The sequence below is a fragment of the Bradyrhizobium denitrificans genome, from assembly GCF_013179005.1.
GTDB classification, from domain to species: Bacteria; Pseudomonadota; Alphaproteobacteria; order Rhizobiales; family Xanthobacteraceae; genus Bradyrhizobium; species Bradyrhizobium denitrificans.
Window position 1 is genome coordinate 170,951 of sequence record NZ_JABFDP010000002.1, and the last position, 57,235, is coordinate 228,185.

General features: G+C 65.8%; 52 protein-coding genes (2 of these 52 cut by a window edge). 6 read left to right on the forward strand and 46 right to left on the reverse strand.

The features are described 5' to 3' along the window. The 35 genes from HL671_RS02835 to HL671_RS03005 all read right to left on the reverse strand — a co-directional run. Positions 1–914: the 5' end (the start) of an ATP-binding protein gene (locus HL671_RS02835; protein WP_172235527.1), read on the reverse strand. It extends 1,447 nt beyond the left edge of the window; 914 of the gene's 2,361 nt are visible here — the first part of the coding sequence; its start codon is at positions 912–914; the stop codon falls past the left edge of the window. Further along, entirely contained in the window at positions 911–1,267 is a 357-nt protein-coding gene (locus HL671_RS02840) for an Hpt domain-containing protein (protein WP_012042369.1), read from the reverse strand. Before HL671_RS02840 ends, HL671_RS02835 begins: the two co-directional genes overlap by 4 nt. Position 1,268: 1 nt before the next feature. Further along, entirely contained in the window at positions 1,269–2,573 is a 1,305-nt protein-coding gene (locus HL671_RS02845) for a PP2C family protein-serine/threonine phosphatase (protein WP_172235528.1), read from the reverse strand. Then, the gene (locus HL671_RS02850; protein WP_172235529.1) at positions 2,564–3,211 is read right to left on the reverse strand and encodes an ATP-binding protein; all 648 of its coding nucleotides are present in this window, start codon (positions 3,209–3,211) and stop codon (positions 2,564–2,566) included. Before HL671_RS02850 ends, HL671_RS02845 begins: the two co-directional genes overlap by 10 nt. A 6-nt stretch (positions 3,212–3,217) precedes the next feature. Beyond that, positions 3,218–3,517 (reverse strand): STAS domain-containing protein, encoded by a 300-nt coding sequence (locus HL671_RS02855; protein ID WP_012042366.1) that lies wholly within the window; start codon positions 3,515–3,517, stop codon positions 3,218–3,220. Positions 3,518–3,528: 11 nt separating this feature from the next. Beyond that, positions 3,529–4,653, reverse strand: a complete 1,125-nt coding sequence (locus tag HL671_RS02860) for a methyl-accepting chemotaxis protein (RefSeq protein ID WP_012042365.1) — start codon at positions 4,651–4,653, stop codon at positions 3,529–3,531. A 3-nt stretch (positions 4,654–4,656) separates the two neighbouring features. Next, positions 4,657–5,715 (reverse strand): protein-glutamate methylesterase/protein-glutamine glutaminase, encoded by a 1,059-nt coding sequence (locus tag HL671_RS02865; protein WP_012042364.1) that lies wholly within the window; start codon positions 5,713–5,715, stop codon positions 4,657–4,659. Positions 5,716–5,724: 9 nt separating this feature from the next. Beyond that, a complete protein-coding gene (gene cheD, locus HL671_RS02870; protein ID WP_172235530.1) occupies positions 5,725–6,366 on the reverse strand; it encodes a chemoreceptor glutamine deamidase CheD in 642 nt (213 codons plus the stop codon). Then, positions 6,363–7,181 carry a CheR family methyltransferase gene (locus HL671_RS02875; protein ID WP_041750520.1) on the reverse strand — a complete coding sequence of 273 codons (819 nt, stop codon included), beginning with the start codon at positions 7,179–7,181 and terminating at the stop codon, positions 6,363–6,365. Before HL671_RS02875 ends, cheD begins: the two co-directional genes overlap by 4 nt. 57 nt (positions 7,182–7,238) lie before the next feature. Next, positions 7,239–9,584: a methyl-accepting chemotaxis protein gene (locus HL671_RS02880; protein WP_172235608.1), complete on the reverse strand. Its 2,346-nt coding sequence runs from the start codon at positions 9,582–9,584 to the stop codon at positions 7,239–7,241. Positions 9,585–9,634: 50 nt separating this feature from the next. Beyond that, complete coding sequence (locus HL671_RS02885) at positions 9,635–10,162, reverse strand: chemotaxis protein CheW (protein ID WP_172235531.1); 528 nt, start codon at positions 10,160–10,162, stop codon at positions 9,635–9,637. Then, the gene (locus HL671_RS02890) at positions 10,152–12,206 is read right to left on the reverse strand and encodes a chemotaxis protein CheA (RefSeq protein WP_012042359.1); all 2,055 of its coding nucleotides are present in this window, start codon (positions 12,204–12,206) and stop codon (positions 10,152–10,154) included. Before HL671_RS02890 ends, HL671_RS02885 begins: the two co-directional genes overlap by 11 nt. Then, positions 12,197–12,562 (reverse strand): response regulator, encoded by a 366-nt coding sequence (locus tag HL671_RS02895; RefSeq protein ID WP_012042358.1) that lies wholly within the window; start codon positions 12,560–12,562, stop codon positions 12,197–12,199. Before HL671_RS02895 ends, HL671_RS02890 begins: the two co-directional genes overlap by 10 nt. Position 12,563: 1 nt before the next feature. Continuing rightward, on the reverse strand, positions 12,564–12,884 hold the full coding sequence (locus HL671_RS02900; protein WP_012042357.1) for an STAS domain-containing protein: 321 nt from the start codon (positions 12,882–12,884) through the stop codon (positions 12,564–12,566). A gap of 263 nt (positions 12,885–13,147) precedes the next feature. Next, on the reverse strand, positions 13,148–13,285 hold the full coding sequence (locus HL671_RS02905; protein WP_168167881.1) for a hypothetical protein: 138 nt from the start codon (positions 13,283–13,285) through the stop codon (positions 13,148–13,150). Between the two features lie 187 nt (positions 13,286–13,472). Next, entirely contained in the window at positions 13,473–14,663 is a 1,191-nt protein-coding gene (mmsB, locus tag HL671_RS02910; protein WP_172235532.1) for a multiple monosaccharide ABC transporter permease, read from the reverse strand. Between the two features lie 20 nt (positions 14,664–14,683). After that, complete coding sequence (gene mmsA, locus HL671_RS02915) at positions 14,684–16,234, reverse strand: multiple monosaccharide ABC transporter ATP-binding protein (RefSeq protein WP_012042355.1); 1,551 nt, start codon at positions 16,232–16,234, stop codon at positions 14,684–14,686. A 109-nt stretch (positions 16,235–16,343) separates the two neighbouring features. Continuing rightward, positions 16,344–17,414, reverse strand: a complete 1,071-nt coding sequence (gene chvE, locus HL671_RS02920; RefSeq protein ID WP_012042354.1) for a multiple monosaccharide ABC transporter substrate-binding protein — start codon at positions 17,412–17,414, stop codon at positions 16,344–16,346. A gap of 107 nt (positions 17,415–17,521) precedes the next feature. After that, positions 17,522–18,403, reverse strand: a complete 882-nt coding sequence (locus HL671_RS02925; RefSeq protein WP_172235609.1) for an SMP-30/gluconolactonase/LRE family protein — start codon at positions 18,401–18,403, stop codon at positions 17,522–17,524. Further along, positions 18,403–19,482, reverse strand: coding sequence for an aldose epimerase family protein (locus HL671_RS02930; RefSeq protein ID WP_012042352.1), 1,080 nt, complete (start codon positions 19,480–19,482; stop codon positions 18,403–18,405). Before HL671_RS02930 ends, HL671_RS02925 begins: the two co-directional genes overlap by 1 nt. A 3-nt stretch (positions 19,483–19,485) precedes the next feature. After that, positions 19,486–20,412, reverse strand: a complete 927-nt coding sequence (locus tag HL671_RS02935; protein WP_012042351.1) for a Gfo/Idh/MocA family protein — start codon at positions 20,410–20,412, stop codon at positions 19,486–19,488. A 2-nt stretch (positions 20,413–20,414) separates the two neighbouring features. Beyond that, positions 20,415–21,344: a dihydrodipicolinate synthase family protein gene (locus HL671_RS02940; RefSeq protein WP_012042350.1), complete on the reverse strand. Its 930-nt coding sequence runs from the start codon at positions 21,342–21,344 to the stop codon at positions 20,415–20,417. A gap of 10 nt (positions 21,345–21,354) precedes the next feature. After that, positions 21,355–23,091 (reverse strand): IlvD/Edd family dehydratase, encoded by a 1,737-nt coding sequence (locus HL671_RS02945; protein ID WP_172235533.1) that lies wholly within the window; start codon positions 23,089–23,091, stop codon positions 21,355–21,357. Beyond that, positions 23,088–23,831 carry a FadR/GntR family transcriptional regulator gene (locus HL671_RS02950; protein ID WP_012042348.1) on the reverse strand — a complete coding sequence of 248 codons (744 nt, stop codon included), beginning with the start codon at positions 23,829–23,831 and terminating at the stop codon, positions 23,088–23,090. The genes HL671_RS02945 and HL671_RS02950 overlap by 4 nt, the downstream gene beginning before the upstream one ends. Next, positions 23,828–24,823 (reverse strand): galactofuranose ABC transporter, permease protein YjfF, encoded by a 996-nt coding sequence (gene yjfF, locus HL671_RS02955; RefSeq protein WP_172235534.1) that lies wholly within the window; start codon positions 24,821–24,823, stop codon positions 23,828–23,830. The genes HL671_RS02950 and yjfF overlap by 4 nt, the downstream gene beginning before the upstream one ends. Continuing rightward, positions 24,820–25,812: an ABC transporter permease gene (locus HL671_RS02960; protein ID WP_172235535.1), complete on the reverse strand. Its 993-nt coding sequence runs from the start codon at positions 25,810–25,812 to the stop codon at positions 24,820–24,822. Before HL671_RS02960 ends, yjfF begins: the two co-directional genes overlap by 4 nt. Further along, the gene (locus HL671_RS02965; protein WP_012042345.1) at positions 25,809–27,359 is read right to left on the reverse strand and encodes a sugar ABC transporter ATP-binding protein; all 1,551 of its coding nucleotides are present in this window, start codon (positions 27,357–27,359) and stop codon (positions 25,809–25,811) included. The genes HL671_RS02960 and HL671_RS02965 overlap by 4 nt, the downstream gene beginning before the upstream one ends. Before the next feature lie 93 nt (positions 27,360–27,452). Further along, on the reverse strand, positions 27,453–28,418 hold the full coding sequence (gene ytfQ, locus HL671_RS02970) for a galactofuranose ABC transporter, galactofuranose-binding protein YtfQ (protein ID WP_041750519.1): 966 nt from the start codon (positions 28,416–28,418) through the stop codon (positions 27,453–27,455). 244 nt (positions 28,419–28,662) lie between these two features. After that, positions 28,663–29,307, reverse strand: coding sequence for a bifunctional 4-hydroxy-2-oxoglutarate aldolase/2-dehydro-3-deoxy-phosphogluconate aldolase (gene eda / locus HL671_RS02975; protein WP_012042343.1), 645 nt, complete (start codon positions 29,305–29,307; stop codon positions 28,663–28,665). Then, positions 29,304–30,230, reverse strand: a complete 927-nt coding sequence (locus tag HL671_RS02980) for a sugar kinase (protein ID WP_172235537.1) — start codon at positions 30,228–30,230, stop codon at positions 29,304–29,306. The genes eda and HL671_RS02980 overlap by 4 nt, the downstream gene beginning before the upstream one ends. A gap of 17 nt (positions 30,231–30,247) precedes the next feature. Beyond that, positions 30,248–31,279, reverse strand: coding sequence for an L-idonate 5-dehydrogenase (locus tag HL671_RS02985; protein WP_172235538.1), 1,032 nt, complete (start codon positions 31,277–31,279; stop codon positions 30,248–30,250). 53 nt (positions 31,280–31,332) lie between these two features. Continuing rightward, positions 31,333–32,529: a mannonate dehydratase gene (gene uxuA / locus HL671_RS02990; RefSeq protein ID WP_172235539.1), complete on the reverse strand. Its 1,197-nt coding sequence runs from the start codon at positions 32,527–32,529 to the stop codon at positions 31,333–31,335. Between the two features lie 32 nt (positions 32,530–32,561). Beyond that, complete coding sequence (locus tag HL671_RS02995) at positions 32,562–33,287, reverse strand: GntR family transcriptional regulator (RefSeq protein ID WP_012042339.1); 726 nt, start codon at positions 33,285–33,287, stop codon at positions 32,562–32,564. An 18-nt stretch (positions 33,288–33,305) separates the two neighbouring features. Then, positions 33,306–35,168, reverse strand: coding sequence for a TRAP transporter large permease (locus HL671_RS03000; RefSeq protein ID WP_012042338.1), 1,863 nt, complete (start codon positions 35,166–35,168; stop codon positions 33,306–33,308). Between the two features lie 46 nt (positions 35,169–35,214). Next, complete coding sequence (locus HL671_RS03005; RefSeq protein ID WP_012042337.1) at positions 35,215–36,231, reverse strand: TRAP transporter substrate-binding protein; 1,017 nt, start codon at positions 36,229–36,231, stop codon at positions 35,215–35,217. A 159-nt stretch (positions 36,232–36,390) separates the two neighbouring features. On the opposite strand from HL671_RS03005, the gene HL671_RS03010 reads away from it, so the two are divergent. Further along, positions 36,391–37,413, forward strand: coding sequence for a Zn-dependent oxidoreductase (locus HL671_RS03010; RefSeq protein WP_210263737.1), 1,023 nt, complete (start codon positions 36,391–36,393; stop codon positions 37,411–37,413). 9 nt (positions 37,414–37,422) lie between these two features. Further along, the gene (locus tag HL671_RS03015; protein ID WP_172235541.1) at positions 37,423–38,904 is read left to right on the forward strand and encodes a mannitol dehydrogenase family protein; all 1,482 of its coding nucleotides are present in this window, start codon (positions 37,423–37,425) and stop codon (positions 38,902–38,904) included. Positions 38,905–38,949: 45 nt separating this feature from the next. Here the strand turns inward: HL671_RS03015 and HL671_RS03020 are convergent, their stop codons facing one another. The 6 genes from HL671_RS03020 to HL671_RS03045 all read right to left on the reverse strand — a co-directional run bounded on the left by HL671_RS03020 (position 38,950) and on the right by HL671_RS03045 (position 47,346). Then, positions 38,950–40,365: an FAD-binding oxidoreductase gene (locus HL671_RS03020; protein ID WP_172235542.1), complete on the reverse strand. Its 1,416-nt coding sequence runs from the start codon at positions 40,363–40,365 to the stop codon at positions 38,950–38,952. 120 nt (positions 40,366–40,485) lie between these two features. Further along, positions 40,486–42,120 (reverse strand): nickel ABC transporter ATP-binding protein NikE, encoded by a 1,635-nt coding sequence (nikE, locus tag HL671_RS03025; protein ID WP_172235610.1) that lies wholly within the window; start codon positions 42,118–42,120, stop codon positions 40,486–40,488. A 23-nt stretch (positions 42,121–42,143) separates the two neighbouring features. After that, positions 42,144–43,004, reverse strand: coding sequence for an ABC transporter permease (locus HL671_RS03030; RefSeq protein ID WP_172235543.1), 861 nt, complete (start codon positions 43,002–43,004; stop codon positions 42,144–42,146). 10 nt (positions 43,005–43,014) lie between these two features. Then, positions 43,015–44,046 carry an ABC transporter permease gene (locus HL671_RS03035; protein ID WP_172235544.1) on the reverse strand — a complete coding sequence of 344 codons (1,032 nt, stop codon included), beginning with the start codon at positions 44,044–44,046 and terminating at the stop codon, positions 43,015–43,017. 182 nt (positions 44,047–44,228) lie between these two features. Beyond that, the gene (locus HL671_RS03040) at positions 44,229–45,848 is read right to left on the reverse strand and encodes an ABC transporter substrate-binding protein (RefSeq protein WP_172235545.1); all 1,620 of its coding nucleotides are present in this window, start codon (positions 45,846–45,848) and stop codon (positions 44,229–44,231) included. Positions 45,849–45,930: 82 nt separating this feature from the next. Continuing rightward, positions 45,931–47,346, reverse strand: a complete 1,416-nt coding sequence (locus HL671_RS03045) for an NAD(P)-binding domain-containing protein (RefSeq protein WP_172235546.1) — start codon at positions 47,344–47,346, stop codon at positions 45,931–45,933. Positions 47,347–47,554: 208 nt separating this feature from the next. On the opposite strand from HL671_RS03045, the gene HL671_RS03050 reads away from it, so the two are divergent. Continuing rightward, positions 47,555–48,451, forward strand: coding sequence for a LysR substrate-binding domain-containing protein (locus HL671_RS03050; RefSeq protein WP_012042328.1), 897 nt, complete (start codon positions 47,555–47,557; stop codon positions 48,449–48,451). A 331-nt stretch (positions 48,452–48,782) separates the two neighbouring features. On the opposite strand, the gene HL671_RS03055 is transcribed toward HL671_RS03050, so the two are convergent. From HL671_RS03055 to hydA, 3 genes are all read right to left on the reverse strand, one after another. Next, a complete protein-coding gene (locus HL671_RS03055) occupies positions 48,783–49,544 on the reverse strand; it encodes an SDR family oxidoreductase (RefSeq protein WP_012042327.1) in 762 nt (253 codons plus the stop codon). 1 nt (position 49,545) lies between these two features. Next, positions 49,546–50,517: an NAD-dependent epimerase/dehydratase family protein gene (locus HL671_RS03060; protein WP_012042326.1), complete on the reverse strand. Its 972-nt coding sequence runs from the start codon at positions 50,515–50,517 to the stop codon at positions 49,546–49,548. Between the two features lie 232 nt (positions 50,518–50,749). Next, positions 50,750–52,219 (reverse strand): dihydropyrimidinase, encoded by a 1,470-nt coding sequence (hydA, locus tag HL671_RS03065; RefSeq protein WP_012042325.1) that lies wholly within the window; start codon positions 52,217–52,219, stop codon positions 50,750–50,752. Positions 52,220–52,348: 129 nt separating this feature from the next. On the opposite strand from hydA, the gene HL671_RS03070 reads away from it, so the two are divergent. Next, positions 52,349–53,008, forward strand: coding sequence for an aspartate/glutamate racemase family protein (locus tag HL671_RS03070; RefSeq protein WP_172235547.1), 660 nt, complete (start codon positions 52,349–52,351; stop codon positions 53,006–53,008). A gap of 253 nt (positions 53,009–53,261) precedes the next feature. Here the strand turns inward: HL671_RS03070 and HL671_RS03075 are convergent, their stop codons facing one another. Continuing rightward, positions 53,262–54,188: an N-carbamoyl-D-amino-acid hydrolase gene (locus tag HL671_RS03075; protein WP_172235548.1), complete on the reverse strand. Its 927-nt coding sequence runs from the start codon at positions 54,186–54,188 to the stop codon at positions 53,262–53,264. 134 nt (positions 54,189–54,322) lie between these two features. Next, complete coding sequence (locus HL671_RS03080; protein WP_012042322.1) at positions 54,323–55,552, reverse strand: amidohydrolase family protein; 1,230 nt, start codon at positions 55,550–55,552, stop codon at positions 54,323–54,325. Between the two features lie 254 nt (positions 55,553–55,806). Here HL671_RS03080 and HL671_RS03085 point away from each other — a divergent pair, with 254 nt between their 5' ends. Together HL671_RS03085 and HL671_RS03090 are read left to right on the forward strand one after the other, a co-directional pair. Then, on the forward strand, positions 55,807–57,063 hold the full coding sequence (locus HL671_RS03085) for a GTP cyclohydrolase II (protein WP_172235549.1): 1,257 nt from the start codon (positions 55,807–55,809) through the stop codon (positions 57,061–57,063). A 15-nt stretch (positions 57,064–57,078) separates the two neighbouring features. Then, on the forward strand, positions 57,079–57,235 hold the 5' end (the start) of the coding sequence (locus HL671_RS03090; RefSeq protein WP_172235550.1) for a URC4/urg3 family protein. It continues 1,067 nt past the right edge of the window; only the first 157 of its 1,224 coding nucleotides appear in the window; it begins with the start codon at positions 57,079–57,081; its stop codon lies off the right edge, out of view.

Genomic DNA, 57,235 nt, shown 5'->3' on the forward strand with positions numbered 1-57,235 from the left:
GCGAGCCACTCCTCGAAGCGATCGCCCTTCGACCGGATCAGCCCGTGCTCATAAGCCCGTCGCATCAGCTCGGTGAACGAGATGCCCGGCTTCATCAGGACGGTCCAGGCCGGAAACATTTCGCGGAACATCGTGTTCGACATCACGAAACGATCGTCCTTGTCGAACAGCACGAAGCCATTGGTCAGCGACTCGATGGCATCCATCATCAGCAGCCGGGCCTGATCCGCGTTGATCTCGGCGAGCTTGCGCTCGGTGATGTCCTGCACGATGCCGAAGCGCTCTCGAAACACGCCGTCGGCTTCGTCGCTGGCATTGGCCTCGATCCTCACCCAGCGGACCTGGCCGTTCGGCGTGACGAAGCGAAGCTCCTGGATGAAGGCGCAGCCGGTCGCGCGCGACCGGTCTCTCGCGCGCACATAGGCTCCGACATCCTCCGGGTGGATGATGTCGAGCATCGTGGCGAAGGCGACCTGATCGACCGGCTCCAGTCCGGCGATCTCGAACAGCTCATCGGACCACACCGCGAACTCGCCGCTGGGATCGGTCACCCAATGGCCGAGCCTGCCGATCCGCCGCGCATCGCCCAGCAGCCGCGTGGTCTGCGCCAGCTGATCGTTCTGCCGGGCCAGTGCGTTCGCGAGCGCGATGGCGTGTCGGCTCTTGCGGATCAGCATCGATGTCAGGACGATCATGACGACCACGGCGCCGAAGGCGAGCATCAGCAGCGACACGATACGATCCTTCTGCAGATCCGTCAGCAGCTCGACCGCCACGACCGTTGCGGCAGCGGCCAGAACCGACGCCAGGAACATGCGGAAGGACGGCGCCCCCGCAGCGGGCGGCGGCGCCTGCATCGCTTCGAGCAACGCCTCGGACGACGCCCCCGTCGGGTTCGGCATCGGCGGCGTCATGCGCGCTCCACCACTCTGCTCAGCGCATCCGCGGTCGCCTCGATGGTCTCCGACAGCAGTGGCAGGCATGCCGCCATCTCGGCGGTGGTCGCGCGATCGAGCTCGATGTCCCGCGCGATCTCGGCCAGCCGCGCGGCGCCGAGGCTCGAGCAGGATCCCTTGAGCACATGCGCAGCCTTTCGCGCACCGTCGAGATCGCCTGCCGCAAGCGCTGCCGTGATGGCGGCGAGCGCGTCCGCGGCCGCCGCAGGCAGCTGCGCCAACATCGCCCGCAGCGCGCCGGGGTCGAGCGCCGCACGCAGCAGATCGAGCTGATCCTGATCGAGCAGCGGCTGATCATGGGCCGCGATCATCTCACCGCGCTCCGTTCGACAGGTTCGTCGGCACCTGCTTGGCTGCCGGCGTGCGGACGGCCCTGCCGTCATCGCACGGCGTCGCCGGCGGCGCGATGCGACGGTCAAGACAGACGATCGTGGTATCGTCGGGCAGCGGGCTGGTCGCTGTGATGCCTGCAGCGGCACAGAGCTGGTCGATCACCTCCTTGGGCGTCAGTCCGGCAGGACAGGCGTTCAGCGCCGTGACCAGCCCCTTGTCGCCGATCCTGCGGCCCTTCGCATTCGGGAATTCGGGCAGGCCATCGCTGAACAGCAGAAGCAGCGAGCCGGCGGGAAATCTGCGCTTGGAGGTGAGGTATTGCACGCCTCGCTCGATGCCGAGCGGAAGGCTGCTCGTGTCGCACAGCCGGGCCCGCGCCGCCGTGCCCTGAACCAGGATCGCCGGCGGCGCGCCAGCGGAGGCGAACCTGATCTCGCCTTTCTGATGATCCACGACGACGTAGAGGAATGTCGCAAACTGGCCGATGCGCAGCAGCCGGACCAGGCGCTCATTGAGCATCGAGACCAGCGCACCCGGATCGCCGTGCAGCTCCTTGTATTCGTGGATCAGCGCATGCAGGCGGAAGGTGTTGAGGGCGGCATTGACGCCATGGCCGGTGAAATCAGCCAGAAAGATTCCAAACGATCCGTCGTCGATCGGGAGCACGCCCCAGAGATCCCCCCCGAGCTCCGAGGACGGCCGATTATAGGACGCGATCCGCAGACCGAGCGCGTGCGCCGCCTCCTGCAAGGCCGCAGGCTCGGGCAGCAGCTCGAACTGCATGCGCCGCGCCGCCTCGAGCTCGCGGGAGATGCGCTCACGATAGAAGCGCAACTCGCGCAACGAGTTCCAGCGCTCGATATGCGCAACGACACGTGCGATCAGCTCGGACGGATTGACCGGTTTGGAGAGGAAATCAGAGGCACCGCCGCAGAACAGCTCTCCCATCTTCTTGCGGTCGACGGTCGCGGTCTGCAGCAGGATCGGGACGTCGGCAAAGTCGGGGTCGGCGCGCAGCTGGCCGCAGACGTCCAGCCCGTTCAGATCCGGCATCTGCATGTCCAGCAGGATCAGGTCCGGCCGGAAGCTCCTGACCTGCTCCAGAGCCGAGCGGCCGCCATCGGCGAATTCCAGCCTGGTGAATTTCTGCTGCCGCAGGACGCCGGCGACGAGCTGGCGACACAGCGGATCGTCATCCGCGATCAGGATCTTCGCGCCGGTGACGTCGTCGCTCAGGATTCTGTCCTCGGAGGTCACCTCGCCCCCCTGCGCGCTCAGGGGCATAGCTGAAACTCCAGCCTGACCGTCGTACCGCCGTTCAGCACGGTCACCCGGTCGGAGAACACCTGGAGAATCTCGAGGCCACGCCCCGACATGCCATCCTCGGCTGCGGGCCGCACGCCGCTGTAATCGTAACCATCGCCGCTGTCGCGGACCGTGATCGCGAGCGCGGACGACGTCCAATCCGCGTCCAACCGGATCATCGAACTGCCGATCTGCGGAGACTCGAGCTTCGTCTCGATGATGGCCTGAGCGGCGATCAGCCCGTCGAGGCTGCCGCGCAGGCCGCCGTCGATCCTGAGATTGCCGTGCAAAACCGCGTTCATCAGCGCCTCCTGCACGGCGCTGTAAACCCTGATCCGCAGATCCTCGGTGAGCGCAAGACGCTCGCCGAGCGCCTGAACATAGGTCTTCACGACGGAGTGGCGATATGCGGAGCGCGTGGTGATGACGAGACTGAGAACCTTGTCGGTGGACAGATCCGCGCCTTCGTAAGTCTCAGCGGAACGGTCGAGCAGCTCGGCTTCGATGCATCGACGCGCCGGACGCGCCAAGGCAGCGTCCAGCGTCTGTTCCGACGCGCCGTCCCAGCACGACAGGAACGCGTCTGCAGGAACCTGCCGGTCGACCGACACGTACATCGAGGATCACTCCTCCACGGTGAAGAGCGTGTTGAACTTGGTGACCGCGAACATGCGTTTCACCTGCCCGCTCGGCCGCCGCAGGATGAGCTCGCGATGATTCTTCTTGGCCTCGTCCCGGGCCAGCAACAGCATGCCGAGACCGGCCGAATCGATGAAATCCAGCTTCGAAAGATCGATCACGACCGACCGGCCGGGAGCGGCGAAGATTTCGGTCACCATCTGCTTGAACGGAACATGATCGCTAAAGGTGAACTCGCCGCTCATCGCGATCGGACCACCTGCGTTGTCCATGTGGATCTGCATGCTTATCTCTCCTAAAACAGTTCAATGGTCCCCGTCTGCGAAGGGCTGGCCTCCGTTTCGCTCGGATCGGCCGGCTGCTTGCCTTCGAGAATCTGCGCGACGAAGCGCGACCTCAATTCGCCGAGCGTGAAGCGATCGAGCAGCGTCTTGACCCATTCATTGTCGATTGTCGTCTCCACGACCGGTTCATCCAGGACATCGGCCGTCGTCGTCTTCAGCTCGTCGAGCGCCTCGTCGACAACGCGCAACGTGTCGACCACATGTTCGAGCCGTTGCCGCGTGCGATCCTGGAACTGGATGCCCGTGATCATGCCGGCGACGTCGGCCGAGATCACCTCGGCTTCTTTCATCGCTTCATTGACGACTTCGGTCAGGTTGCCGCCGCGCTCGATCAGGGCGTTCATCAGCAGCTCGAGACGGTCCTTCGCCATCAGGTTCTGCGACATATCGATGGTCGCGACGCGCTGCAGCGTTTCATGGCCGTTCTCGATGCCCTGGGTGACGGCATGCAGCTCCGTCGCCATGTCGACGGACAACCGCTGCGTGGCGCTCGACAGCTCGCGGACCTCGCCGGCGACCACACGAAACGCTGCGCCCGCCGTTCCAGCCCGCTCCGCCTCGATCCTGGCATTGAGCGCCAGCATATTGGTGACGCGGTTGATCTTGTTCAACTCTTCCATGCAGGAGTCGACGCGGTTGACGTTTCCGTTGAGCTCGCTCAACGCGTAGACCATCGACATCGCGTCCTTCGACAGCAGCAGGATCTTCTCGACGACGTCGCTCAATGTCTCCTCGAGCAGACCCGCGATGCGATCGATCGCGATCGCCTCGCCATCGACCTCGATGCCCATCGCGAGCTTGCTCAGGCTTTCGACGCGTTCCGTCTGCTGCCCCGCGCAGACGGCGAGACGCTGAAACCGGCTGCTCAGACTGTCCGCCTCGGTCTCCACCACGGCGGAGGTCTGCTGGATCTCGCTGACAAGCGTCCGGATCACGCGCTGCTGCATGCCGGCGAACGCGATCCACCGGCGCATCAACTCGTCCTGCTGTGAGGGCGCAACCGGCGCAAGCGCCGGCGACGGCTCCGGACTGGGCGGCTTCGCTGCAGCCGCGTTGCTCTGTTTCCAACCGAACATGGATTACACCCTGACGCCGCGCGCAGCGAGCGACTCGCACCGCTTCAGGACCTGATCGGCAATCTTGTTGAGCGGCAGCTCGATCTCAACGGCGCCACATTCCCGCGCCGCCTTCGGCATGCCGTAGACCACGCATGTCGCCTCGTCCTGACCGATGGTCGACGCTCCGGCCGAGCGCATTTCCAACAGCCCGAGCGCACCGTCCCGGCCCATGCCGGTGAGGATGACGCCAATCGCATTGAGCCCCGCGGCGTGGGCGACGGACCGGAACAGAACGTCGACCGACGGCCGGTGTCCTGACACGGCCGGCTCGTCGTGAACCCGGCAAACATAGTTCGCGCCATTGCGGGCGAGCTCCAGATGGCAGCCGCCCGGTGCGATATAGGCATGGCCCGGCAGCACCCGCTCGCCGCTCTCGGCCTGCTTGACGGTGACTGCGCACAGCTGATTGAGGCGGTTGGCGAAGGACGCCGTAAACATCGCCGGCATATGCTGCGTGATCACGACAGCCGGCGCATCCGATGGAAACGCCATCAACAGCTCCTGCAGCGCTTCGACGCCGCCGGTCGACGCGCCCACCGCAATGATCTTTTCGGACGAACTATACGATACGCCGGGCCGGTGTAGAGGGCGGACCTCGTCTCCCGAGCGCGGCCGGATCTTCGCCGCCGCGGCCGCCTTGACCTTGGTGACGATCTCGTCGCGCAAGGCCGGCAGTCCCTCGACAAGGCCAATGACGGGCTTCGCCACGCAGTCAAAGGCTCCCATCTCCAGGGCACGCACGGCCGTATCCGCGCCTTTCTGCGTGAGAGATGAGATCATCAGCACCGGCATCGGACGCAGGGTCATGATCTTGTCCAGAAAAGCGAGGCCGTCCATGCGCGGCATCTCGATGTCGAGCGTGAGCACATCAGGATTGAGGGACTTGATCATATCGCGCGCCACAATCGGATTGGGCGCGGCGCCGAGGACCTCGATTCCCGGATCACTTGAAAGGAGATCCGTCAACATCTGCCGCACGAAGGCGGAGTCGTCGACGATCAGAACGCGAATGGCACTCATCTTACTGCCTCAAAAAATCTCGACCGATCCGGCAACGGGTTCGACCTGGATTCGTGTCTTGTAGGACGTCTCGTTGCGGACAAGGGCATCATGATCGGCGCGCGGCAATTCGAGCAGCATCACGCGGCCGGTTACCGGGAAGTAGTGAACACGGCGCGGCAGCGAGCCGCGCAGGTGATACGCTGCGATGGGAAGGTGTTCCGCCGCCAGATAGTCTTCGACGAAGTCGGCGTTGCGATGCCCGATCTTCGCCATGCCATTCAGCACATTGGCGCCGCCGAACACCTTGATCTCCAGGCGGCGTCGGGCGCCGCCCCGGGCGAGAATGTCGTTGATCAGCCGCTCCATCGCGACATTGCCATAGCGCATCCCGTCGGACACGTCGCCCCAATCGCCAAAGCTCTCCGGCAGCATGAAATGGTTCATGCCGCCGACCCGGGTTTGCGGATCACGGATGCAGGCTGCAACACAGGACCCGAGCACGGTGACGAGCATCTCGTCCACGGCGTCGGTGACATAGTGCTCTCCCGGAAAGAGCTTAACCGCGATCGCGTCAAAGCGCTCGTCGCGATACTTCCGAGGACATGTCAGAAGGTCGTCGGTGACCGAGGCATCCGTCGTTTGACGCCGCCTGCTCTTCGCCCTGATCATCTGCGCCTCCGATAGATCGTTCGTCCGACCAGATCGAAACGCTCGCAGACGCCGAGCAGGTTTTCCGAGTGCCCGGCGATCAGCCAGCCGTCGGGCCTGAGCAGATCGGCGTAGCGGTCGAACAAGCGACGTTGGGTCGGCTTGTCGAAATAGATCACCACGTTGCGGCAGAAGATGATGTCGAAGGGCCCCGACATCGGCCAGGGCCCGAGCAGATTGAGATGGACGAAAGTGATGAGTCTGCAGAGCTCATCGTTCATGACGACCTTGCTGTCGCGCAACCGGGTGAACCGCTTGCGATAGGCATCCGGGATCCCCTCGGCCCGCTCCAGCTCGTATGCGCCCTCGGCCCCACGGGCGATCACATTCGTATCGAGATCGGTCGCGAGGATCTTGATGTCGCGCTCCATCAGCGCCGTCGGGCCGGCGGCCAAGGTCATGGCAATGCTGTAGGGCTCCTCCCCGGTCGAGCAGCCCGCAGACCAGATCCGCAGGCGTGTCGTATTCCCGCTCAGGAATTCCGGAATGATGACCCGCGAAAGGAAATCGAAATGGTGGGCTTCCCTGAAGAAGCTCGTGTGATTGGTGGTGACGGCGTTGATGAAATTGCGCAGCTCATCGTCACCGTCATCCGTTTCCAGCAGACGGCAATATTGTGAGAAGTCCGCAAGGCCGAGCGCGCGCAGCCGCCGCCCCAGCCGTCCATGGATGAAGGCACGCTTGCGCTCGCTCAGCACGATGCCGGCCGTATCCATCACAAGCTTGGACAGCTTGCGAAAGTCGTTGTCTTCAAGCGCGAACTGTTCCTGCACCATGGTCTCCCGGCACCCCAGAGAGGCGCCCCCACACCGACGGGGACGCCGCGTCGCGGCCTAGAATTCCTTCCAATCGACGTCGCCGGCCCCGACCACGCGGCGACGCACCGGCTCCATCTCGGCAGCGCGCGCTGGCGAGGGGCGCGGGGCGGATGCAGGCGCGGGCTTGCCGGCGGGGGCCCGCATCGCTGCGAGCTTGTCCTTGCCAAGCGACCGGTCGACGACCGGATTGCCGGTCTTTGCCGCATAGGGGCGGCCACGCTCGAATTCTGGCAGCACCATGAAGCGGCCGACCATCTCCGACATCGTCTCGGTCTGCTCCTCCATCGACTTGGCTGCCGCAGCAGCCTCCTCCACCAGAGCGGCATTCTGCTGGGTCACCTTGTCCATCTGGGTGACGGCGTTGTTGACCTGCTCGATGCCGCCGCGCTGCTCCTGCGACGCCGCCGAGATCTCGGCCATGATGTCGGTGACCCGCTTCACCGACTGGACGATCTCCTCCATCGTCTTGCCGGCGGTGTCGACCAGGCGCGAGCCCGATTCCACCTTGGACACCGAGTCCGAGATCAGCCCCTTGATCTCCTTGGCCGCGTTGGCACTGCGCTGGGCGAGGTTACGCACTTCGGCGGCGACCACCGCGAAGCCGCGGCCCTGGTCGCCGGCGCGCGCGGCTTCGACCGCGGCGTTGAGCGCAAGGATGTTGGTCTGGAATGCGATCTCGTCGATCACCCCGATGATGTCGGCGATCTTGCGGCTCGCATGGGTGATGCCCTCCATGGTCTGCACGACCTCGGCCACCACGGTGCCGCCCCTGATCGCGACGTCGGATGCAGATGACGCGAGCTTGTTCGCCTGCTGTGCATTCTCGGCGTTCTGCCGGACGGTCGAGGTCAGCTCCTCCATGCTGGCCGCCGTCTCCTCCAGACTGGCCGCCTGCTCCTCCGTCCGCTGCGACAGGTCGGTGTTGCCGTTCGCGATCTCGCGCGCGGCGCTCGACAGCGTCTGCGAGCTTTCGAGCACGTCGGCAAGGATGGACGACATCGTGTCGAGCAGCCCGTTCACGCCATCGCAGAGCTGGCCGATCTCACCCGACTTGCCGTCCGTCGGAATGCGCTCGCGAAGATCGTTGTTCTTGGCGGCGTCGACCACCGCCTGCGTCTGCCGCACCGCTGTTTGCAGCGCCTCGGAGGCCTTGACCTGCTCGGTGACGTCGGTCGCATATTTGACGACCTTGACCGGCTTGCCGTCGGGCCCCATGATCGGGTTGTAGCTCGCCTGGATCCAGACTTCGCGGCCGCCCTTGCCGATCCGGCGGTATTGACCGGCCTCATATTCGCCACGCGCGAGCTTGTCCCAGAACATGCGGTAGTCGGTCGAGCTGCGATAGGCGACATCGACGAAGATCGAGTGATGCTGGCCCTTGATCTCGGCCAGCGAGTAGCCCAGCGTATTGAGGAAGTTGTCGTTGGCGTCGAGGATCTTGCCGTCCAACGTGAACTGGATCACCGCCTGGGCCTTGTTGATGGCGTCGATCTGGCCGGCGAAGTCGGCGTTGCGGATCACCTCGCTGGTGATGTCGGTCGCGTATTTCACCACCTTGAAGGGCTTGCCGGACTGATCGAGAATCGGATTGTAGCTCGCCTGGATCCAGACCTCGCGTCCCCCCTTGCCGATGCGCTTGTATTGTCCGGCGTCATATTCGCCACGCCCGAGCTTGTCCCAGAACAGGCGATAGTCGGTCGACTGGCGATAGACGGGATCGACGAACATCGAATGGTGCTGGCCCTTGATCTCGTCGAGCGAGTAGCCCAGCGTTCGCAGGAAGTTCTCGTTGGCATATTCGATCTTGCCGTCGAGCGAGAACATGATCATCGCCTGCGAACGATCGATGGCCGCGAGCTGCGACGCCTGGCTGCGGATCTCGGTGACATCCGCCCATTCCAGCATGAAGCCCTGGTTGACGCCCTGCGCGTTCCGCATCGCATTGACGTTGAGCGAGATCTTGAGCGGTCCGACGGAAATGTCGGTGCGGAACGGCAGATTGGCCGGATTGGCGAGCATCGTCCGCTGATGCGCCGGATTGCGGTGAAAGACGTCGATGCAGGTCCCGACCATGGCGGCGGGATCGAAGGTCGGCCAGACCTTGCGAAACTCCGTGAGGTGCTGGCCGAACAGCTGCTTCGAGGCTTGATTGAGGTATGTGATCTTGAGATCGTTATCGACCAGCATCACGGCGCTGGTGACCTTCTCGACGACGGCTGTCATCTGATCGTCACGGCTCGCCGCGCGGGGCGCTGCCGCCGGAGCCTTCGCGGCGGACGACCGCGGACGACTGCTCCGCGACCTTGCCTTCGATTTGGGCGCGCCATCGCCCGGAGCGCCGTCCGTGGTGAAGTCCTGCATGATGTTCTCCTCGAAAGTGTCGCTCATGACGATCTCGTAAATTGTAGGGGTTAGGCGGCCGCCGCGGCGGCTGCGGCAGACGTACGCGTCACTGACGAAGCCGGCATCCCGAACAGACCCGACAACGACACCAGCGTCACCATCCTGTTCTGGATCGCGACCAGCCCCTCCAGGAACTGATCCTCGGTCGGCATGCCCATGTCCGGCACGTCGCGGATGTCCTTCGGATCGACGGAGATGATGTCCGAGACGGTATCGACCAGCAGGCCGACCGTGCGCGGGCCGGCGGCGACGATGATCACCACATGCATGTTGGTCGGCACGGTCACGCCGGTGCCGAACCGGGCGCGCAGGTCGAAGATGGGAACGATGATGCCGCGCAGATTGATGACACCCCGGACATGGGGCGGAGCGTTCGGGATCATGGTCGTTTCGGTCCAGCCCTTGATCTCCCGGACCACCATGATGTCGATGCCATACTCCTCCGCGCCCAGCGTGAAGGTGATGAACTGCTGCGCGTTCTCGCTGACCGCTGCTTCTTGGCCAAACGGAGCGATCGGCTTGTTGTCAGGCTGCATGGGTCAGGTCCTTTGCGGATTCTGGTCTCGATTGCTCCGGGGACGGCAGCCGTTCTGGCGTGCCGCGCATGTCGATCTCGTGCAGGCGCGCGACGTCAAGGATCAGCGCGACGCGGCCATTGCCGAGGATCGTGGCGCCGCTGATGCCGTCCACCGGCTCGTAATTGGCTTCGAGGCTCTTCACCACCACCTGCTGCTGGCCGAGGAGTTCGTCGACAACAATGCCGACACGGCCGGCGCTCTCGCTCTGCACGATGATCACGATGCCCCGGCAGGGATCGCCGATCGCATCGCCGATCGAGAACACGCGATGCAGATAGACCAGCGGCAGATACTCGCCGCGCAACGCCAGGACATGGCCGCGGCCGACCACGGGATGAATGTCGGCGGGGAGCGGACGCAGATTCTCGACGATCGCAACCAGCGGAATGATGAACGTCTCGCGCCCGACCGACACCACCATGCCGTCGACCACCGCCAAGGTGAGCGGCAGCGACAGCGTGAATGACGAGCCATGGCCGAAGCGCGAGCGCACCGAGATCCGGCCACCGAGCGCCTGCACGTTACGCTTCACGACATCCATGCCGACGCCACGGCCCGAGATGTTCGAGATCACCTCGGCGGTCGAGAAGGCCGGCAGGAAGATCAGATTGTCGATGTCGTCATCGCTGAGATTGGCGCCTGCAGGCACGAGGCCACGCGCGCGCGCCTTGGCCAGGACCTTGTCGCGATTGATGCCGCGGCCGTCATCCGAGACCTCGATGACGATGCGGCCGCTGCGCTGGGCGGCCGAGAGGTTGATCGTGCCCTGCCGCGGCTTGCCTGCGGCAAGCCGCTCGGCCGGCGGTTCGATGCCGTGGTCGAGCGCGTTGCGGATCATGTGCGTCAACGGATCGTTGAGCTGCTCGATGACCGTCTTGTCGATCTCGGTCATCTCGCCGGAGGTGACAATGCGCACCTCCTTGCCGAGCACGGCGGCCAGTTCGCGCACGATGCGCGGCATCCGCGCGAACACGGATTTGACGGGCTGCGCGCGGATCGCCATCACGCTTTCCTGCAGCTCACGCGCACTCTGGGCCAGCGCCTCGATGCCCTGAATGAGCTGGGGATATTTGTCGGCCGGCAACGCCAGTCCCTGCTCCGTCAGCATCGCCTGGCTGATCACGAGCTCGCCGACGAGATTCACCAGCCGATCGACCTTGTCGACGTCGACCCGGATCGACTGAGCCAGGGAGACTGCGGCGACCACGGGAGCCGCCGCACTGCCGGCATCGCCCGGCGCAACCTCGACCGCGGCCGTGGCGGACTCGAGCAACTCGATCTGAAGGTCGCAATCATCCTCGACGAACTCGAACACGTCCTGGATGCCGCTGCGCGGCACCGCCGTTTCGAGCGTGAAGGTCCAGTTGAAATAGGCCGCCTCGGGATCCAGCGCGCCGAGCGCCGGGAGCGCCGAACAATCGACATCGATCGCGAGCGCGCCCAGCTTGCGGAGCTGGCGGATCAGGAGCAGCGGCTCGTTCGCCTTCTTCAGCATCTCCGTGTGTGGACGGAACCTGATGCGATATGTCTGCTCATGGAGCGGCTTCGCGTCGGACGCGGCGGGCGCAGGGCCAGGCTCGGCCGCCGGGCCCGCGCCCTGCAGGACGTGCTGCATGGCCGTGCGGATGTCGACGGCGAAACTCGGCGCGAGTTGCTGCTCGAGCCGCGCTGCATTGACGATGTCGGCCAGCGCATCGCTGGCCCGAAGCAGCAATTGCTTGATGTCGTTGGTGACCGCGATCTTGTGATCGCGCAAGGCGTCGAGCAGGCTCTCGAAGGTGTGCGAGAAGGCGACGAGGTCCGTGCAGCCGAACGCGCCGGCTCCACCCTTGATGGAATGCACCGACCGGAAGATCGCGTGCAGCGTCTCGTCGTCCTCCTGTCCGCTGGACAACAGTTCGAGATTCGACTGCAAGGCGTCGAGCAGTTCGGCGCATTCCTCGAAATAGGTCTTGCGGAACTGCGCGACCGGATAGGCCTCTTGCTCGGATGCTACGGACATACGCGGTTGACCGTCGCGATCAATTGATCGGGATTGAACGGCTTCACCAGCCACCCCGTCGCGCCCGCCGCCTTGCCGTCGGCCTTCTTTGCGCCATCGCTCTCGGTCGTGAGGATCAGGATCGGCACCGTGCGGTGCTGACTGCCGGCCCGCACGCTCTTGATCAACGAAATGCCATCCATGTTCGGCATGTTGAGGTCGGTGATGATCAAGTCGAACTTGCCGCCGGTCAGCACGTTCAGCGCTGCCTTGCCATCTTCGGCTTCTGCTACGTCGAAGCCAGCCTTCTTCAACGTGAAGGACACCATGTCACGCATGGTCTTCGAATCGTCGACTGCCAGAATTCGCTTGGTCATGTCACTCCATCCAATTGTCAAACTCATGCCGGAGTCCGAGATCGGCGATCGCCGTCCTGAACAGCTCGGATGCCTGCGTGATCTTGAAAAGCTTGTTGGCCGCCTTCGCCCCGTGACCGGCGGCAAGGAGAATCTGTGCGCATGGCGTCGACATCCGCTCGACGCCGCTCGCATCGAGCAGGATGCTCTCGTGTCCCGACAGCCTGATCAGTTCGTCACGAAGTTGCGACGCCTGCATCAGGTCCAGCATCTGCGGCAGAGGATAGGCTGTCGCGGAAGCGGCTTCAGCGCACGTCTCAATGCTCGGGGTGGCGTCCGTCATCGTTGAACCATCCGTGCGCTGCGGCAACCGAGCCGTTGCGCTCGACGCCCCCAGGCAGCCTTGCCGAAGTTGAATTCAAGCCCACCGACGGACCCCACGCGGCCGCCGTCACTCGTTCAAATTGGGTGGAAAGCGATTGTTGTATTGTTAAAGATGAGAGCCGTAATAGTACGGTCGCTCTACCTTGAGATGTCGCCTGGCCAGGCGCCGTTTCCGCAAGGCATGCCCGCGCGCTGCGCTGCAATTGCGACACGCTGTTCGCGTCATGGGCTGCTCAGCTCGCTGCTCTTGGCGGAGAACCTGCTGAGAGCGGCCAGTACGACGGCCGCCGCCGTCCCGGCAGGCACCGCGGCCCGGCGATCGATCGGAACATCGGCCTTGATGTGGAAAAGATCGAACATGCGCTATCGGCTCGGCAAATACGCCGAGGCTGATAGCAACGCATCAGTTAAGAGACTCTCCGCCGATTGCCGCAGTCGGGGCCCGGAACATTACGGCCCGGCGCAAAGGCCGGGCCGGTGATTTACGGGCATCTCTATGCACGTTGAGATGATCAAGCCGCGCCGCGGCAGGATCGGCGGCTGCCGTTTATCGACGCTGGTTGTAGACGTCGATGCAGACGGCGCCGAGCAGCACGAGCCCCTTGATCACCTGCTGGTAGTCGATGCCGATACCGAGGATCGACATGCCGTTGTTCATCACGCCCATGATCATGGCCCCCACGACCGCGCCGCCGACCCGTCCGACACCGCCATAGGCGGAGGCGCCACCGATGAAGCAGGCCGCGATGACGTCGAGCTCGAAGCCCAGCCCCGCCTTCGGCGTCGCGGTGTTGAGCCGCGCGGCGAAGATCAGGCCGGCCAGCGCCGCCAGCACGCCCACGTTGACGAAGGTCATGAAAACCAGGCGCTCGGTCTTGATGCCCGACAGCTTCGCCGCCTTGGCATTGCCGCCGACGGCGTAGATCTGCCGGCCGACGACGGTGCGCCGCGTCATGAAGCCGTAGAGCGCGATCAGCGCGGTCATGATCACGAGTACGTTCGGCAGGCCGCGATGCGAGGCGATCAGATAGGTGAAATACATCAGCGCACCGGCCAGAACGACGTTCTTGGCGGCGAAGAAGCCGAACGGCTCGACCTCGATGCCATGCTCGACCTCACGCGCGCGTCCCTTCACGCTGGCATAAACCAGCACCAGCGTCAGCACCGCGCCGATGGCGAGCGAGGTCAGATTGAGATTGCCGGAGCTTGGAATGAGCTCCGGAATGAAGCCCGACGACAGTTTCTGGAACGTCGCCGGGAACGGACCGACCGACTGTCCCTGCAGCAGCGCCAGCGCCAGGCCCTTGAACACGAGCATGCCGGCAAGCGTGACGATGAAGGAGGGAATGCCGAAATACGCCACCCAATAGCCTTGGGCCGCGCCGATCGCGGCGCCGACGATCAGGCAGGCGATGATCGCGAGCGGATAGTCGAGGTGATAGCGCACCATCAGCACGGCCGCGACCGCGCCGACGAAGCCCGCCACCGAACCGACCGAGAGGTCGATATGCCCGGTCACGATGACCAGCAGCATGCCGAGCGCCATGATGACGATGTAGCTGTTCTGCAGCACCAGGTTGGTGAGGTTGAGCGGCTGCAGCAGAGTGCCGTCGGTCATGAACTGGAAGAACAGCATGATGACGAACAACGACATCAGCATGCCGTAGCTGCGCAGATTATTCTTCAGGAAGCCGGCGTGCGACTTCTCTTCCGGGAGCGAAACCGTCTTGTCGGTCATGGCTGGCGTCCTCCGACCGCTTACGCGGCCGTCTCCTCGTTCTTGATGGCTTCGTTGCGCATGATCGCGCGCATGATCTTTTCCTGTGTCGCCTCCTGGGCGGCGAACTCGCCGACGAAGGCGCCGTCATTCATCACACAGATGCGGTCGCAGATCCCGAGCAGCTCCGGCATTTCCGACGAGATCACCACCACACCGCGGCCGGCATCCGCAAGCTCCTGGATGATACAGTAGATCTCGTATTTGGCGCCAACGTCGATGCCGCGCGTGGGTTCGTCCAGGATCAACACCTTGGGATCGGTCATGAGCCATTTCGACAGCACGACCTTCTGCTGATTGCCGCCGGAGAGCTGGCCGGCCTCCTGATAGACGTCGGAGCAGCGGATGCGCATGCGGCCGCGGTAACCGGACGCCGCCTTGAGCTCGGCAATATCGTCGATCACCCCCTTCGGCGCGACCTGCGACAGGCTGGCCAAAGTGATGTTCTTGCGGACGTCGTCGGCCAGGATCAGGCCGAGCTGCTTGCGATCCTCGGTGACATAGGCAAGCCCGGCATCGATCGCCGCCGGCACGCTGGTGAGATTGACGTCCTTGCCCTCGAGCCGGGCGCGGCCAGAGATGTTGACGCCCCAGGAACGGCCGAACAGGCTCATGGCGAACTCGGTGCGGCCGGCCCCCATCAGCCCGGCGATGCCGACGATCTCGCCGCGGCGTACCTGGAAATCGACGTTCTTGATGACGCGCCGGTCCGGGTGCTGCGGATGGAACACCGACCAGTTCTCCACCGTGAACACCGGCTCGCCGATCTTCGGCTGGCGCTCGGGAAAGCGGTGCGCCATGTCGCGGTTGACCATGCTCTTGATGATGCGGTCCTCCAGGACCGGCTCGGCGCGGCAGTCGATGCCGTCGACGCTGCGGCCGTCACGCAGCACGGTGATGCGGTCGGCGACGCGCGCGACTTCGTTGAGCTTGTGCGTGATCAGGATCGAGGAGATGCCCTGCTCGCGGAAGGCGACGAGACGATCGAGCAGCGCCTGGCTGTCGGCCTCGTTGAGGCTGGCGGTCGGCTCGTCCAGGATCAGGAGCTTGACGCGCTTGGACAGCGCCTTGGCGATCTCGACCAGCTGCTGCTTGCCGACGCCGAGATCCGTGATCAGCGTATCCGGCGACTCCTTCAAGCCGACCTGGGCCAGTAATTGCTGGGTGCGCCGGTAGACCTCGTCGCGATCGATGACGCCGAAGCGTGACGGCGCATGCGACAGGAAGATGTTCTCCGCGATCGACATCAGCGGAATCAGCGCCAGCTCCTGGTGGATGATGATGATGCCGAGCGCCTCGGAATCATTGATGTCACGGAACCGCCGCTCCTCACCTTCGAAGATGATCTGGCCCTCGTAGCGGCCATGCGGATAGACGCCGCTCAGCACCTTCATCAGGGTCGACTTGCCGGCCCCGTTCTCGCCGACCAAAGCGTGGATCTCGCCCGGCGCGACGGCGAAGCTGACGTCCCGCAAGGCCTGGACATTGCCGAAGCTCTTGCTGACGTTGCGCATTTCCAGGATTGCGGTCATCGTCTCGTGTCTCTGTTCATGACGCCAACTCGCCCCCGCCGCGCGAGCTTCAGCAAATATATCCCTCTCCCCGAGACCGGGGAGAGGGAGCGTAAGTCGTCGACCAAGATTACTGGAACTGGGCCTTCTTGTAGTAGCCGCTGTCGACCAGAACCTTCTCCCAATTGCTCTTGTCGACCACGACCGGCTTGAGCAGGTAGGACGGAACGACCTTCACACCGTTGTTGTAGGTCTTGGTGTCGTTGACCGGGACTTCCTTGCCGGCCAGCGCGGCATCGACCATGTCGGCGGTCACCTTGGCGAGATCGCGGGTGTCCTTGAAGATGGTCGAGTACTGATCGCCGCGCAGGATCGCCTTGACCGACGGCACCTCGGCGTCCTGACCCGAGATCACCGGCATCGGCTGATCGGCGCTGCCATAGCCCACGCCCTTCAGCGATGAGATGATGCCGATCGACAGACCGTCATAGGGCGACAGCACCGCGTCGACGCGCTTCTTGCCGTAGAAGGCGCTCAGCAGGTTGTCCATGCGGGCCTGGGCGGTGGCGCCGTCCCAGCGCAAGGTCGCGACCTTGTCCATGCCCTTCTGGCCGGAGCCGATCACCAGCTTGCCCGAGTCGAGATAGGGCTGCAGCACCGACATCGCGCCATTGTAGAAGAAGTAGGCGTTGTTGTCGTCCGGCGAGCCACCGAACAGCTCGATGTTGAACGGACCCTTGCCGTCCTTCAGTCCGAGCTTGTCGACGATCGACTGCGCCTGCAGCACGCCGACCTGGAAGTTATCGAACGTGGCGTAGTAGTCGAGGTTCGGCGTGTCGCGGATCAGGCGGTCATAGGCGATCACGGTGATGCCCTTGGCCTTGGCCTGCTTCAGCACGTCGGACAGCGTGGTGCCGTCGATCGCGGCGATCACCAGCACCTTGGCGCCCTTGGTCACCATGTTCTCGATCTGCGAGAGCTGGTTCGGGATGTCGTCCTCGGCGTATTGCAGGTCGGTGGCGTAGCCGCGATCCTTCAGCACCTTCACAATGTTGTTGCCGTCGTCGATCCAGCGCGCCGAGGACTTGGTCGGCATCGCGATGCCCACGGTCCCCTTGCTCTGGGCCATTGCGGCGCCGGACAGCGCCAGGGCGCCGAGGCCGGCCAACGCGGCCGCCATGATGGTCTTGAAATTCAGCATGCTTCACTCCCTTTGGATTTTCGAATTTCACCAATGAATACGCGATTGCGTATGTTGATACCAGTTAGCTGTTAGGCTGAACGACGCTTGACTGATTGTTCCTCCTCTCAGATCGACAGCTTGACGTCAGGCTCGGCACGACCGCGGGCGCCGACATCGAGCAGAAAGGTCTGGCCATGGCCGGGGTCGGCCGCCTTCGCAGCCGCGTCCATGTCCTGCCACGCCGAGGTGACCAGCAGGCGCGACAGGTCCGGGCCGACGAAGGCCGGGCAGCTCGCCTGGCTAGCCGGCACGGCGATGCTGCGCAAACACTCGCCATACGGGCTATAAACATCGACACAACCGGCGCCCCAGCAGGCATGCCAGATCAGTCCCTCGGCATCGACGATCGCGCCATCGATGCCGCCGGGCTCGCGGCGGCGCAAGAGCACGTCCGGCATGCTGCGCGGCAGACCCGTTTCTGGATCGAGGACGACTCGATAGAGCACGTTCTCGTCCGTATCGGCGAAATAGCCGACCGACCCGTCCGGCGCGAAGCAGATGGCGTTGGGAATGGTGATGTTCGGGAACAGGCGGATGATCTCGCCGCGATGCAGCGCGTAGATCGCGCCAAGCCCGCGCTCCGCCTTGCGCCCCATCGTGCCGATCCAGAACGTGCCGGAGGGATGGACGCGCGAATCGTTCGACCGCGTCGCCGGATTGTCAGCTTCGAGCGGCAGATAGAGCGACAACGCCCCGTCAGCGATGCTGCGGACGTACAGCCCGTCCTCGGCCACGATCAGCTGTCGCGCGTCATCGATGCGGCCGAGCGCGCTCGCCATCTTCCCCAGGGCATGGCGGCGAACCTCGCCGCTGGCAATCCTGGCCTCGAACAGCAGGCCCTCGCGGATGTCGAACCACCAGGCGGTGTCGGTCGCGGGATCATAGGTCGGGCCTTCGCCGAGGTGGCAGCGCTCGGCGCAGAGCACGGTGGTCGGGACCTGCTCCATCATGCCGACGCTCCCGTGGTCGAGAAGCGATACACGGTCTCGTGCTTATAAACGTCGTCGGGCCCAAGGCGCGGGCTTGGAAAATCCGGACGGTTCGGGCTGTCCGGCCAGACCTGCGGCTCCAGGCAGATGGCGTCGGATTGGCGATAGACCCGCCCCTTGCCGCTGACGGTGGCATCAAGATAGTTGCCGGAATAGACCTGCAGGCCGGGCTGATCGGTGAGCAACTCCATGACCCTCCCCGACCGCGGCGACTCGAGCCGGGCCGCCGGACGGACACCTGTGCCGTCGCGCAGGCAGAAATTGTGGTCATAGCCGCGGCCGCATTTGATCTGCGCATCGTCGGCGCGGATGCGCGCGCCAACCGGATGGGCTTCGCGGAAGTCGAACGGCGTGCCGGCAACGGATTGCGGCGGTCCCTCCAGCGGGATCGCGGTCTCGTCGATCGCGAGATAGTGGTCGGCTTCGACCGTCAGACAGTGATCGAGAATGCCGGTGCCGGCGGTCAGGCCGTCGAGATTGAAGAAGCTGTGATTGGTCAGGTTGACGACCGTCGTTCGGGTCGTCCGGGCGCTGAAGCTGACGGCCAGTTCCATCGGTCCCGTCAGCTGATAGGTGACACGGACGTCGAGCCGCCCCGGATAATTGGCCTCGCCGTCGGGACTGACATAGAGCATCGTGACCGAGGGCTGGGCGCCATCTTCGGTGGCGACGATCTGCCAGAGCTTGCGGTCGAAGCCGTCGGGGCCGCCATGCAATGCATGGGCACCGTTGTTGGCGTCGAGGCGCAGGTCCTGACCGTCGAGCGAAAAGCGTGCCTTGGCGATCCGGTTGGCGTAGCGCCCGACCGTCGCACCGAAATATTTCCGGAGCTTGAGATAGCTCAGCAGGTCATCATGGCCGAGCACAACATCGTCAACGGCGCCTTGCGCATCCGGCACCAGCAGCGCCTGCAGCGCCGCGCCGTAGGTGATGATCCGCGCCTCGAAACCGTCAGCGCCGCGCAGGGTGACGCGCTCGACGTCACGACCGTCCGGCAGGCTGCCAAACACATCCTTGGTAATCCGCGCCTCCGCCATGGCTCAATCCTCGAACGGTTCGACGAAGTTGCGGCGGCCGAGCAGGAAGGCGTCGGCCACGAGCCGTAGCGGCGCAAGATCGACGTCGCTGGCGCCGGTCTTCGTCAGCGCGACAAAGCGGCGATAGAGGCCGGGATATTCCCGCTCCTTCTCGTCGATCATCACCTGATCGTCCCTGCTCATGCGCGCACCGCCCAGCGACAGCTTCAGCTGCCCGGCATCGGTCTCGATCCGGATGTCCCAGCTCTGCGGCCCGGTCTGGCGGAAATCGAACTCGGCCGCGATCGGCAGATCGCTGGCGGTAGTGAGCGACAGATTGGCCGCGATCGGCGCCTGGCGGTTCGACGGGAACGACAGCTCCGCCTCGGTCAGGAACACCGGTTCGGGCAGGATGCGCGTCAGGATCGACAGTGCATTGATCCCCGGATCGAACACGCCGAGCCCGCCCGGCTCCCAGATCCAGGCCTGTCCCGGATGCCAGACGCGCACGTCCTCCTTCCAATCGATGCGGACGCTGCGGATCTGCCGCGAGGACAACCACGTGCGCGCCGGCTCCACCGCTGGCGCATAGCGCGAGTGCCAGGTCGCAAACAGCGTGCGCTGCCTCGCGTTCGCGAGCGCGATCAGCGGATCGAGCTCGGTGACAGCGGCCCCCGGCGGCTTCTCCAGCATCACATGCTTGCCGGCCTCAAGCGCGGCCTGCGCCTGGGCGCGACGGACCTGCGGCGGCGTGCACAGCGCGACGGCGTCGATCTCCGGCCCGTCGCGCAGCAGCTCCTCGATCGAGCCGAAATGCGGCAGGCCGGGCAGCGAGGCATTGCGGCTCGCGACCGCCGTCAAAGTCACGCCCTCGGTGGCAGCGATGGCCGGGACGTGCTGATCCCTGGCGATCTTGCCGAAGCCGACGATGGCGACACGAAGCGCGCTCATCTCTAGCGTCCCCAGCGCAGCACGACCGGGTCGAGCCGGCGCGCGATCTCGAGCAGGCCCGTTTGCGTCGCCGGATGAATCGGCGGCTGGGGGCTGCGCAAGGTATCATGGCGAATCACGCCACCCGCCTTCATCAGGATCTTGCAGGTCGCAAGGCCGCACTGCCGGTTCTCGTAGTTGATCAGCGGCAGCCAGCGCTCATAGGCCGCGGCCGCAGCTTCGCGATCGCCGGCAAAATAGGGATCGATGATCTTGCGGATGCCGTCCGGATAGCCGCCGCCGGTCATCGCGCCGGTCGCGCCGGCGTCGAGATCGGCCATCAAAGTGATCGCCTCCTCGCCGTCCCACGGGCCTTCGATGGCCGCGCCACCCGCCTCGATCAGCGCACGCAGCTTATCGGCGGCCCGCGGCACCTCGATCTTGAAATAAGCGAGGTTCTCGATCTCCTTGGCCATGCGCGCCAGCAGCGGCACCGACAGCGGCGTGCCGGCGACCGGCGCATCCTGCACCATGATCGGAATCGAGATCGCATCCGAGACGCCGCGATAGAATTCGTAGATCGAGCTGTCAGGGACGCGGAAGGTGGCGCCGTGATAGGGCGGCATCACCATGACCATGGCGGCTCCCTTGTCCTGCGCGCGGCGCGAGCGCTCCGCGCAGACGAAGGTCGAGAAATGCGTGGTCGTGACGATGACCGGCACGCGTCCCGCGACATGCTCCAGCACGGTGGTCATGACGAGATCGCGCTCGTCATCGGTCAGCACGAACTGCTCGGAGAAATTGGCGAGGATGCAGATGCCGTGGGAGCCGGCATCGATCATGAAGTCGATCGCGCGCTTCTGGCCCTCGAGATCGAGACGGCCGTCGGCGTCGAAGATGGTCGGCGCGACCGGGAAGACGCCCTTGTAGAGCTTTCTGGATGATGCGGTCATGCGGCCCCTCTTAGTGATTGTCGCGCGGCACGGGCGAACCGGTGCGGCCGACCAGGAAGTCGAAATCCACGCCGCGATCGGCCTGCAGCACGTGATCGATGTAGAGCTTCTGATAGCCGCGCGACGCGTGCGGCTTCGGTGGCGTCCAGGCGGCGCGGCGCGTGGCGAGCTCCTCGTCGCTGACATGCAGATGCAGCCGGCGCGCGGCGACGTCGAGCGTGATCATGTCGCCGTTCTTCACCAGCGCCAGCGGTCCGCCGACGGTCGCCTCCGGCGCCACGTGCAGCACCACCGTGCCATAGGCGGTGCCGGACATGCGGGCATCCGAGATCCGGATCATGTCGCGCACGCCCTCGCGCAGCAGCTTGGCCGGCAGCGGCATGTTGCCGACCTCGGCCATGCCGGGATAGCCCTTCGGCCCGCAATTCTTCAGCACCATGATGCAGGACGCATCGATGTCGAGCGTGTCGTCGTCGACGGCGTCATGCATCTCCTCGACGCTTTCAAACACGACCGCGCGTCCGGTGTGGTTCATCAGCTCTGGCGAGGCCGCCGACGGCTTGATGACGGCGCCATTGGGCGCGAGGTTGCCGGTGAGGATGGCGATGCCGGCTTCGGACTTGAACGGCGTCTCGAACGGCGTGATCACCTCGGCGTTGTAGTTGGGCGCGTCGGCGACGTTGTCCCACAACGTCTTGCCGTTCACAGTGCGCGCATCCTTGTGCAGCAGGCCGCGCTCGCCGAGTGCGCGCAGCACCGCCGGGAGGCCGCCGGCGTAGTAGAAGTCCTCCATCAGGAAGCGGCCCGACGGCATCAGGTCGACCAGGCAGTGCACGTCGCGGCACAGACGGTCGAAATCGTCGAGCGTCAACTCGACGCCGACGCGGCCGGCGATAGCGAGCAGATGCACCACCGCATTGGTCGAGCCGCCGATCGCGGCCAGCGTGCGGATCGCATTCTCGAACGCCTGACGCGTGAGAATGTCCGAGGGCTTCAGGTCTTCTCCGACCATCTCGACGATGCGCCGCCCGGCCATGCGGGCCAGCAGGTTGCGCCGCGCGTCGGCGGCGGGGATCGCAGCATTCTCCGGCAGGCCGATGCCGAGCGCCTCGACCATCGAGGCCATCGTCGAGGCCGTGCCCATGGTCATGCAGCTGCCGGCGGACCGGTTCATGCCCGCTTCGGCTTCGTGGAATTCCTTCAGCGTGATCTCGCCGGCGCGCAGCTGCTCGCTCATCGAGATGATGTTAGTGCCGGAGCCGATGATCTGGCCACGATAGACACCGCGCAATTGCGGGCCGCCGGAGACGCCGATCGCCGGCAGGTCGGCCGAGGCCGCGCCCATCAGGAGCGCCGGCGTGGTCTTGTCGCAGCCCATCAAGAGCACGACGCCGTCGAGCGGATGCGCGCGGATCGCCTCCTCGACGTCCATCGAGGCGAGGTTGCGGAACAGCATCGCGGTCGGACGCATCGTCACTTCGCCGAGCGAGGAGACCGGGAACTCCAGCGGATAGCCCCCGGCATCGAGCACGCCCTGACGCACATGCTCGGCGATGACGCGGAAATGCGCGTTGCACGGGGTCAGCTCCGACCAGGTGTTGCAAATGCCGATGACCGGGCGCCCCTCGAAGCGGTCCTGCGGCGTGCCGCTGTTCTTCAGGAATGAGCGATAATAGAAGCCCATCTTGTCCTGGCGGCCGAACCACGCCTGGCTGCGCAGCTGCTTGTCTGACTTGTCGTTGCTCATTGCTGGTCCGTTCGTGCAGCCGACTGCGCGTGACGTCGCCGGCCGTTGTAGATGACTTCGATCATGGCCTCGGAGGCGGCCTCGGGATTGCCGTCGGCAATCGCGTCGATGATGCGCTGGTGCCAGACCAGCACGGTGTCGCGATCGGCGGTCTCCACCGGCGCGCTCAATACGAAGGAGGCGCGCAGCGCCGCCTCGATGACCGCGCCGATCGAGCGCATGAACGGGTTGCCGGAGGCATTGGCCACCGCGATATGCAGCGCAAGATCGGCGTCGGCGAAGGCGACCGAGGTCGACGGCTCGCGCTCCATCTGCGCCATCGCCATGCGCATCGCCGCCACGTCGCCGTCGCTGCGCCGTTCGGCAGCCAGCGCCGCCGCGCGCGGCTCGATCGCCAGGCGGATCTCGGCGAGGTCGGCGAGGAAGCGCTTGTCGATGCCGGCGTCGAGGTGCCAGGCAAGCACGTCCGGATCGAACATGTTCCAGTCCGAGCGCCCGCGCACCACGGTCCCGACGCGGGCCTTGGTTGACAGCAGTCCCTTCGCGACCAGCGTCTTCACGCTCTCGCGCAGCACCGGGCGCGACACGCCGAACGTCGCCGTCAGCTCGGCGTCGCCCGGCAGGCGCGCGCCCTCGGCCAGACGGCCGGAGATGATATCGATGCCGATGCTGCGGGCGACCTCGGCATGGTTGGAATGGGCGCGCCGCGTCGGAATCGAGACGATGTGCGACGTGGTCACGTGCTCACCCCCACGGGCTTGACCCCTGCGGGCTTGACGGACGAGCGGCGCGCGAGCGCCATCAGACCTTGCTGCAGCGCAATGAAGACGAACAACAGAACCCCCGTGGCGATCTTGGTCCACCAGCTCGACAGCGTGCCGTCGAAATTGATGTAGGTCTGGATCATGCCCTGGATCAGGACGCCGAGGAAGGTGCCGATGACGGAGCCCTGGCCGCCCGTCAACAAGGTTCCGCCGATCACGACGGCCGCGATCGTGTCGAGTTCGACGCCGACAGCGGAGAGCGAATAGCCGGCTGCCGTATAGAACGAGAAGACGATGCCGGCGAGGCCCGCGAGCACGCTCGACAGCATATAGATCCGGATGGTCATTGATCCCACCGGAATGCCCATCAGCGCCGTCGCGGTGCGGCTGCCGCCGAGCGCGTAGACATTGGCTCCGAAGCGGGTGAGGTGCAGCAGAAGCGCGCTGAGCACGAGGATCGCGAGCATGGCGATCGCGATCGCGGTGAGCCGCCCTCCTCCAGGAAGCCGGATCGCGAAATCGGAGACGGCGCTGTAGATCGGCGCGGTGATCGGGATCGACTCGGTCGAGAGCAGGAAGCTGATGCCGCGCGCCAGGAACATTCCGGCGAGCGTTACGATGAAGGGCGGCAGATCGAACACGTGGATGACCGCGCCCATCGCTGCGCCGAACAGCGCGCACAGCACGAGCACCAGCGCGAACGCCGCAAACGGCGGGATGCCCCAGCGCTCGACGGCGAGCGCCACGAACACCGTGGTGAAGCCGATCACCGAGCCGACCGAGAGGTCGATGCCGCCGGAGATGATGACAAAGGTCATGCCGGCCGCGACGATGCCGAGGAAGGCATTGTCGGTGAGCAGATTGGCGACCACGCGCGTCGAGGCGATGTTCGGAAATTGCAGCGCGCACAGCGCAAAACCGGCGACGAGCACTGCGGCGGTGATGGCGACCGAGGTCGAGGCCTTCATGGTTTGCTCCTCCGCCAGCGCGCGGTGAAGCGCGAGAGATCGCCAAGGCGCGGCGACTGCGCCAGGAGGACGGCGAGCACGACGACGGCCTTCACCAGGAGATTGAGCTCCGGCGGATAGCCGGACAGCAGAATGCCGGTGTTCATGGCCTGGATGATCAGTGCGCCAGCCACCGCCAGCACCAGGCTGAAGCGGCCGCCGAACAGCGAAGTGCCGCCGATCACCACCGCGAGGATGGCATCGAGCTCAAGCCAGAGGCCGGCATTGTTGGCATCCGCGCCCATGATGTCGGCGGCGGCGATGACGCCAGCGAGCGCGGCGCAGATGCCGCACCAGACATAGACCGAGAGGATCATGGCGCGGGTGCCGACGCCCGACAACTCGCTGGCGCGGGCATTGCCGCCGGTCGCCTCGATCAAGAGCCCCAGCGCGGTGCCGCGCACGACCGCTCCCGTCAGGAGCAGCATGCCGATGGCGATCACGATCGGCGTCGGCAGGCCGAGCACGGCGCCGTTGCCCATCCAGACCAGGTCGGGCGAGGTGAAAGTGACGATGCGCCCCTCGGTGATGAGCTGCGCGATGCCGCGGCCCGCCACCATCAGGATGAGCGTCGCCACGATCGGCTGGATGCGCAGCACGGCGACGAGAATGCCGTTCCACAATCCGCACGCCAGGCCGACGGCGAGCGCGGAGCCGATCACCACCGGCAGCGAATGCGTGTCGGCGAGGCTCGCCGCGGTGGCGCCCGCGATCGCCATCACGGCGCCGACCGACAGATCGATGCCACCGGTCGCGATCACCAGCACCATGCCGAGCGACAGCAGCGCCACCGGCGTGCCGCGATTGAGCACGTCGATGACGCTGCCGAACAGCCGGCCATCCTGCAGATGCAGGTTGAAGAATTGCGGCGACACCGCGCGATCGATCATCAGGATCACGATCAGCGCAAATGCCTGCGCGAGGCCGCGGCGCGGGATCCGGAGCGTCATGATGCGACCTCCTGCGCGGTCGGCGCATCGGCCGCGATCGCCGCGAGGATGCTGGAGACCTCGACAGCGTCGCCCTTCAGCTCCTCGACATGGGCGCGGTCGCGCAGCACGACAACGCGGTTGGAATAAGTGACGATCTCGTCGAGCTCGGACGAAATCACCAGCAGCGCCAGCCCCTGCTCGCACAAGTCGCGGACGAGGCGGATAATCTCGGCGTGGGCGCCGACATCGATGCCGCGGGTCGGCTCATCGAGCACCAGCAGCTTCGGCGAGGTGGCGAGCCAGCGCGCCAATAGCGCCTTCTGCTGATTGCCGCCCGACAGCAGCCCGATCGGACGCTCCGGATCAGGCGGCCTGATGTCGAGCATGCGGATGTAGCGCATCGCGATCTCGTCCTGCTCACGCCGCGACAGCGGACGGTGCAGGCCGCGCCGGGCCTGCAGCGCCAGCACAATGTTCTCGCGGACGGTGAGATCGGCAACGATGCCCTCGGTCTTGCGCTCCTCCGGGCAATAGCCGAAGCCGAGGCCTGCGGCGTCGCGCGGCGAGTTCAGCCTGACAGCCTTGCCCGCAACACTGGCTTCGCCGCTGTCGGCGCGCTCGGCCCCGAACACGAGCCTTGCCGTTTCGGTTCGTCCCGAGCCGAGCAGGCCGGCCAGCCCGACCACCTCGCCGCGGCGAAGCTCCAGGTCGAACGGCGCCACATAGCCCTGCTTGCCAAAGCCTTTGAAGCTGACGCAGACCTCGCGCGCCGTGTCGGGCTGGCTCGCGGCGCGTTCGTGGGTGGTCTCGGCCAATTCCCGCCCCAGCATCATGCGGATGAGGTCGAGCCGCGGCAGATCGGTGATGTCGCGGGTGCCGATCAGGCGGCCATTGCGCAGCACGGTGACACGATCGCAGATCTCGTAGACCTGATCGAGGAAATGGCTGACGAAGACGATGCCGATGCCATCAGCTGCGAGCTTTCGCATTACCCTGAAAAGAATTTCGACCTCGTGGCGATCGAGGCTCGCAGTCGGCTCGTCGAGAATGAGGACGCGCGCCGACAGATCGACCGCGCGCGCGATCGCCGTGATGTGCTGGACCGCCACCGAATAGCTCGCCAAGGGCGCGCCGACATCGATATCCAGGCCGTAATCGAGCAGCAGCGCATGCGCGCGCCGCCGCATCTCGGCCTGCCGCACGACGCCGAAGCGCGTCGGCTGCCGGCCGAGATAGAGATTCTGCGCCACCGAGAGGTTCGGCAGCAGGTTCACTTCCTGATAGACGGTGGCGATGCCGGCCTCGACGGCATCCTTGGCGGAGCGCGGCGCGATCTCATCGCCGGCGAGACGGACAGTTCCTGCATCGCGCGCGAACACGCCGGTGACGACCTTGATCAAGGTCGACTTGCCGGCACCATTCTCGCCGAGCAGCGCATGGATCTCGCCCTCACCGAGCGTGAAGTCGACATCCTGCAGCGCCTTCAGCGCACCGAAGCTCTTGGTCAGGCCACGGATCTCCAGAAGAGAGGGCCGCGCTGCCGGTGGAGCTGAACTATCAGACATGACGAACGACTTGACTACTTCGCGGACGACTTGGCCGGCACCTCGACAGTCGTCGTCCCGGCGTACGCCAGGACGACGTCAGTATCGTGCGGCTCAGTAGCCGAGCCCCTTCTTGCTGTCGTAGACCTTCTGCGGATCGTCAGCAGCGGTGTAGAGCTTCGACTCGGTCTGGATCCATTTCGGCGGCACGGTGCCCTTCTCCTTGAAGGCGACGATGGCGTCGAAAGCCGGGCCCGCCATGTTCGGCGTCAGCTCGACGGTGGCGTTGGCTTCGCCGGCTGAGATCGCCTTGAAGATATCCGGCACGGCATCGATCGAGACGGTCAGGATGTCCTTGCCGGGCTTGAGGCCGGCTTCCTTCATCGCCTGGATCGCACCGACCATCATGTCGTCATTATGGGCATAGACCGCGCAGATCGACTTGCCGCCGTTCTCGGCCTTGATGAAGCTTTCCATCACCTCCTTGCCCTTGGCACGGGTGAAGTCGCCGGTCTGGCTGCGCACGACCTTCAGGTTGGCGTTCTTGGCAATGACGGCGTCAAAACCCTTTTTGCGGTTGGTGGCGACGCTGGCGCCGACCGTGCCCTGCAGTTCGACCACGTTGCAGGCCTTGCCGCCGACGGTCTTGGCGAGCCATTCGCCGGCCACTTCGCCCTCATGCACGCTGTCGGAGGTGACGGCGGTCAGATAGAGGTCCTTGCCCGAGGGATCGATGTCGCGGTCGAGCAGCACGACCGGGATCTTGGCTTCCTTGGCTTCCTTCAGCACGGCATCCCAGCCCGAGGCCACGACCGGCGCGAGGAAGATCGCGTCGACGTTCTGGGCGATGAAGGATCGGATCGCCTTGATCTGGTTTTCCTGCTTCTGCTGGGCGTCAGCAATCTTCAGGTTGATCTTGCGCTTGGCCGCTTCCGACTTCGAGACCGAGGTCTCGGCCGCGCGCCAGCCGGACTCGGATCCGATCTGCGAAAAGCCGACGGTCAATTCGGCGGCGCTGGCGGAGGTGGCAAGCAACAAGGCGGCCGTCGCGGACGCCGCAAAGAGGGCTTTCAGGGTCATCAGGCGTTCTCCCACAATATCTATTCTGGGTGCGCCGCCGCAGCATGCGGTGTCGTCGCACCTCTTGAGCCGGCCGCAACAGCCGACGCGCCCGTTATTCCACGGAACATCAGGCCTGACTAGTCATATTATTTGACTGTAATACTTTTTGGCCTGCGCTGTAAGAAACCGCGCCTAAGCGCACAAAAAGCCCGCCAAGATATGGCTGGCCACTGTAGCAAAATCTGAAGTTGTATCCAGCCCCTCAGCGCAGGGCCGCTGCCGCGCGGGCACGCTGTTCGATCGCGGACCAGGCGCCGGCCGTGATGTCGGCCGCAGGCGCGATCCAGGAGCCGCCGAGCGCGACGACTTTCTTGTGCGCCAGCCACTGCGCCGCATTGCCGGCATTGATGCCGCCGGTCGGGCAGAAGCGCACGGTCGGGAATGGTCCACCCAGCGCATCGAGCGCGGCGAGGCCGCCGGCCGGCATTGCGGGGAAGAACTTGACCAGCTCGTAGCCGCGCGTGACACAGGCGATGAGATCGGACGGGGTCTGGACGCCCGGCGCAAACGGCAGCTCGCCTTCATTCGCGGCGTCCAGCAGGTCGATCGACAGGCCCGGACTGATCGCAAAGGCGGCCCCGAGCCTGGCGGCACGGTCATAGTCCGCGGGCGTCAGCACCGTTCCGATGCCGACCACGGCGTCCGGCACCTCCTCGATGATCGCGCGCGCGGCATCGAGACCGGCCTGCGTCCGCAACGTGATCTCGATGACCCGCAGGCCGCCGGCAATGAGGGCACGTGCCAGCGGCACCGCCTGCGCGGCGTCCTCGATCGTGATCACGGGGATCACCGGCGCGAGCGCTAGGATGCCAGCGAGCTTCGTACGCTTGTCCGGAATGCTCATCATGTTTCGCTCTGCACCAGAATGTCCTTCGGCATCGCCGCGCGCGGGATCACCGCGCCCGGCGACATGATCACGGCTCCGGCGAGCCGGTGGCCTGCGAGCGCGGCCTTGCGCGGCGGCACCCGATTGAGACGCGCGGCGAGATAGGCCGCATTGAAGGAATCGCCGGCCGCGGTCGTATCGACGGGCTGCATCACCTGCGGCGGCGTGATGTCGACCAGCACGCCGTCGGCGTCGATCAGGCAGCCGCGCGCGCCGCGCTTGACGACGATCTCCCTGACCCCTGCGTCCTTGAAGCGGCGCAGGCTGACCGACACGTCGGAATCGCCGAACAGCATCTGTTCGTCCTCCAGCGTCGGCAGCGCCAGATCGACCAGCGGCAGGATCGCCCGGAACGCGCGTTGCGCCGCCTCGCGGCTGGGCCAACCGCGGGGCCGGTAATTGCCGTCAAACGCGACGCGCGCGCCGCGCTTGCGGGCCACCGTCAGGAGCTCGCGCAGCTTGGCCTTGCCGGTCTCGCTGTACAGCGACAGGCTGATGCCTGAGAGATAGATCAGGTCGAAGCGCGACAGCCGGTCGAGCATCGCGGGATCGGCGCGGTCGAACAATTCGCGCGCCGGGGCCCGGTCGCGCCAATAGAGGAAGCTGCGCTCGCCCTTGGCGTCGCGCTCGATCATATAGAGGCCGGGCACGCGACCATCGACCCGCATCACCTCGGCGGTGTTGATGCCCTCCGCCTGCCATGCCGCCAGCATCATCGCGCTCAACGGATCGTCGCCGAGCGCAGTGACATAGGAGGTGGGCACGCCGAGCCGCGCCAGATAGAGCGCCGTGTTGAGCGTGTCGCCGCCGAAACCGCGCCGGAACAGACTTCCGTCCTCCTGCGCGAACTCCACCATGCACTCTCCGATGCAGGCGACTTTCATCGGCGTCGATCCATCCATCAAAACGTCAAATGAACCTTCATCGACCGGCTTCGATCGCTGGCGAGTTCGAAGGCGGCAATCGCCTCCTGGAACGGCAACGTCGCGGAGATGAGCGGCTTCACATCCAGAAGCCCCTCGCCCATCAGCCGCAGCGCCAGCTCGAATTCGCGGTCGAAGCGGAAAGTGCCGCGCAATTGCAGCTCCTTCGTGACAAGCGTGTTAAGCGGCAGAGTCATTTCGCCACCGAGCCCGAGTTGCACGATGACGCCGCCCGGCCTCATCACGTCGAGCGCAGACCGCAGCGCGGACTGGTTGCCGGACGCCTCGAACAACACGTCAAACTGGCCCTTGCCGGCCCGCCACGGATCGAGCGCGGACGGCTCCGTCCCCACATTGAACGCGTGACTAGCACCGAGCCTGCCCGCAACCGCGAGTGGGGCATCGGCGACATCAGTGGTCACGATTTCGGCAGCTCCGCCGTACCGCGCAACCAGGATCGATAGCGCGCCGATCGGGCCGCAGCCCGTCACCAGCACACGCTTGCCGAGCAGCGAGCCGGCCTGATGCGCGGCATGAAGGCAGACCGATAGCGGCTCGGCCATCGCCGCCTCGCTGAGCGACAAAGACGGCGCGATCGGCACGGCCTGCGCGGCATCGACGGTGACATATTCGCGGAAGCCGCCCTGGATGTGGGGATCGCGCATCGCGCTGCCCATGAAGCGCATGTCAAGACATTGGTTGCGCAGCCCTTCGCGGCAATACGCACATTGTCCGCATGGCAGGCTCGGATTGACCGCAACGCGCGTGCCCTCCGACAGGCCGCTCACGCCGGCGCCGACCGCGGCCACGACGCCGGCAATCTCGTGCCCCAGCGCCATCGGCTGCTTGATGCGCACGGTGCCGAAGCCGCCGTGGTGGTAGTAGTGCAGATCGGAGCCGCAGATGCCGCCGGCCTCGATCTTGACCCGGACCTCGCCGGCCCCCGGCGCCGGATCGGGAAAGCTGTCGATGCGCAGATCCTTGGGCGCGTGAATGACGACCGCACGCATGGGGCCGGTTCTCCCTGTCTCGCCTTGTGCCCCGATCCTAGATCACGACAGGCTCATACCGGCAAGCGGTTGATGGCGGCAACGGCGGTCATCACGCCGCGGATCTCGGCCAGACCCTTGAGCCGCCCGACCAGCGGATAGCCGGGATGCGTGCCGCGACCGATGTCATCGGCAAGCTCATGGCCATGATCCGGCCGGAACGGGATGCGCCAATCCGGCTCGCCCCCGGCCTTGCGGCGGGCCTGCTCCTTGAGGAGCGTCGTGACGACGTTAACCATGTCGACATCGCCGCGCAGATGCTCCGCCTCCATGAACGAGCCGTCGAGCATCTTGGTAACGTTGCGCAGGTGCACGAAGCGGATGTGCGGGGCGAAGCGCTCGGCCAGCGCCGGAACATTGTTGTGGCCGCCGGCGCCGAGCGCCCCGGTGCAGAAGGTGATGCCGTTGGTCTTGGACGGGACGGCGTCGACGATGAACTGCAGATCGTCGGCCGACGACACCACCCGCGGCAGACCGAACAGGTCGCGCGGCGGATCGTCCGGATGGACGCACAGGTTCACACCACATTCCTCAGCCGTCGGCACCACCTCGCGCAGGAAGCGCGCGTAATTGGCACGCAGCTCGGCATGGCCGATGCCGCGATAGGTCTCCAGCATGCGGCGCAGGCCCGGCACGTCGTAGCGGTCGTAGGCGCCGGGAAGTCCGGCCATGATGGTCGCGAGCAGCCGGTCCTTGTCGGATTCGGATGCCTGCGCCACCCAGGAGCGGGCCCGGTCGAGCACGTCGGCCGAGAACTCGGCCTCGGCCCCCGGACGCTGCAGGATGTAGCAATCGAATGCAGCGAGGCGATCCTGGTCGAAGCGCAGCGCGGTGGCCCCACCGGGAAGCCGAAACGCGAGCTCGGTGCGGGTCCAGTCGAGCACCGCCATGAAATTGTAGCAGACCGTGGTGATGCCGCAGGCCGCGAGGTTGCGCAGCGACTGGCGATAATTCTCGAACAGGGCGGTGAGATCGCCCTCGCCCAGCTTGATCGCCTCCGACACCGGCAGGCTCTCGACCACGCTCCAGCGCAGCCGCAGCGATGAATCGCCTTCGATCAGGCCGATGCGCTTGATGATCTCGTCGGTGCTCCACACCACACCATAGGGGATGTGGTGCAGCGCCGTCACGATGCCAGTCGCGCCGGTCTGGCGGACCTGCGGCAGAGTGATCGGATCATCGGGTCCGAACCAGCGCCACGTCTGTTCCATGTCTCTTACCTCTCAAAACTGAGCCGGCGCGATCAGCGCCGCCGCCGGGCCCGCGTCCGTGGCTCGGCCTGCGCCATCTCCTCCTGACGGGCAAAGATGCCGTCGGCGCGGCGGAACACCTCGCGCAGATGCCGTCGCATTGCCGCGACCGCCTGCGCCTCGTTGCAGGCCGCGAGCCCGTCCAGGATCTCCTGATGCTGCGCGATCAGGAGCGGAATATGGCCGGCGTCCTCGATCAGGGTCAGATGACGCACGCGGTCGAAATGGATCTTGGTCTGGCGGATCACCTGCCAGACATGCGGATGCCGGCTGGTACGGGCGATGGTCTGGTGGAACGCCTCGTCATGGGCGTAGAATTCGGCCGGCGTCGCTGCAGCCTTCTGCTTCTCGATCAGCTCGTTCAGCTCGCGCAACGAGGTCGCATCCATGTAGCGCACGGCCTCGGCGACCAGCGCGCATTCCAGATGCTCGCGGATGAACTGCGCCTCGCCAAAGGCCTCGCGCGAGACCGGGGCCACGACGCTGCCGCTCTGCGGATAGATGCGCACAAGGTCGACGTCGGCGAGCTTGATCAACGCCTCGCGCACGGGGGTGCGGCTGACGCCGAGACGCTCGCACAAATCGAGCTCGGCCATCGGCGTGCCCGGCGGCAGCGCGCCGGAAACGATGTCGTCGAGCAACCGCTCATAGACCTGGTCGGCGAGCCGCCGGCCGGCCTTGCCTTCCAGTCGCGTCAGCGGTGTCAGATCGTCATCCATGGCGGCAGCCTATCCGATTCACAGGAAGCCGATCGAGATCCATGGCAGGAACACGATCAGCAGCAGCGCGACCAGGAGCGCGGCGAGGTGCGGCCAGACATGGCGGATGACCTCGTCCGGCGAGGCGCGGCCGATGGCGCAGGCGAGGTAGAAGCCGACACCGAAAGGCGGCGTGAACAGGCCGAGCCCCATCGCGAACACCGCGATGATGGCGTAGTGGACCTCGTGCACGCCCATCATGCGCGCGATCGGAAACAACAGCGGTCCGAACAGCACCACGGCCGGCACGCCTTCGAGCACGCTGCCGAGCACCACGAAGGCGAGCGCAGAGATCAGCAGAAAGCCCCAGCGGCCGCCGGGAACGGCGACCATCATGTCGACGAGCTGCTGCGAGAAGCCGGATTGGGTCAGCGCCCAGGCCATGCCGGTGGCGGCACCGACCACCAGCAGGATCGCACCGGACAGCGAGGCCGTGTCGACCAGGATCGGATAGACCCGCTTCCAGTCGAATTGGCGATAAAAGAAGATGCCGACCAGCACCGTGTAGATGACGCCGATGGCGGCAACCTCGGTCGCGGTGGCGACGCCCTCGACCACCGCCGAGCGGATCACGATCGGCAGGCCGAGACCGGGAATGGCGATCGCGAACAGCTTAAGCCGCGTCCTGGCGTCGAAGCGCTGCGCGCCGCTCATGTCCTCCTTGCGGGTCTGCATGTAGACCACGACCGAGAGCGCGAGGAGGCCGACCACCGCGGGCAGCAGGCCACCGGTGAAGAGCGCGGCGATCGACACGCCGGTCACCGATCCCACCGTGATCAGCACGATCGAGGGCGGGATGGTCTCCGACATCACGGCCGAGGCCGACAGCAGCGAGACCAGATCGCCCTCGCGGCTGCCGCGCTGCTTCATCTCCGGAAACAGCGCCGGCGCGACCGCAGCCATGTCGGCCGCCTTGGCGCCGGAGATGCCCGAGACCAGGTACATTGCGCCGAGCAGCACATATTGCAGGCCGCCGCGCAGATGACCGATCAGCGAGACCAGAAACAGGATCATTGCGCGCGCCAGGCCGGCGATCTCGATCAGCGCGCCGAGCAGCACGAACATCGGCACCGCCAGCAGCACCATGTGCGACATGCCCTCGCTGACGCGGCCGGGCACGATCAGCACCGGCACCGTCGTGCTGAAATGCAGGTAGGCCACGGTGGCGAGCAGAAAGGTGAAGGCAATGGGCGTACCGATCACCATGGCGGCTGCGACGAGAACGAAGAAGAAGATGAACAGATTGGTGTTGCCGAGATCCTCCAGGACAGGCGCGGCCGCGTAGAGCGCCCCGGCGCCCGCGAGCACCAGCGCCAGCGCGCCGATGATCTGCGGCAGGCTCGCCTGCTGGACGAGCCGCTCGACCGCCGTGAGCAGCATCAGCAGCACGCCGACCAGCATCGCTCCTTCGCGAAAACCTTCGCTGATCTCCAGCACCGGCATCTGGCTGATCATGTGGCTGTCGAGATGATGCCAGGACGGCATCACCAGCGCGGCTAGCACGGTGCAGACCAGCATCAGGCCGAGCGCATCGGTGCGCGCCCGCCACGCCGGCGACAAATTGCGCACGAACGCGGTCAGCCGCATGTGCTCGGAGCGACGCAGCGCCACGACCGCGCCCAGCATCGCCAGCCACACGAACAGCACGGTGGCGAGTTCGTCCGACCAGATCAGCGGCGCGTTGAAGACGTAGCGCGCGGCCGTCGCCGCGCCGAGCAGGACCAGCTCGGCGACGACGAGCGCTGCCGCCAGCGCCTCGACGGTCCGGCCGAGCACATGGTCGAACCGCGCGAACGCGCCATGCGACGGCACGGAGGTCGTCGCTGTCATCTCAACGGCCATTGCATCCTCCCGCAGATTGCTGGCGTGTCCGCGCGCTGTGCCGGTCTCAGAGCTGGCCGACCGACTTCTCGAGCAGGCTCCAGGCCTCGGCACCGAACTTGGTCTTCCACTCGGAATAGAAGCCGGCGGTGCGCAGCGCGTCGCGGAACGGCTTGGTATCGACCTTGTTGAAGGCGATGCCGGCGGCCTGCATCTCGGCCTGCGCCTTCTCGTTGAAGCTCTGGATGTCCTGCCGCTCCTTCACCGCCGCATCCGACAGCGCCGCGGTGATGGCGTCGCGCACGTCGGCCGGCAAACCGCTCCAGCGCGTGGCATTGGCGAAGATGTGATGGCCGTCCCAGATGTGGCCGGACAGCGCGATGAACTTCTGCACCTCGTAGAGCTTGGCGCTCTGGATCAGCGCCAGCGGATTCTCCTGGCCGTCGACGATGCGGGTCTGCAAGGCGGCATAGAGCTCGCCGAAATTGATCGGCGTCGGTGCGGCGCCCAGCGTCTTGAACAAGGTCACCCACAGCGGATTGCCGGGCACGCGGATCTTGAAGCCCTTAAGGTCGTCCGGCGAGGTGATCGGCTTGGCGCCGGAGGTGATGTTGCGGTAGCCGTTGTCGAGGCATTTCGGCAGCACGTGCAGGCCGACCTTGGCAAACTCGCCACGCACATGGTTGCCGAGATCGCCATCCATCGCCGACCACACCTGGTCGTAGCTCTCGAACGCGAAGGCGACCGCATTGATGCCGCCGATCGGCACCACCGTCTGGTTCACGCCTGACGTCGACATGAAGTCGAGCGCGCCAGAGCGGACTTGCGAGAACATGTCGGGCTCGCTGCCGAGCTGGCTGTTCGGATAGACCTGCAGATCGACCAGGCCGTTTGTCTGCTTCTTGATCAGCTCGGACGCCTCGATGATTCTGATGACGCCGGGATGGGTGGCGGGAAACGCCGTGCCGTAGCGCAGGCGATATTTGGCCGATTGCGCCTGCGCGGACCCGAACGCCAGAGCCGAGGCCCCTGCGAGCGCGGAGCCGACGAAGCGGCGACGGGACATGGATGTGGCTGACGACATTGGCAAACCTCCCCTGCCGGCCCGCTTGGGGGCCTTTTGTATGTCATTCCGATCTCTTAAGCCTATAATGGATACCAAAATACGTTTCAATAGATAACTTGTATCCAAGTTTTGAGATTGCTATACGACGCCGGCTCACGGTCGAGATGAGCCTCGGGGATGGAGGAACGCGTGAAGAGCCTGGTGGTGGAGCGGCCCGGCCGCCTGTCGATCGAAACCCGCGCCATCCCTGAACCTGCGAGCGGCGAGATCCGCATCAAGGTCGAACGCGCCGGCATCTGCGGCTCAGACATCCACATCCTTCACGGCAGCAATCCGTTCGCGCGCTATCCGCGCGTGATCGGCCATGAATTCTTCGGCCGCATCGACAAGCTCGGCGATGGCGTGCACGCCCGGCTCGGGGCCCGCATCGTGGTCGATCCCGTGGTCGCCTGCGGCACCTGCTATCCCTGCTCGGTCGGCCGCCCCAATGTCTGCGCGCAGCTTGCCGTGCTCGGCGTGCACCGCGACGGCGGCTTCTCTGAATATGCCTGCGTGCCGGCCGAGAACGCGCACCTGCTGCCGGACAGCGTCGGCGACGACAAGGCGCCGCTGGTCGAGCCGTTCTCGATCGCCGCCAACATCACCGACCACACAAGCGTGTTCGCGTCCGATATCGCGCTGGTCTACGGCGCGGGCCCGATCGGGCTGACCGTGATCCAGGTGCTCAAGCACGTCTACGGCGTCAAGGAGCTGATCGTCACCGACCGCATCGATCAACGGATCGAGGCGGCCCGGAACAACGGCGCCGACCGCGTCATCAACACGGCACAGACCGCCCTGCCCGCAGCCCTCGCGGACGCCGGTGTGAAACCGACGCTGATCATTGATGCCGCCTGCCATCCGTCCATTCTCGCTGAGGCGATCGAGATCGCCTCGCCCGCTGCACGCATCGGCCTGCTCGGCTTCTCGGCCGAGCCCTCGACCATCGTGCAGCAGAAGGTCACGGCGAAGGAGCTCGCGATCCACGCGTCCCGGCTGAACAGCGGCAAGTTCGCCAAGGTGATCGACTGGTTCGCCAGCGGCACATTGCAGCCGGAGCGGCTGATCACCCACCGCTTCGGGCTCGATGACTACGCGATCGCGTTCGACACGTTCGAGCACAATCCAACCGAATGCTGCAAAGTGCAGCTGATCTTCTGAAGTCCCAGCATGGACCGCCTCAGCCCTTCAACGCTCCACCGCCTGCCCTCCGGCGTTCTCAAGCCGGATTACGATCGCGCGGCGGTCGCAACCGGCATCGTCCATCTCGGCCTCGGCGCGTTTCATCGCGGCCATCAAGCCGTCTACACCGACGCGCTGCTCAAGAACGATCCGCGCTGGGGCATCCTCGGCGTCTCCCTGCGCTCGCGGGATACGCGCGACGCGCTGCAGCCGCAGGCCGGCCTCTACAGCGTGACGGCGAGCGACGGCAGCGGACAGCAGCGGCGCGTCGTCGGCGCGCTCACCGGGCTTGCCGTGGCGCCGGACGATCCAGCGGGCCTGCTCGCGCGCCTCGCAGATCCCGCCGTGCGCATCGTCTCCACCACCGTGACCGAAAAGGGCTACAGCCACGATCCCGCGACCGGCGCGCTGCGCGCTGATGATCCCGACATCCGTCACGACATTCTCAATCTCACGCATCCCCGCAGCACGCTCGGATTCATCGTCGGCGGCCTGCGGCTACGGCGGCAACAGGGTCTGCCGCCCTATGCCGTGCTGGCCTGCGACAACCTTCCGGCCAACGGCCACACGTTGCGCGGCCTCGCCATCGCCTTCGCCGAGTTGGTTGACCGCGATCTCGCCCGGTGGATCGCGGACGAGGTCCACTTTCCCTCGACCATGGTCGATCGCATCGTGCCCGCCACCACCGATGTCGACCGGGACGAGGTCCGCGCGGCGCTCGGCCTCGACGATGCCTGGCCTGTCGTCACCGAGCCGTTCAGCCAATGGGTGATCGAGGACGATTTCGGCGGCGACCGTCCGGCCTGGGACGCGAGTGGCGCGCAATTCGTGCGCGACGTGGCGCCGTTCGAGCTGATGAAGCTGCGGCTACTCAACGGCGCGCATTCGACCATCGCCTATCTCGGCTATCTCATGGGCTGCCAGACCGTGGCCGCGGCGATGGCCGAGCCTGAGCTCGCCGGGCTCGTCGAGGACATGATGCGCGAGGAGGTCACGCCGACTTTGCCCGCGCTCGGCGGCTTCGACGTCACAGCCTATCGCGCCGCGCTGCTGCAACGGTTCCGCAATCCCGCACTCAAGCACCTGACAGCGCAGATCGCGATGGACGGCTCGCAGAAGCTGCCGCAGCGCCTGCTTGGCACCATCAGCGACCGCCTCGCCCGCGGCCTGCCGATCACCCGCCTCGCGCTCGCCGTGGCCGGATGGATGCGCTATGTCAGCGGCACCGACGAACAAGGCCAGCCGATCGCGCTGCGTGACCCGCTGGCGGTAAAGCTGCGGGCGCTGGCGGATGACGCCGGCCCGGTCGCGAACCGGCTCGCGCCGGCGTTGTTGTCGGTCACGCCGGTGTTCGGCCACGAGTTGCCGAACGATCCGCGGTTCGCGCGTACAGTTGAGGCAGCGCTCGATCGCCTCTTCCTGAATGGAACCCGTGCGACGGTCGAGCAGATCCTGCAAAACGCAGGCTGACGTCACGCCGGCTTTAACGGACGAACGCGCGACCTCCGCCGCGAACTACACGTTCGGCAGCAGCTTGCCCGGGTTCATCAGCCCATGCGGATCGAGCGTGCGCTTGAGCTGTTGCATCAGTTCCAGTTCCAGTGGCGGCTTGCACAGCGGCATCTCCGACATGCGGAGCTGGCCGATGCCGTGCTCGGCGCTGATCGAGCCGCGCCGGCGGGTGATCTCGTCGTGGACGAGGCGGGTGATGCGCGGGCCGTGGCCATAGAACGCGTCCTCCGTCATGGCGAGCGGACGCATCAGATTGTAGTGCAGGTTGCCGTCGCCGAGATGGCCGAACACCATGGGACGGATGCCGGGCAGCGCGGCGTCGACCGCCGCGTCCATCACCTTGACGAAATCGGCGATCTCGGCGACCGGCACGGCGATGTCATGCTTGAGCGCCTTGCCCTCGCGCACCAGCGCTTCCGACACGCTTTCGCGCACGCGCCAGAACGCCTTGGCCTGCGTGCCGTCCTGCGCGACGACGGCGTCGGAGACCAGCCCCTCCGCCATCGCGTCGGCCAGCGTGGTTTCGAGCCGGGCCGCGAGCGTCGGCTCGTCGCTGATGTCGCTCAGCTCGATCAGCACGGCCGCGCTGGGAAGCGCGTCGAATGGCAGCCTCGTATCGGGAATCTGGCGCAGGATCATGTCGAGCGTCGCCGACGTCAGGAATTCGAACGCCGTGAGGCGGTCGCCGCAATGGCTGCGGGAGAGGCGCAGCAGTTTGAGCGCGGCCGCCGCATCGGCCACTGCGACAAACGCAGTGGCGCGCGCGGTCGGCTGCGCAAACAGCTTGAGCACGGCGCCCGTGATGATGCCGAGCGTCCCTTCGGAGCCGATGAACAGATCGCGCAGCGCGTAGCCGGTGTTGTCCTTGCGCAAGGCCCGCAGGCCGTCCCAGATCCGCCCGTCCGGCAGCACCACTTCGAGGCCGAGCGTCAGTTCGCGCATCACGCCATAGCGCAGCACGGCGACGCCGCCGGCGTTGGCCGCAAGATTGCCGCCGACCGTGCAACTGCCCTCGGAGCCGAGGCTCAGCGGAAACAGCAGGCCGGCATCCCGCGCGGCGTCCTGGACCTTGGCCAGCACCGCGCCGGCATCGACGACGACGGTCTGACCGATCGGATCGATCTTGCGAATCCGGTTCATCCGCGACAGCGACAGCACGATCGCCTGGCCGCTCGCATCCGGCGTCGCGCCGCCGGACAGGCTCGTGTGACCTCCTTGCGGCACCACGGCGACACGGGCCGCCGCGCAGGCGGCCATCACGGCCGCCACCTCCGCGGTCGATCCCGGCCGCACCACCGCCAGCGCCGTCCCATGATACTTGCCGAGCCAGTCGCGCAGATAAGGCGCCTGATCCTCGACTGCGTCGAGAACATGCGCGGCGCCGACGGCGTTCTGCAGCCTGGAAATCAGCTCCGTCATGGTCAGCGCTTCAGCCTTTCGAGTGGGAGGGATGGCGACGGCCGCAAACTAACAGGTCCGCCGATCGCGGCCCCAATACCAAGTTGTCGGCCCTCCATAATCGATTGTTATGGGGGGCGCTCAGGCCGGCGCCGGGGCGATATGCGGAACCGCATCGACCAGCTCGCGCGTGTAGTCAGTCTGCGGGTTGGCGAACAAGGCCCGGCTTTCGCCCTGCTCGACGATGACGCCGGTACGCAGCACGATGGTGCGATCGCACATCATGCGCACGACGTTGAGATCGTGGCTGACAAACAGGAAAGCGAGATTGTCCTCACGCCTGAGCTTGTTGAGGAGCTGCAGCACCACCGCCTGCACGGAGACGTCGAGCGCCGCGGTCGGCTCGTCCAGCACCAGCAGGCGCGGCTTGCAGGCGATGGCGCGGGCAATGCCGACGCGCGCCTTCTGGCCGCCGGACAGCTGATGCGGAAAGCGCGACAGCAGCTCCCGCGGCAGCCCCACACGGTCAGCGCATTCCTCGACCCGCTGGCGCAGCTTGTCGCCGCTGCGCATATTCATCAGCCGCAGCAGCGGATGCGCGATGCAGTCGAACGCCGTGTAGCGCGGATTGAGGCTGTCGTTCGGATCCTGGAAGACGATCTGGATGTCCCTGCGCAGCTCGGAACGGTGGAAGTCGCGCGCAGGGATCTGGCCGATCGACTGGCCGTCGAACAGGATCTCGCCGGCGCTGGCGTCGATCAGGCGGCAGATCATGCGCGACGTCGTGCTCTTGCCGGAGCCGCTCTCGCCGACCAGGCCGACGCTCTCGCCACCGCGCATGGTCATCGAGAAATCAGCAACGCCGACCGTGCCGTCGTCGAAACGCTTGCTGACAGCCTTGACATCGAGCAGCAGCGGCGTGCCGTGCGGCGGCGGCAGCTCCGTCACCGCGACCAGCGGAATCCTCTCGCCATCAGGCACCAGGTCCTCGATGCGCGAGGTCGCCGTCGGCGAGGCCGCAACCAGCCGCCGGGTGTAGGGGTGCTGCGGCCGGTGGAACAGCGTCAGCGGCTCGGCCTCCTCGACCAGCCTGCCCTGCTCCATCACCACGACGCGCGCGCAATAGCGCGCGGCCAGCCCGAGGTCATGCGTGATCAGGATCGTCGCCATGCCGCGGTCGGCGGCGATCCTGGCGAGCAGGTCCATCACCACCTTCTGCGTTGTGACGTCGAGGCCGGTGGTCGGCTCGTCGGCGATAAGCAGTGATGGATTGCAGGAGATCGCGACCGCGATCATCACGCGCTGGCACATGCCGCCCGACAATTCGTGCGGATAGGCGCCCATGCGCCGCTCGGGATCGCGGATCTGCACGGCCTTGAGCAGGCTCAGCGCCTCGGCCTGCGCCTCCGCCCGTGACAGCCGCCGATGCGCGAGGATCGCGTCCGCAATCTGCTGGCCGACGGTGCGGATCGGATTGAGTGCCGCGCGCGGGTTCTGGAAGATCATCGCCATCGCAGCCCCATGCAGGCTGCGCAGATCGGCGCCGCCGGCGCGGGTGATGTCCTGCCCCTTGAAGCGGATCAGGCCCTCGGTGATGTGGCCGGCCCTGTCGAGCAGATGGGTGATGGCAAAGCCGGTCACCGATTTGCCGGAGCCGCTCTCGCCGACCAGCCCGAGCATCTCGCCGGGCTGCAGCGACAGCGACACGCCGCGCACGGCCTCAACGAGACCGCGGCGGGTCGAGAAGGTCACCTTGAGGTTCTCGACCTCGAGCAGCGGCTGTATGTTTTCTGATCCGATCACGTTCTCATCCTCGGATCGAGGATGTCGCGTAAACCGTCGCCGAGCAGGTTGAAGCACAGCACCGCGCTCATCAGGGCGAGGCCGGGAAATGCCACCAGCCACCAGCGTCCGGTCGAGATGAAGCGGGCGCCCTCGGCGACCATGATGCCCCATTCCGGCGTCGGCGGCTTGACGCCGAGGCCGATGAAGGAGAGGCCCGCCGCATTGAGGATCGCCCAGCCGAGATTGAGCGACATCTGCACCGCCATCGCCGGCAGCACGTTCGGCAGCAGGAACCGCAGCACAACGGCGACATGGCTCTCGCCGCAGGCGCGCGCGGCCTCGACCCAGCCGAGATTGCGGCGGATGTTCACCTCGGCACGAGCGAAGCGGATGTAGAACGGCAAATTGATGATCGCGGTCGCGATCACGATGTTCTCGACCCTGTTGCCGAGCGCAGCAACCATCGCCATCGCCAGCACGAACAGCGGGAACGCCATCAGCACGTCGACGAAGCGGCCAACCGCCTTGTCGAGCCGGCCGCCGGCATAACCGCAGAGCGCGCCGACGACCGAGCCGAGCGCAAAGGACACGGCGACCGCGGTCACCGCGATGGTGAGATCGAGCCGGCTGGCGACGATCAGGCGGCTCAGCACGTCGCGGCCGAGCTGGTCGGTGCCGAACCAGTGCGCGGCGCTTGGCGGCTGCAGCGCCGCCGAGACCTCGGAGGCGATGGGATCGTAAGGCGTGAGCCACGGCGCTGATATCGCGAGCAGCGCCAGCAGCAGCGCGCCGGCGGCCGCGATCGCCGTGACCGGATTGCCGCGCAGCACGAAGGCGGTGTGGCGCAAGGTGGATGAGGTCTCGATCGTGCTCATGTGCAATCGCTCATGCCACCGTCGCCCGGGGATCGGCGATACCGTAGAGCACATCGACCAGGAGATTGACGATCACGAAGATGGTCGCCATCAGCAGCACGAAACCCTGCACCGGCGCATAGTCCGACACCAGCAGCGCATCGAGCGCGTAGGAGGCGACGCCTGGCCAGGAGAACACCTTCTCCACCAGGACATTGGCGCCGAGCATGGTCGAGAACACGATGCCGGCAACGGTGATGACAGGCAGGATCGCGTTGCGCAGCGCATAGGTGACGACGATCCGCCACCAGGACAGCCCGACCGAGCGCGCGGTGCGGACGAAATCACTGCCGAGCGAGACCAGCATCGAGGCCCGGGTGATGCGCGCCAGCGGCGCGATCACGAACAGCGCCATGGTCAGCGCTGGCAGCATCAGCTGCCGCGCCGCCGCCCACCAGCCGTCGAGATCGCCCGCGAGCAGGAAGTCGATGATCAGGAAGCCAGTGCGCGATGGCGGCAGAGTGGCGAAGATGTCGATACGCCCGGTCGGATCCGGCGCGAAACCGAGCAGATAATAGAACACGTAGATCAGCAGCAGGCCGGAGACGAAGGTCGGCACGCAGACGCCGAGCGAGCAGAACAGCCGCACGCCGTGATCGACCAGCGATCCCGGCCGCAACGCCGCGAGCACGCCGAGCGGCACCGCGGAGACCAGCGCAATCAGCAACGCTGTCAATGTCAGCTCGAGCGAGGCCGGCAGCCGCTCCTTGAGGTCCTTGGCGACCGCCTGCCCGGTCATCATCGAGCGGCCGAGATTGCCGCGGCCGACGTCGTAGAGATAGATCGCGAGCTGGTTCGGCAGCGGCTTGTCGAGCCCGAGCTGCCGGCGGATCACCTCGATCTCCTCCTTGCCGGCATTCGGGCCGGAGGCGAAGAACACGGCCGGATCGCCCGGCAGTACGCGCATCAAGAGGAAGGTGAAGACCAGGACACCGAACAGCGCCGGCAGCGACGAGACGAAGCGTCGTCCCGCCCGCAGCAAAGTTGCGCCGATCGTGCCCATGGATCTACCTTCTGTCCCAAGCCATCGTTATCGAACACAGGCGCCCGCCACGATCTTCCACCTCTCCCCAGCGGGGAGAGGTCGCGCCGCAAGCGCGGCTAAGGGGCGCCACGGCAAACACTCTCAACCAAATCCCTCACCCGTGCCGACGCACCAGATCGACCCGAACTGCGTTTGTCGTCCTACTTGCGGCTCAGGTTACGATAATCGACCTGCCGCGTGAACTGGTAGACATAGCCGTCCACCGTCGGCTGCATCACCGCGTCCTGCGCAGCCTGCCAGATCGGGATCTGGAACATCTGGTCGAAATGGATGGCGTTGAGCGCCTTGCCCTGCTCCTCATATTTCGCCTTGTCGGCCTCGAAGCGCGCCTCCTGCGCGATCTTCTCCAGCTCGGCATTGTCGGTCGAGGAGTAGTTCCAGCGCTGCTTGCCGGTGTAGAAGTTGCGATAGAAATAGTCCGTCGAGGGCAGCCAGGCGACGATGCCTTCGATGAAGAAGGGCAGCTTCTTCTCGTTGATCGCCGTCGACATCTGCGCATCGGGCAGCTTCTGGATGTCGACCTTGATGCCGATCTTGCCGAGCTGCTCCTTCACGAGCGCCGCCATCGGCTCGGCGGTTGCGGCCTGGCCGACATTGAAGCTGAAGGTGGTCGAGAAGCCATCGGGCATGCCGGCCTCCTTCAGATAGGCCTTGGCCTTCTCCAGATCGAGCTTGATCGGCTGCGGGATCGGATAACCGCCGCTCGGCGGCTTGCCGTCGGCCCAGGTCGCGCCGTACAGCGGCGCGCCGCGGCCGAACAACGCCGCCTTGAACATGTCGTCATAGGGCAGCGCAAAAGCGATGGCGCGGCGCACATTGACGTTGTCAAACGGCGGGATGGTGTTGTTCATCGAGATGAAGGTCACCGCATTGTATTGCGGCGTCGAGATCACCTTCAGCTTACCCTTGCCTTCCAGCGACTGCACGTCGCTCGCCTGCAGGTCGATGACGAGATCGGCATCGCCGCGCTCGACGAGATTGGCGCGCGTCGCCGGCTCCGGCACCGACTGGATGATCAGGCGCTTGAATGCCGCCGGCTTGTCCGGCGTGCCGCGGTTCCAGGCCTCGTTGCGCTTCGCGATCACCTGCTCGCCGGGCTTGAACGTCTCGACGATGTAAGCGCCGCTGCCGGCCGCGTTCTCCTTGGTCCAGTTCAGCGCCCACGGATCCTCGGCGGTCGCGTGGGCCTTGGCGAGCTTGGAGTTGATGATGATCGGATAGACGGTCGCCAGATTCGGCAGCGCCAGCTTGTCCGGCTTCGGCAGCGTCACCTCGATCGTCACCGGGTCGATCACCTTGAACTGATCGGCCGACGTCAGCGAGCCCGTCAGCAATTGGGCTTTGCCAAGGATTGGCGCGGTGACGCAGCGGTCGAGCGACCATTTGACGTCCTCGGCCGTGACCGGCGAGCCGTCCTGGAACTTGGCGTCGGGGCGCAGCTTGAAGGTGATCTTCAGGCCGTCGGCGCTGACGGAATAGGATTCGGCGAGCTCGCCGGTGATCGTGTCCAGATCGAACACCCACTTACCATTGAGCTGCTTGCGGCCGAACGACACCAGCCGGTCGTAGCTCGACATCGACAGCGCAAAGGCCTCGCGCGTCGAGCCCGGAATGTTCGGATCAAGCGTGTTGACGGTGGCGCCGGTGACGTAGCGCAGGGTTTCGGCGCGGCTCTGCGCAAAGGCTGAAGGCGCGGCCAGCGTCACGGCGAGCAAGGCAGTCGCCGCAAATAACGAACGTTTGGACATTTCGATACTCATCGCCCCTGTTCCCCTGTTAGTCTCAAAATCCGGGACTGAATAGCCTGCCAGCGGTCACCGGCGACGCCTGCCGAGCAGCAAATCACGTGCCACGCCGCACCGCGGCCTGCTTCACATCATAGGCCTGAAAGCTGGCCCAATGCTTGTCGATATCCGCTCTGAACAGCCCGCGCGTCAGACCATGCACGAGCTTCGGCACCGCCGTCGTCATCGCGTTGATCGACGAGCCCGAGGCGCCGAAGCTCATCGTCGAGGCAATGGCGAAGACGTGAATGTTGCTGATCCACGGCGTTTCGCCTGCGTTGCGCTCGCACAGTGCATAGTCGTCAGCGAGATAGGGGAAAGCGCCGAGCCGGTCATTGCGCTCGCTTGCTTCCGGCGTGTAACGGTCCGTCCAACGCGCGATGTTTCCGGCGAAGCGCTTCAATTCAGGCCGCTGAGCGAAATCCATCGTGATGCCGGTCGCGCTGATCACGAAGTCGACGATGACTTCGCCGTTCGCCGTCTGTAGCACGACGCCCTCACTGGTCTCGCGCGCAGCCACCACCGGCGCCCCCTCATGCAGGTGGAACGCGGCATGGTGGGCGCAGCGATCATAAGTGTGCTGCGGAAAGCCTTCGCGCAGCTCCAGCACCGCGCGCATGAAGCGCCAGCGCCAGGCATCGTCGAGCTCGGAGAAATGCCGGAGGAAGCCGCGGAAGGTCAGCCAACGATACGGCTGGATCAGCTGAATTTCCGCGCGGCGGCACAACAGATCCACGCGCGCCGCGCCGGTCTCGAGCGCCACCGCCGCATTGTCGAAGGCCGACGCGCCGGCGCCGATCACGGCGACGCGGCGGCCACGCAGAGCCTCGAAGTCGATCTGAGCGCCTGAGTGGACGCAGCGCGTTGCAGGCAGATGCCGCAGCGGCTCCGGGATGCTCCAGTCGCCCATGCCCTCCTGTCCGGTCGCCAGCACGATCTTGCGCGCATGGATCGTCGTCTCACCGTCCTTGCCGCGCACGGTCGCCTGCAGCAGGCCGTCAGCAGCGGCTGCGATGTCGACGACCTCGCAGCCATTGCGCACCGGAAGATCGAGCACCTCGCGATACCAGGCAAGATAATCTGCCCAATATTCGCGCGGGATCAGGTCAAGTTCGCGCCAGCTGTCAGTGCCGAATGTCGCTTCGTGCCAGGACTGATAGGTCAGGCTCGGAATGTCGAGATCGGGCCCGGTGAAGTCCTTCGGGCTGCGCAGGGTCGGCATGCGCGCATAAGTGAGCCACGGCCCTTCTCGGCCGGCTTCGGCCTTGTCGAGCACGAGAATGTTGCTGACTCGCGAGCGCAGCAGCGCAAAGGCAGTCGCAAGGCCCGACTGGCCGCCGCCGACGATCAGAACGTCGAGCGCAGGGCGACCATCGGGAGCGATCACGGGCGTCAGCCATGGCATGCTGGGATGGGCGATCCTGGCGAGGTCGCTACGAACCTGGGCCGTCAGCGCGGCGAGACCGTCGCTCATGCCAGCCACCGGATGAAACACGCGCAATCGCGATCGACACGCTCGCTGTCGCTCACGCTCTCTCCATCAGTCATGTCACCCGGCGCACGAAGCTTAGCAAAGCGGGCCCAGGGCCGACCATACCGATTTGTCCGCGGCCCATAACAGCTTGTTATGGGATACCGGCTGCAGCTAAAGTCGGGCGCTCAGCTGCGAGACAAGAGGTCGCATGCCGCTCAATCTGCGCCAGATCGAAGTGTTCCGCGCCATCATGATATCAGGCTCGATCAGCGGCGCCGCGCGGCTGTTGTCGGTGTCGCAACCGGCGATCAGCCGGCTGCTGGCCTATACCGAGGATGGCCTCAAGCTGAAGCTGTTCGAGCGCATCAGCGGCCGGGTGCAGCCGACGCCGGAGGCCAAACGGCTGTTCGCCGAGGTCGAGCACATCCATCGCGGCGTCGCGCGCATCAACGATCTCGCCGATGAGCTGCGCGCCGGCGGCACCGGCACGATCCGCGTCGTGGCGAGCCCGAGCGCGGGCCACAGCATGGTGCCGGAGGCGCTGGCGCGGCTGCGCAGCCGCTTTCCTGACCTGCGTGTCGAGTTCGAGTCGTTGACGCTTCTGGAGATTGTCAACCGCGTCGGAACAGCACGCGCCGATCTCGGCATCACCGTGCTGCCGGTCGACGAGCCGACGGTCGCGGTGGAAACGATCGCCGAGGGCGCGCTGCATGTGATCATGCCGGTCGATCACGCGCTGACAAGGCTGCGCAGCATCCGGCCGAAAGACATCGCGCCCTATCCGCTGGTCGGCTTCGGCCCGCAGACGCCCTACGGCCATATCGTCGCGCAGGCCCTGGCCGGCGGCAGCCCTGAGCCGACGACCATCGTGCGCTACACGCCCGACGCCTGCGCGATGGTCCGCGCCGGCGCGGGCCTTGCGGTGGTCGACGAATTCGTGCTGCGCGGCCGGGCCTGGCCCGACCTCGCCGCCCGTCCCCTGGCGCCGAAGATCCCGATGCGCGCCTATCTGCTGACGCCGCGCTTCGAGCCGCTGTCGCGCAACGCTACGGCGCTCGCGGATATCCTGCGCGGACGTGACCGGAAGGCGCCAGTAAAGCGATGAGTGCTGAGCCGAACTGAGTTCGCCCACGCCTTGCTCCATCAGCAAGATTGCCTCTCCGTTGTCCGGAAGTTCGAGCCGGACCATCGCCGCAACAGCGGTGCGCTCCCTCTCCCCGTCCTTACGGGGAGAGGGTTGGGGTGAGGGACAGCCACTCGCACCGGCCGTGCGGAGAGTCCCCCTCACCCGGATTGCGTCTGGCGATGCAATCCGGCCTCTCCCCGCACGCGGGACGAGGCGGGGCACCGTCCGCATTCTGATATCTGTATCGAAAACTAGCGAGTGTGAGACAGACCCGTGTCCAGCTCGGATGGATCCGGACTCATAACCACGACTACGCCGCCAGCCAGCCGCCATCCACCGGCAGCACGATGCCCGTGGTGAACGACGCCTCGTCGCTGGCCAGAAACAGCGCAGCGGCGGCGACCTCGTCCGCCTCGCCGAAGCGCTTCATCGCATGCCGCAGGCGCGAGGCCTCGCGCACCGGCTCCGGATCGGCGTGACGGGCGAAGCTCCGGCGCAGCAGCGGCGTGTCGATCGCGCCCGGCGCCAGCGCGTTGACGCGGATGCCGTCGGTCGCGAAGTCAACCGCCATCGTGCGAGTGAGACTGATGATCGCGCCCTTGGCGGCGATATAGGCGCTGTTGCCTTTGCCGCCGGCGACCGCGAGCTGCGACGCCACAGTGATGATCGATCCAGACTTCTGGACTTGCATGATCGGCACCGCGACCTTCGCCCACAGCCAGGTGCCGCCGACATTGGCGCGGAACACCGCGTCCCAATCGGCGGGATCGGTGGTGACGACGGTCCCGCCGCAGGAGAAGCCGGCCGCGGTCATCAGCACATCGACCCGGCCGCGCGCCGCGGCGACGTTTTCGATCGTGGTCTTGGCAAAATCGGCGTCGCCGACATCTCCGATATGGACGCTGCCGTCACCGCCTGCATCGCGCATCAGCGCGCGTGTTTCCTCGGCGCCCGCGGCGTCGCGATCGACCAGCGCAAGGAACGCACCTTCGCGCGCAAACATCACGGCGCTGGCGCGGCCGATGCCCGAGCCGCCACCGGTGATGACCGCGACCTTGCCTGCGAGCCTCATCTCAGCCTCTCCCATATTGATCGAACCAGCGGCCGAAATGCTCGGCGGAGCCTACACAGTCGAAGCGCGCGCGCCAGCCAAACTCATCCGCGAGCCGCGTCGTCGACAGCCGCCCGCGGCTCGGCGCAAACACCGGCACGCTCGGTGTCTCCCCCTGCGTGGCGAGGCGGCAGACAAAGCCGGGGCGGCCTTGGGCAAAGCTGCGTCCCCACGCTTCGGCCGTGAACGTCGCTTCGTTGGAGATGTTGTACAGCCTATGCTGCGGCTTGTCGGCTTCGAGCAGCAGACAGACCGCGTCGGCGACGTCCACGGCGTAAACCCAATCCTTTTCGCCCGGCTCGTCCAGCAGTGCCGCTTCGTTACGCGCGCAGCAGGCCGCGATCAAAGCCTGCGGCGACGGCGTGTCGCGCACGCCGCCGCCACGCTCGAACGGGCCGAACACCGCCGACAGCCGCACGCTGATCACGTCGGTCTGCCACAGATCGGAGAGCCGCGACGCGACGCGCTCGGAGGCGAACTTGGTGATCGCATAAAGCGATACCGGCTCGCACGGCATCGTCTCCTCCAGCACGGCGAAGCGCTGGCCGCTCGCGCCGTAGGACGCCGCCGAGGACAGGTTGATCACGCGGCGCACGCCGCTGCTCCGTGCCGTCTGCAGGATCGGCACCTGCGCCAGCAGGTTGACCGCGAGGATGCGCTCGGGGTCCGCCGCATCGCGCTCGGGCCCGGCGGTGATCGCCGCGCCCATCACGACGGCATCGCAGCCGCCGGCAATGGCAGAAGCAACGGCGCGCTCGTCAGTGACATCGCCCGTGATCACGTGCAGCCGATCACCGTGATCAGCAAAGGCGCGCTGCGCAGCATTCGGCAGAGGCGCCGCATCGAACATGGTGACGGCGTGGCCACGCTCCAGCAGGCCTTGCGCCACGTTGAGCCCGACGAAGCCGGCGCCGCCGAAGATCAGAACATGCATGGAAAACGCCTCTCCGTCAGGGCCTCATGGTTCGAGACAGCTGCTGGCGCAGCCTCCTCACCATGAGGATTTAGCGCCGGGTGCGGCGCTGCACGTTGACCATGAGCAGCGTGCTCATGGAGAGGAGAACCAGCTTGCGCGCCGCAAGGCTCGCTCTTCCTCCTCATGCTGAGGAGGGCGCGAAGCGCCCGTCTCGAAGCACGAGGCCACGGACCGTGGTCGGCCCGGCTGCTCACAGCAGCGTCGCGCCAAAATTCTGCTCGGGATCCATGTCCGGCACCAGCCGCCCGGTGGGCTTCGCCGCCTCGCCGCCGCTGCGGGCGAGGAACTGGCCGGAGCCGGGCTGCACCAACAGCTTGCCGCCATCGACGATGACGCGGCCGCGCGACAGCACGGTCACCGGCCAGCCCTGCACGCTGCGCCCGGCAAACGGCGTGTAGCCGGCGAGGTCGTGCATGTCAGCGTCGCTGATCGTCACGCGCTTGTCCGGATCCCACAGCGCGATGTCGGCGTCGGCGCCGATCGCGATCGCGCCCTTCTTCGGATGAAGATTGTAGATCTTGGCGGGCGACGTTGCGGTCAGCTCGACGAACTTGTTGAGCCCGAGCCGTCCCTTCGACACCATCGCGTCGAACAGCAGCGGCAGCCGCAGCTCCAGGCCGGGCAGGCCGTTGGCGATCTGCTTGAAGTTGGGATTGGGACCAGCGCGCAGCTTGCCGGTCTCGTCGAAGCGATAGGGCGCGTGGTCGGAGGAGATCGTCTGCAGATCGCCGAGCGACAGCGCCTGCCACAGCGCCTCCTGGTCCGGCGCGCGGCGCGGCGGCGGGCTGCACATCCATTTCGCGCCCTCGATGCCCGGCTTGTCGAGATCGTCAGCAGTCATGAACAGATATTGCGGGCAGGTCTCGGCAAACACTTTCAGCCCCAGCCCGCGCGCATCGCGGATCACCTTGGCGCCTTCGGCGGTCGAGACGTGGAAGATCATGATCGGCTGGTCGACCAGCGCCGCCATGCCGATCAGGCGATTGAACGCTTCCGCTTCGGAGAAGCGGGCATGGCTGATGGCGTGATATTTTGGTGCGGTGTAGCCGCGCGCGAGCAGCCGCTTCACCATCCACGAGATGATGCCGTGGTTCTCGGCATGCGCGCACAACATCGCGCCGCCCTCGCGCGCGGCGACGAGAATGTCGAGCAACGGCTCGTCGTCGATCTTGAGCCGGTCATAGGTCATGAAGATCTTGATCGAGCCGTGGCCCTGGCGGATCAGCGCCGGCAGGTCGCGCTCCAAAGTCTCCTTGGTCGGATCGGCGACGATCATGTGGAACGCGTAGTCGATGACGGCCCCCTTGCGCGCCAGCGCGTGATAGTCCTCAACCACCTGCGGCAACAGCATACCGACATGCTGCGCGGCGAAGGAAATCACGCTCGTGGTGCCGCCGAACGCCGCCGAGGTGGTCGCGCTCTCGAACGTGTCGGCGTTGACGATGCCGGCGGCAGAGAGCTGCTCGATATGGCAATGGCTGTCGACGCCGCCGGGCAGCACATATTTGCCGCGCGCGTCGATCTCGCGCTTCGCAGGCCCCAGCCCGTGGCCGATCGCCGCGATGGTCTCGCCTGATATGGCGACGTCGGCCTCGAACGTGTCGGTGGTGGTGGCGACGCGCCCTCCCCGGATGATCAGGTCATAGGCCGGCTCGGTCATCGCGATCTCCTCAGTTCTGCCAGATGGAACGCCGTGGACGCGGGGGAGCCGCATCGGCCCCATTGCGTCAGCCGTGGCATAGTGGTTGCCTGTCACGCGCCGTCAACACTGAAGAAGCAGGTAGCTCCCATGTCCCGCCCGCGCATCACCGTGATCAACCCGAACTCCAACCAGGTGGTCACCGACGGTCTCGCTGCTGCGCTGCGGCCGCTGATGTTCGCGGATGGGCCGGAGATCGTCTGCGAGACGTTGAAGGACGGACCTTACGGCATCGAGAGCCAGAAGGATGCCGACAGCGTCACCCTGCCGCTGCGACGCTTCGTCGAGGGCGATAATGCGTCCAGCGCGTTTGTCATCGCCTGCTACAGCGATCCCGGCCTGCATGTCTGCCGCGAGGCGACGACGCGGCCGGTGCTCGGCATCGCCGAATGCGGCGTGCTCACCGCGCTGACCCGCGCCGACACCTTCGGCGTGCTCGCCATCGCGCAACGTTCGATCCGCCGTCACATCCGCTATCTCCGCCAGATGGGGCTGATGGACCGGCTCGCGGCCGAGCGGCCGCTTGACATGACGGTGGCGGAGACGGCGTCGGGCGAAGGCACCTTGGCGAAGATGATCGCGGTCGGCCGCGCGCTGAAGGACGAGGACGGCGCCGGCGCGATCGTCATGGGTTGCGCCGGCATGGCGCGGCATCGCAAGAATCTGGAGGGTGCGCTGGGCATTCCGGTGATCGATCCGACCCAGGCGGCGGTGACGATGGCGCTGGGCGCGGTGGCGTTTGCGGGGTGAGTGGATGTCTCGCTGAGCCTCGCGCTCTGCAACTTTCGGATCTGACCGACCGGCCGCCTCATACTCGCTGTCGTCCCGGCGAACGCCGGGATCCATAACCATCGGCTGCGGTGAGGCAGGCAACTCGCAGCTGCGTTCCTCGATAGCTTCCGCGGTATGGGTCCCGGCGTTCGCCGGGACGACACCGTCGTTGTAGCAACACTGGTGTCCAACAACTGCTCTTTGCTGAGTTCTATCAGCGAAGACTCGCTGTTCAATCCGGCGGCACCGCACCCGTGCGGCTCGTGATCAGCCCGTAATGCTCGACCCGGCGATGCCGGGCGAAGTCGAAGATCGTCTGCTTGCCGAACCGGGTGGCATCAAGATCGCACGGCACGACCAGCACCTCGTCGCCCTCGGTCGCCGCCTCCGCGACGATCTCGCCATCGGGATTGACGATCAGGCTGCCGCCGATCAAATGATGACCGTCCTCGACACCGGCCTTGGCCACAGCGACCACCCAGCATGAATTTTGGTATGCGCCGGCCTGCGCGGAGAGCCGATTGTGTAACAGCCGCTGCTGCAGGCCCTCCGCTGATTTCAATGAGTTCACCGACGGCGTGTTGTAGCCGATCAGCACCAGCTCGACGTCCTGCAGGCCCATGACCCGATAGGTCTCCGGCCAGCGGCGGTCGTTGCAGATCGCCATGCCGATGATGCCGCCAAGATTGCGCCACACTGGAAAGCCGAGATCACCGGGCTCGAAATAGCGCTTCTCGAGATGCTGGTGGCTGCGCGCGGGCTCGAACTCGTCGTGGCCGGGCAGATGCACCTTGCGATACTTGCCGATGATGGTGCTGTTGCGATCGGTCAGGACGGCGGTGTTGTAGTGGTGCCCGTCCGGCGTCAGCTCCGCATAGCCGAGATACATCGCGATGCCGTGCTGCGCAGCGCGATCGAACAGCGGCTGAACCGCTTCGTTCGGCATCGTCTTTTCGAACCACGTATCGACCTCCGCCTGATCCTCCATGTACCAGCGTGGAAAGAACGTCGTCAGCGCCAGCTCGGGATAGATGATGAGATCGGCGCCCTTGCGCTTGGCCTCATCCAGCAGCGCGATCATGCGCATCACGACCGCCGCGCGGCTGTCGGCGCGCTGGATCGGCCCCATCTGGGCGGCAGCGATATTTATCACGCGCATGGTAAGTCTCCGGCGTTAGACCCGCCGTCATTGCGAGCGAAGCGACGCAATCAAGAGTCCTTGCGCGGGCCCTGGATTGCGTCGCTTCGCTCGCAATGACGCGTTGAAAGAGCTTCATCTGAGAACGGTCCGCCTCAGCCCGGCCGATGCAGCACGGGCCGCGTACGCGAGAACGACGGCCGACCGCGCTTGAGGCCCCACAGCGGCTGCGCCAGGGTCGCCACCGCCTCGGTTGGATCAGCAGCATCGATGCAGACGAGGTCGGCCGGCGCGCCGACAGCGATGCCGTAGTCGCCGAGCCGCATCAATTTCGCCGCATCATGAGTCACCATATCGAGGCAGCCGGCGAGATGATCGGGCCGCGAGACATGGCAGACATTGGCGTAGAGATTGGCCATGCGGATCAGCGAGCCGTCGCCATAGGGCGTGAACGGGTTGAGCACGTTGTTAGTCGAGAGCGAGCACGTCACGCCCTTGTCGCGGAGCGGCTGCAGCGGCACCACGCCGCGCGGGATGGCGTGATCCTGGCGGCGGCCCATCAGATGCAGGTCGGTTGACGGCAGCACGGTGACCGCGACGCCGGCATTGGCAAGCTGCGTTGCGATCGTTTGGAAACGCTCGGGCGGCAGCAGTGACAGCTGCGTGACATGGCCAACCGCGACGCGGCCACCCCAGCCATAGTCCTCGGTCTTGCGGCAGACATATTCGATCTGCATGTGGTCGAGCGTCTCGGCGAGATCGAGATGCATGTCGATGTCGACATCGAAGTCACGCGCGATGGCGAAGATGCGGTCGATCTGCGCCGGCGGATCGCTGTCGAAATAGGGCGCGGCGCCGATGGTGCGCGCACCGCGGCGCAGGCCTTCGATGAGCAGTTCCTCGGTGCCTGGATAGTTCGTCAGGCCTTCCTGCGGGAAGACGCAGATCTCCAGATCGAGCGCCCAGGCATAGTCGCGCGCCAGTTGCTGGATCGCCTCGAACGCAACGAAGCCGATGCCGGGATCGAGCTCGACATGGGTGCGCATGCGCATCGTGCCGTGGCTGACGCAGCGCTCCACGGTCTGCTTCGCACGGGCATAGACATCCTCGGCGGTGAAATTGCGCTTGGCGGCCGCGGTCTCGCGCACGGCCTCGGCGACCGTACCTTCCCGGATCGTGCAGCGATCAAGGATGCAGGTCTTGTCGAGATGGATGTGCGTCTCGATCAAGCCTGGCACGACGAGGCAATTCTCGGCGTCGCGCGCCTCACCGTCGGCCTGCAGCGACGGCGCGATTGCCGCGATGCGGCCTTTGGAAATTCCGATATCGGCGCAGCGCAGCTCGCCTTGCTGCGCCAGCACCGCGTTGCGAATGATCAGGTCCATGCCGCCTTGCCGTCGAAGACTCCGTGCGCGCCAAGCTGGCGGCCTCGCACCTAAAAGGCAAGCGCCATGCCAGGGCGGCCATCCGCGCTGCAACGCCACCCTGCTTCGTCACCATTCGTTTACAAATAGGCGGCGGCCTTCGACCACTTGTTTGCTGTGGAAAAACTGCTATATTGGTGCATGGAAAACGTGAACTCGTTGTGCTCAGGCCCGTCGTCAAGGCGGGCCGTTGCCGTTTTGGGGGTGGCCGTCCGATGACTCGCTCCAACCGCACGGATCACATTCGCCTGACCTCGCACCCGGTGCCAGGCGCCAAGCATCATTTCCCGCTGCAATGGGGCGCTGCTAGCGCGCGCGAGCGCGGGCCGATCATCGGCACGGTGTCGCGGCCGCAGGACCGCAACGTGATCGGCAGCCATGGCGGCTCCTACACGGTCTACCGCGCGCTCGCGGTATCATCCGGCGCGCTGGATCCGATCCGCCGTCCCGATCTCACCAACACCCATCCCGCCGCCACGATCGGCCCGTTCGGGCAGTGGCGCGATCCGGCCAAGATCGTCGCCCTCGACCCCTGGGGCCATCTGGTCGCGGAGAGTTTCGGCAGCGAGATCGCCGAAGGCATCGATATCCGGCCGACCATCGCGGTGACCAAGGCGCGGATCGAACTGCCGGAGCTGCATGCCGCGCTCGCGGCCAAGCGGCTCGTCCATGATGGCCATGTCGTGCATGCCAATGGCAGCGTGTCGGTGGTCAAGATCGCGATCGACCCGGTGTGGTATCTGCCCGGCGTTGCCGCGCGCTTCGGCACCAGCGAGACCAATCTGCGCCGCGGCCTGTTCGAGCAGACCGGCGGCATGTATCCGGAGTTGGTGACGCGTCCCGATCTGCAGGTGTTCCTGCCGCCGATCGGCGGCACCACGGTCTATCTGTTTGGCGACGTCACCAAGCTGAATGATGCGAGAACGAAGATCACATGTCGGGTGCATGACGAATGCAACGGCTCGGACGTGTTCGGTTCCGACATCTGCACCTGCCGCCCCTATCTGATCCACGGCATCGAGGAGTGCGTGGCGGCGGGACAGAACGGCGGCCTCGGCATCATCGTCTACAATCGCAAGGAAGGCCGCGCGCTCGGCGAGGTCACGAAGTTCCTGGTCTACAATGCACGCAAGCGCCAGGAGGACGGCGACGCCGCGGCGGCCTATTTCGAGCGCACCGAATGCGTCGCCGGCGTGCAGGACGCGCGCTTCCAGCAGCTGATGCCCGACGTGATCCACTGGCTCGGCATCACTCGCATCGACCGCTTCATCTCGATGAGCGACATGAAGCATGATGCGCTGACGGGCAAGGGCGTCGACATCGTCGAGCGTGTGCCGATCCCGGACGAGCTGATCCCGGCGGATGCCCATGTCGAGATCGCCGCCAAGAAGGCTGCCGGCTATTTCTCGCTGGAGCCGCAGAAGCCGCAAGAGCTCGGCGACACGGTCGGCCGTCCGCTCGAGAAGTACTGAGCGTCACGGCAGATCATGACTGACATTTCTGACCTCCTGTCCGCCCGTGCCGTGCGCGAGCGGGCACATCAGCTGCTTGCACTCGGCCTTGCGGACAAGCTGCCGCACTTCCGGATCGATCTCGGCCAACTCGATACGATCGCCGATCTCGTGCTGGACGTGACCAGCAAGG

What these genes read in the sequence shown, in the direction of transcription:
- HL671_RS02840 (WP_012042369.1), bottom strand. Translation starts at nt 1,267, where the DNA reads ATGATCGCGGCCCATGATCAGCCGCTGCTCGATCAGGATCAGCTCGAT.
- HL671_RS02845 (WP_172235528.1), bottom strand. Translation starts at nt 2,573, where the DNA reads ATGCCCCTGAGCGCGCAGGGGGGCGAGGTGACCTCCGAGGACAGAATC.
- HL671_RS02850 (WP_172235529.1), bottom strand. Translation starts at nt 3,211, where the DNA reads ATGTACGTGTCGGTCGACCGGCAGGTTCCTGCAGACGCGTTCCTGTCG.
- HL671_RS02855 (WP_012042366.1), bottom strand. Translation starts at nt 3,517, where the DNA reads ATGCAGATCCACATGGACAACGCAGGTGGTCCGATCGCGATGAGCGGC.
- HL671_RS02860 (WP_012042365.1), bottom strand. Translation starts at nt 4,653, where the DNA reads ATGTTCGGTTGGAAACAGAGCAACGCGGCTGCAGCGAAGCCGCCCAGT.
- HL671_RS02865 (WP_012042364.1), bottom strand. Translation starts at nt 5,715, where the DNA reads ATGAGTGCCATTCGCGTTCTGATCGTCGACGACTCCGCCTTCGTGCGG.
- cheD (WP_172235530.1), bottom strand. Translation starts at nt 6,366, where the DNA reads ATGATCAGGGCGAAGAGCAGGCGGCGTCAAACGACGGATGCCTCGGTC.
- HL671_RS02875 (WP_041750520.1), bottom strand. Translation starts at nt 7,181, where the DNA reads ATGGTGCAGGAACAGTTCGCGCTTGAAGACAACGACTTTCGCAAGCTG.
- HL671_RS02880 (WP_172235608.1), bottom strand. Translation starts at nt 9,584, where the DNA reads ATGCAGGACTTCACCACGGACGGCGCTCCGGGCGATGGCGCGCCCAAA.
- HL671_RS02885 (WP_172235531.1), bottom strand. Translation starts at nt 10,162, where the DNA reads ATGCAGCCTGACAACAAGCCGATCGCTCCGTTTGGCCAAGAAGCAGCG.
- HL671_RS02890 (WP_012042359.1), bottom strand. Translation starts at nt 12,206, where the DNA reads ATGTCCGTAGCATCCGAGCAAGAGGCCTATCCGGTCGCGCAGTTCCGC.
- HL671_RS02895 (WP_012042358.1), bottom strand. Translation starts at nt 12,562, where the DNA reads ATGACCAAGCGAATTCTGGCAGTCGACGATTCGAAGACCATGCGTGAC.
- HL671_RS02900 (WP_012042357.1), bottom strand. Translation starts at nt 12,884, where the DNA reads ATGACGGACGCCACCCCGAGCATTGAGACGTGCGCTGAAGCCGCTTCC.
- HL671_RS02905 (WP_168167881.1), bottom strand. Translation starts at nt 13,285, where the DNA reads ATGTTCGATCTTTTCCACATCAAGGCCGATGTTCCGATCGATCGCCGG.
- mmsB (WP_172235532.1), bottom strand. Translation starts at nt 14,663, where the DNA reads ATGACCGACAAGACGGTTTCGCTCCCGGAAGAGAAGTCGCACGCCGGC.
- mmsA (WP_012042355.1), bottom strand. Translation starts at nt 16,234, where the DNA reads ATGACCGCAATCCTGGAAATGCGCAACGTCAGCAAGAGCTTCGGCAAT.
- chvE (WP_012042354.1), bottom strand. Translation starts at nt 17,414, where the DNA reads ATGCTGAATTTCAAGACCATCATGGCGGCCGCGTTGGCCGGCCTCGGC.
- HL671_RS02925 (WP_172235609.1), bottom strand. Translation starts at nt 18,403, where the DNA reads ATGGAGCAGGTCCCGACCACCGTGCTCTGCGCCGAGCGCTGCCACCTC.
- HL671_RS02930 (WP_012042352.1), bottom strand. Translation starts at nt 19,482, where the DNA reads ATGGCGGAGGCGCGGATTACCAAGGATGTGTTTGGCAGCCTGCCGGAC.
- HL671_RS02935 (WP_012042351.1), bottom strand. Translation starts at nt 20,412, where the DNA reads ATGAGCGCGCTTCGTGTCGCCATCGTCGGCTTCGGCAAGATCGCCAGG.
- HL671_RS02940 (WP_012042350.1), bottom strand. Translation starts at nt 21,344, where the DNA reads ATGACCGCATCATCCAGAAAGCTCTACAAGGGCGTCTTCCCGGTCGCG.
- HL671_RS02945 (WP_172235533.1), bottom strand. Translation starts at nt 23,091, where the DNA reads ATGAGCAACGACAAGTCAGACAAGCAGCTGCGCAGCCAGGCGTGGTTC.
- yjfF (WP_172235534.1), bottom strand. Translation starts at nt 24,823, where the DNA reads ATGAAGGCCTCGACCTCGGTCGCCATCACCGCCGCAGTGCTCGTCGCC.
- HL671_RS02960 (WP_172235535.1), bottom strand. Translation starts at nt 25,812, where the DNA reads ATGACGCTCCGGATCCCGCGCCGCGGCCTCGCGCAGGCATTTGCGCTG.
- HL671_RS02965 (WP_012042345.1), bottom strand. Translation starts at nt 27,359, where the DNA reads ATGTCTGATAGTTCAGCTCCACCGGCAGCGCGGCCCTCTCTTCTGGAG.
- ytfQ (WP_041750519.1), bottom strand. Translation starts at nt 28,418, where the DNA reads ATGACCCTGAAAGCCCTCTTTGCGGCGTCCGCGACGGCCGCCTTGTTG.
- eda (WP_012042343.1), bottom strand. Translation starts at nt 29,307, where the DNA reads ATGATGAGCATTCCGGACAAGCGTACGAAGCTCGCTGGCATCCTAGCG.
- HL671_RS02980 (WP_172235537.1), bottom strand. Translation starts at nt 30,230, where the DNA reads ATGAAAGTCGCCTGCATCGGAGAGTGCATGGTGGAGTTCGCGCAGGAG.
- HL671_RS02985 (WP_172235538.1), bottom strand. Translation starts at nt 31,279, where the DNA reads ATGCGTGCGGTCGTCATTCACGCGCCCAAGGATCTGCGCATCGACAGC.
- uxuA (WP_172235539.1), bottom strand. Translation starts at nt 32,529, where the DNA reads ATGGAACAGACGTGGCGCTGGTTCGGACCCGATGATCCGATCACTCTG.
- HL671_RS02995 (WP_012042339.1), bottom strand. Translation starts at nt 33,287, where the DNA reads ATGGATGACGATCTGACACCGCTGACGCGACTGGAAGGCAAGGCCGGC.
- HL671_RS03000 (WP_012042338.1), bottom strand. Translation starts at nt 35,168, where the DNA reads ATGGCCGTTGAGATGACAGCGACGACCTCCGTGCCGTCGCATGGCGCG.
- HL671_RS03005 (WP_012042337.1), bottom strand. Translation starts at nt 36,231, where the DNA reads ATGTCGTCAGCCACATCCATGTCCCGTCGCCGCTTCGTCGGCTCCGCG.
- HL671_RS03010 (WP_210263737.1), top strand. Translation starts at nt 36,391, where the DNA reads ATGGAGGAACGCGTGAAGAGCCTGGTGGTGGAGCGGCCCGGCCGCCTG.
- HL671_RS03015 (WP_172235541.1), top strand. Translation starts at nt 37,423, where the DNA reads ATGGACCGCCTCAGCCCTTCAACGCTCCACCGCCTGCCCTCCGGCGTT.
- HL671_RS03020 (WP_172235542.1), bottom strand. Translation starts at nt 40,365, where the DNA reads ATGACGGAGCTGATTTCCAGGCTGCAGAACGCCGTCGGCGCCGCGCAT.
- HL671_RS03030 (WP_172235543.1), bottom strand. Translation starts at nt 43,004, where the DNA reads ATGAGCACGATCGAGACCTCATCCACCTTGCGCCACACCGCCTTCGTG.
- HL671_RS03035 (WP_172235544.1), bottom strand. Translation starts at nt 44,046, where the DNA reads ATGGGCACGATCGGCGCAACTTTGCTGCGGGCGGGACGACGCTTCGTC.
- HL671_RS03040 (WP_172235545.1), bottom strand. Translation starts at nt 45,848, where the DNA reads ATGAGTATCGAAATGTCCAAACGTTCGTTATTTGCGGCGACTGCCTTG.
- HL671_RS03045 (WP_172235546.1), bottom strand. Translation starts at nt 47,346, where the DNA reads ATGAGCGACGGTCTCGCCGCGCTGACGGCCCAGGTTCGTAGCGACCTC.
- HL671_RS03050 (WP_012042328.1), top strand. Translation starts at nt 47,555, where the DNA reads ATGCCGCTCAATCTGCGCCAGATCGAAGTGTTCCGCGCCATCATGATA.
- HL671_RS03055 (WP_012042327.1), bottom strand. Translation starts at nt 49,544, where the DNA reads ATGAGGCTCGCAGGCAAGGTCGCGGTCATCACCGGTGGCGGCTCGGGC.
- HL671_RS03060 (WP_012042326.1), bottom strand. Translation starts at nt 50,517, where the DNA reads ATGCATGTTCTGATCTTCGGCGGCGCCGGCTTCGTCGGGCTCAACGTG.
- hydA (WP_012042325.1), bottom strand. Translation starts at nt 52,219, where the DNA reads ATGACCGAGCCGGCCTATGACCTGATCATCCGGGGAGGGCGCGTCGCC.
- HL671_RS03070 (WP_172235547.1), top strand. Translation starts at nt 52,349, where the DNA reads ATGTCCCGCCCGCGCATCACCGTGATCAACCCGAACTCCAACCAGGTG.
- HL671_RS03075 (WP_172235548.1), bottom strand. Translation starts at nt 54,188, where the DNA reads ATGCGCGTGATAAATATCGCTGCCGCCCAGATGGGGCCGATCCAGCGC.
- HL671_RS03080 (WP_012042322.1), bottom strand. Translation starts at nt 55,552, where the DNA reads ATGGACCTGATCATTCGCAACGCGGTGCTGGCGCAGCAAGGCGAGCTG.
- HL671_RS03085 (WP_172235549.1), top strand. Translation starts at nt 55,807, where the DNA reads ATGACTCGCTCCAACCGCACGGATCACATTCGCCTGACCTCGCACCCG.